Raw genomic sequence first — 47633 nt, forward strand, 5'->3', positions numbered from 1 at the left:
CAAGCTGCACATCAGTTTGCGCAGCCGATTACCAAGCCGAGCATCGCCGAACCCGGTGTTGTCTATTTCTCCGTCGATCCAGGCCTCAGCTTCATCTCCGTCGTTCGCGCCATGGCACGCCCCCCCCAGGTTCCGTGCCTGAGCAGGAATCACAGCCGAAACAGGGGGTTCAACCGCAATGCGCTCACGGGAATCACGCGGGCGACCACTTGTAAGTAATCGAAAGCTTCACCGGATGGGTACGCAAAGGGGGGGTGCGGATCCAATCTGACAGAGCGCCATCGCCCACACGTCGTTTGTGGACGCCCCAAAGGAGCAAGCGTTAAATGAGAAGAGGTGGCACGTAGTCAGGTGGTCTCGTCTGTCCGGCCTCTGAAAGCAGCACTATGCCGCGGGCCAGTATGGGAGTTCGCGGACCGGATCCAAATCGGCTTAGCGCGCTTGGTTTGCGCTTCGACATTCCCTGCTTTTCCGACCCCTTCTAACTGACAGTTGTGCCATACCCTCCTTCGACCTCCTACGTCTCCGACGACTTCAGGTGTGTTCTCGCAACATCACGCGGCGACAGCAACCAGAGCTTTGTAATCCTCCTGCTTTGTCATGAGCGCCCAGGCAATGCGCGCCATCTTGTTGGCGAGCGCGACCGGGACGAGCATACGTGGTTTGCGGGCCAGCATCCCTTCCAGCCACGAACCTGCCGGCGCTCCCCGCACGGCTGCCTGCCGCACGACCGAGCTGCCGCCGATAATAAGCAATCGCCTAATCGTCCGCTCCCCCATTTTCGATATCCTGCCCGGTTTCTGCTTGCCACCGGTTGAGTGCTGAAGTGGGGCAAGGCCCAATCACGCGGCAAAATCGCGGCCTTTGGTGAACGACGCAGCCTGGGGCGCCAGCGCCACAATAGCAGTGGCCGCGATCGGCCCGATGCCAAGGATTGTCATAAGTCGGCGCGCGACTTCGTCTTCCCGTGCCCGGCGCGCGATCTCTTTGTACAGGAATGATGGGCGCCGCCGCATGCCTCCATCGCGACAAGGCAGGCAGGTTGGTTAGCAAAGAACTCGAGTAGCTTGTTGCGGTTCAGTTTGCGGCTGAAAACGTCTCGCCCCACTCGTCGGCACCGGGTGCGTGAAACGAATTCTTGGCGATATCCAACCCGATTGTGATAACCTTCGACACGGACGCCTCCTTCAGTGGTGTTCAACACCTCCACTATGGCGCATGGATGCCGTCAGGGGGCGTCCAGCCCATCAGCTTACCCAAGGGGGCCGCTCCAGAGCCGACAGTCGCGATGGCGCAATGTGCAGGGCGCTGATCCAGGATCGAGCAGGCGCGGAGCGAAGGTCAGATTACCCAGGACATCCACTCCAAAGCCGACTGTCGGCAAGGTTGAAGGGTTTCGGGCGCCGACAGGCGTACGAAAGTCTTACATGTACGACCCGCGGTGCCTCACGCGCTGAGCTATGGGGATTTCAGATCGCAGCCGTTAGACGCGCTGGCGCAATTGCTGGCTTGGTACGATCCGTGCGGCCCAGGTGGACTGCCTTTCGCTCGGTTCAGGCGATTTAATCAGTGGCAGCGCGAATCTTTTTTGTCATGCGTTATGGCTTTGTTGCGCAAATTAGTCGCCGGTCAACAGTCGACCTTTGATGGCATTGGGTTATGGGCGGATCTCCCTCAGCCTGTCATAGCGCACGACATTGGCCTCGGGCTCCTGCGCCAGACACAGGGCCTGAGGCGCATCGATCGGCGCTGCTGGAGGTGCCTTGCCGTCCAGCACGGCATAATCCTCGCTCCAGTCGAACTGGAAGGCCTCGCCAGGTTGGAAAACCAAAGGCACGAACGTCCCGCGCCCGCTGGTCTGCTGTTCATATTGAAGCTCGGTCCGCCATCGCCGGGCGAAGGCGGCCACCCGGTTATAGGAGCCATCGTAACCCAGCGTCACCAGATCAACGTAGAGTTGCTTGGCAGTCCGCTTCTGCTTGCGGGATTTCTTCAGTTCCACTCGCGGCCAAGCCGTCAGCTTGTCCGCGAAGGGATCGAGTTTGCTGGGCCGTAACGGAACCTTGAAGCTGCGCTCAACCGTATCGGAGCGCAGATACTTGCGGATGGTGTTGCGGGACAGGCCAGTCCGGCGCCTGATCTCCCGAATGGAGATCCCCTGTCGGAAATGCCACCGGCGGATCACACTGAGTAAGTCCATGTCGATCACTCCAAGACCCTCCGACTGGCAGCCGGAAGGGAGAGAAACATGGGGCAATTCTCAGTGGTAATTTATAAGCGCTCCGGGTCACTTCTCAGTGGCAATCAACAAGTTTTGGAAGGTACGAGAGAGGCAGCTTGGCCGCTGGTTTTCGAATTTCGGGTAAGGCTGGGGGCGAATCGCTGTGCCATTCGAAGAACTGGGATGTGCAACGCTCTGCATCCAGATAATGCGGATATACAGTACAATGTGCTACCTTCTGGAACCGTACCACATTGCGGTGAGATAAGGGCGGGGCTGGCTCAGGGGCTTTATTGGCAGGATTTTGAATTTTTGAATTTAGATTCAGTCGCTTGTACTGTTTTTGCGAGCTACTCTCCGCCATGACTCCTTTCCTTCGGATTAGGCTGAGCCTGTCGTCTGGCAGGGGCAAGGGAGGGAGCGTGCCCGGTTTTACCCGCGATCAGGGGCTCGTCAGGGTCTCGATCAGGGTGACGTCGTGGGCCGCGCAGGCCTGGCGTAAGTCCGGGTCGGCAAGGGTGTCGCACACGAAGTAGTCGATGGCTTCCATTCCGCACACCCGCACCGGGGCCGAGCGGCCGACCTTGGAGCTGTCAGCAACGAGGATAACCTTGCGCGCGTTGCGGATGATCGTCTGTGAGACTTCCACCTCGTCGATGGCGAAGTCGAGCAGGCTGCCGTCGGGATCGAGCGCGGAAATGCCAATGAGGGCGTAGTCCACGCGAAAACTCTCGATGAAGCGCATGGCAAGAGCGCCCACCACGGCTCGGTCGGCGGTGCGCACCTTGCCGCCCACGCACACCAGTTCCATGGCCGGATGGACCGAGAGCGTGTCGATCACGTTGAGGTTGTTCGAGATCACCATGAGGTTGCGGTGGTTGCCGAAACTGGCCGCGACCGCCTCTGTCGTGGTGCCGATGTTGACGAACAGAGAAGCTCCGTCGGGCACCAGCGCGGCGGCGGCCGCGCCGATCCGGGCCTTGGCTTCCGAGGCGACCGAACGGCGCGCCTCGTATTCCAGGTTGATGACGCCCGAGGTGACCACCGCGCCGCCGTGCACGCGCGAGAGCAGCGCCTGCTCGGCCAGGACATTGAGGTCCTTGCGGATGGTCTGAGGGGTGACATCGAGCCGGGTGGCGAGATCGTCGACCTCGACGCGGCCCGCGCTGCGCGCGATCTCCAGGATGCGCGTGCGCCGGCGCGTCACGATATCGCCCTGGCCGTCCTCGATGCTAGTGTGCGCGCTCATGCGCCTGCTGCCCCCGTCATGGCACCACCCTAGCGGTGCGCGCACGCCGTGCAAAGCGCAGGCGCTCAGGCGCCCTGTGAAAGATAGCTGTCGAGCTTGGCAGCGGTACCTTCAGGCACATGGAGGCCCAGCTTGGAGCGGCGGTAGAGGATGTCCTCGGCGCTGCGGGCCCATTCGTGGGCGACCAGATAGTCGACCTCGGCGGCATGGAGGCCGCCGCCGAAATCCTCGCCCAGGTCCGCAGGCGCCTGCGTGCCCGACAGGATCGTCTCGGCGCAGGTGCCGTAGGCGCGCGCGAGGCGGTGCAGAAGGGCGCCGGGCATTTGCGGGAAGCGGCGGGCAAGGTCCTGCACAAAACGCGCGAAGTCGCCGTCCGGTATCTCGCCGCCGGGCAGCACGGCGCCGCCGGTCCAAGCGGTCTTCGCCTGCGGGAATACGTGCGCGATGTGCTCCAGCGCGTGCTCGGCGAGCTTGCGGAATGTGGTGATCTTGCCCCCGAAGATGCTGAGCATCGGCGCGCCGCTGTCCGGCCGGTCGAAGTCGAGCACGTAATCGCGGGTCACCGCCGAGGCGTTGGCGGCGTGATCGTCGTAGAGTGGGCGGATCCCGGCATAGCTCCAGGCGATGTCGGCGGGGGCAATGGTGCGATCGAAATAGCGGTTGGCGGTCTCGCACAGGTAGGCCGTCTCGGCCTCGCTGATCTCGGCCTTGCCCGGCTCCTGCGTCCAGGGTTCGTCGGTGGTGCCGATGAGCGTGAAGTCGCGTTCGTAGGGAATCGCGAAGACGATGCGGCGGTCCGGGTTCTGCAGCATGAAGGCGTGATCGCCCTCGTAGAGCTTGGGCACGACGATGTGGCTGCCCTTGACGAGACGCACGCCGCGATCATTCTTGGCCCGGCCCAGCCGCTGGAGCACCTTGTCGACCCAGGGGCCCGCCGCGTTGACCAGCATTTTCGCGCGCACGTCGCGAGCGCCATCGGGGCCTTCGATCTGCGCGGTCCAGGAGCCATTCTCGCTCGTCGCGCCGGTGAGGCGGGTGCGCGTCTCGATCCGCGCACCGCGCGCGGCTGCGTCCATGGCGTTGAGGACGACGAGGCGGCTGTCTTCAACCCAGCAGTCGGAATAGACGAAGGCCTTGCCCTTGCCCTTGCCCTTGCTCGTGTTCGCCAAGGGAGAGAGGCCGCGGCCCTGCGGCGCGGTGTCGAGATTGATCGTCTCGGTGCCGGGCAGGGTCTTTCGGCCGCCGATGTGGTCGTAGAGGAAGAGGCCGAGGCGAACCATCCAGGCTGGGCGGGGCGACTGCGACTGAGGCAGCACGAAGCGCAGCGGCCAGATGATGTGCGGAGCCATGGAAAGCAGGCGCTCGCGCTCGATCAGGGCTTCGCGTACGAGCCGAAATTCGTAGTATTCGAGGTAGCGCAACCCGCCGTGGATCAGCTTGGTCGAGGAGGAGGAGGTGTAGCTGGCAAGGTCGTCCTGTTCGACCAGTAGCACCGAGAGCCCGCGCCCGGCTGCATCGCGCGCGATGCCAGCCCCATTAATGCCGCCGCCCACGATCAGCAGGTCATAGGTGGGCTCTTGCGAGGGAAGGGGCGTTGCAGATGGCAAGGTGGGAACTCCACTTCGGTGTGGCTTGGTCGGGACAATACATCCCGGCGAGTTTCGTTTCACGGTATAGTTTGCTGTAAACGAAAATTCAAACGAAAGTCTTGACCTTCGTATGAAGGTGCGTGCAGGGAGTACGCGAAAACGAAGACCGATAGAGGGGAGATCTCGGATCGTGCCTGCCGGGACCGAAGATTCGCGCAAGCTGCGCGGCGAACTGATTGCCGAGATGATTGCGGTGATGATCATCGTCACGCTGGGCGATTCCGCCGCGGCCATGATCACGCTCTATGATCCCAGCCCCTATGCACAGGCCTACTGGGGCGTGTGCATTGCCTGGGGGCTGGCCGTGACGCTGGCGATCTACGTGACCGGTTCGGTCTCGGGCACCCACGCCAACCCAGCCGTGACCCTGGCGCTGATGGTCTATCGCGGATTTCCCCGGCGCAAGGTTCTCCCCTATATCGCCGCGCAGGTCGCAGGCGGCGTGATCGGCGCCGCGCTTGTCCTCCAGCTCTGGCATCCGGTGATCGATGCCTTCAACGTCGCGCAGGGCCTGACCCGAGGCGAAGGCGGCGCGGCGGGAGTATTCTTCACGCTGCCCGGTGCGCACATCACCCCCTGGCATGCGTTCTGGGACGAGGTCATCCTGACCGCGTTCCTGCTGCTGGGCATTTTTGCGATCACCGACGAGTACAACGAGATGGCGCCGCGGGCGAACTCGGGCGCGTTGATGATCGGACTGCTCGTTGCGGCCATCGGCGCCTCGGGTGGCTATCTCGAAGGCTGGCCGATCAACCCCGCGCGCGATTTCGGGCCGCGCCTCTTCGCGAGTTTCACCGGGTGGGGCGCCTCCGCGCTGCCGGGCGCGGGCTTCTACTTCTGGGTGCCGATTGCCGGGCCCTTCGTGGGCGGTCTTGTTGGCGCGGGTCTTTATCACTTCGCGATCAAGCCCTACCTGCGGCCCCAGACGAAAACCGAAAACGCACACGAAACCACGGTCGAAACCGGCGCCGAATAAGCCGCGTCGACCTCCCCCATTACCCCGACGGAGAGTTCCCGCATGTCCCAGTCCGGCCCTGTTCACGGTCACGTACTTGCTATCGACCAGGGGACGACCTCGACCCGCGCCATCGTGTTTGATACCGAGGCGCGCGCGGTGGCAACCGCGCAGTGTGAGTTCGAACAGCACTACCCCGAACTGGGCTGGGTCGAGCACGACCCGGAGGACATCTGGCGCGACGTGGTGAGAACCGCGCGCGAGGCCATGGGCAAGAGCGGCGTTGCGCCGCACGACATCGCCGGGATCGGCATCACCAACCAGCGCGAGACGGTGGTGGTGTGGGACAAGGCGACGGGCAGGCCGATCCACAAGGCAATCGTGTGGCAGGACCGGCGTACCGCGCGGCTGTGCGCCGATCTCAAGGCGGACGGGGTGGAGGCCGACGTGCGGGCGCGCACCGGGCTCCTTGTCGATCCCTATTTCTCGGCGACCAAGCTCGCCTGGATTCTGGACAATGTTTCCGGAGCGCGCGGCGCGGCCGAACGCGGCGAACTCGCCTTCGGCACCATCGACTGCTTCCTGCTGTGGCGCCTTACCGGGGGTAAGGTCCACGCGACCGACGTCACCAACGCCGGGCGTACGATGCTCTACAACATTCGCACGCAAGGCTGGGACGAGGACTTGTGCCGCCTGTTTCGTGTGCCGATGCAGATCCTGCCCGAGGTGCACGACAACAGCCACGTCTTCGGCACCACCGCGCCCGACCTGTTCGAGGCCGAGATCCCCATCGCCGGGATGGCGGGCGACCAGCAAGCCGCGCTGTTCGGCCAGGCCTGTTTCGCGCCGGGCATGGCCAAGTCGACCTATGGCACGGGCTGCTTCATGCTGCTCAACACGGGCGAGGAAGCGCTGGCATCGGACAACCGCCTTATCACCACGCCCGCCTATCGCCTGAATGGCCAGATGACCTATGCGCTTGAAGGTTCGATTTTCGTGGCGGGCGCGGCGATCAAGTGGCTGCGCGATGGCATCGGGGTCATCACCCATGCGCGCGAGACCAACGACATGGCGACGCAAGTGCCGGACAATCATGGCGTCTACATGGTGCCTGCCTTCGTCGGGTTGGGCGCACCGCACTGGGACCCGGACGCGCGCGGCGCGATCTATGGCCTGACGCTGGGCGCAGGGCAGGCGCATCTTGCCCGCGCAGCGCTGGAGGCGGTGGCCTACCAGACCATGGATCTTGCAGACGCGATGGTCGCCGATGGTGGCCGCACGCCCGAGCGGTTGCGCGTCGATGGCGGGATGGCCGCGAACGACTGGCTGTGCCAGTTCCTGGCCGACATGCTCGACGTGCCGGTCGAGCGTCCGGTCCACCTGGAAACGACGGCGCTCGGCGCGGCTTTCCACGCAGGACTTGCGACGGGCGTCTGGAGCGATCTCGACGCCCTTTCGCGCACATGGCGGCAGGGCGAACTGTTCCGCCCGGCGATGAAGGCCGGGCGCCGCCGGGATCTTGCCGCTGGCTGGAAAGATGCTGTGCGCCGCACTATCTCGAAATAAGGGGATTGGGCTCGAAATGAACTGGCCCGAAATGAGCCGTCGCGGCCTGTATCTCTCAGGCGCGCGCAATTTCTTGCCCTAAGTAAAAAAATGCACCAGATCGTTGCGCCCTGAACAGCCACCCCACCGGGAGAAGAGCACCGTGGCCGCAATGATCGATACCAGCCCCAGTGGCGACGCCGAAACCTTCAGGGAGGAAGTCCCGGGTGGCCACGTCCATGCGCCCGAACTGCGCTACTTCGTGTTCGCGCTGTTCTTCATCTTCGGGGGCATCACCAGCCTCAACGACGTCATCATTCCCAAGCTCAAGGAACTGTTCACGCTCAGCTTCACAGAAGCGATGCTGGTGCAGTTCTGCTTCTTTACCGCCTACGCGGTGATCGGTATTCCCGGCGCGATGCTGGTGCGCAAGCTGGGCTACATGCGCGGCGCGGTGGTGGGTCTGGTGGTGATGATCGCGGGCTGTCTCGCCTTCATCCCGGCCTCGCAGACGGCCTACTACCCGCTGTTCCTGGCCGCCTACTTCGTGCTGGCCGCCGGGGTGGTCATCGTCCAGGTCGTGTCGAACCCGCTGATCAGCCTGCTTGGGCCGCGCAAGACCGCGTCCTCCCGCCTGACTTTCGCGCAAGCCTTCAACTCGCTGGGCACCACGCTCTTCCCCATCGCCGGTTCGGTCCTCATCCTGGGCAGCCTGGCCAATGTCTCGGCGGGCGAACTGACCGGCGCGGCGCTCGACACCTACCGCCGCCAGGAAAGCCAGGCGATCGTCCATGGCTACCTTGGCATTGCCGCGACACTGGCGCTTGTTGCGCTCGCGGTCTGGATGTTCCGCAACCGCCTTCCCGCAGAGAAGCACGAGGCCCAAGCGACCAAGGGCATGCTCGAACGCTTCGGGCTCGATCTCCTGTCGCGCCTGCGTTTTGGCTATGGTGCGCTGTGCATCTTCCTCTACGTCGGCGCCGAGGTCACCATCGGCTCGCTCATCGTCAATTATCTCATGCAGGACCACGTGATGGCGCTGCCTGAGGCGAGCGCGGGCAAGCTCCTGGGCTTCTACTGGGGCGGGGCGATGGTCGGGCGTTTCCTCGGCTCGGCGGTACTGCGCGTCGTCAGCCCGGGCAAGGTGCTGGCCTTGAACGCCTGTGCGGCCATCGTCCTGATCGCGGTCTCGACCACCGGCACCGGACCGCTGGCGGGCTATACCCTCCTGGCCGTCGGCCTCATGAACTCGATCATGTTCCCCACCATTTTCAGCCTTGCCTGCGAGAAGCTGGGCGCGCGCGCGGCCGATGGTTCGGGTATCATCAATGTGGCCATCTGCGGCGGGGCGGTCATCCCGGTTCTTACCGGCGCGCTGGCCGATGCGACAGGCGGCAACCTCTCGATCGCTTTCATCATCCCGGCGCTGTGCTATGCGGTGATCGCGGGCTTTGGCCTCTACGCGCGCCGCCCGGCCTGAACCGGGCGTGCCGCAAGTGGGTAATGAAAGGTCAAGAAAGCCAGGCTATTGATACCTGAATGAGCCGTCCGATCATCCCCCGGCGCTCCGTGCGCAAGCCGGTTTCCATGACCGTACAATGCCGGACCCACAGCGGTCTGCGGGACACTGGCGAGATCTACGATCTCTCGCCCGAGGGGTGCTGTATTCAGATTACGGGCATGTTCTTCAAGGTCGGTGGGCGCATCGTGCTGCGCCCGAACGGGCTGGAGGCTTTCAGCGGGGTCGTGCGCTGGATCAGCGGTGATTTTGCCGGTGTCGAATTCGACCGGCCGCTTTATGGCCCGGTCGTGGACCACCTGGCCCTCCACAACCCGTTCAAGGGTATGCCGCGCGGCTTTTGATCCGCGTGGCCGACGTGGGGAGTAGGGCCGCTGCGTTCAGCCTCGCTGGGCGCTGGCCATGGCCTCGGCGCAGACAGGGTAGCCAAGTCCTTCCGGAATTGTCAGCCAGTCGCCATCGTCGCGATGTTCGATCACGGGTCGGATCCGGCGCGGGGGATGGGCCTGCGCGTCGGCATGGGCCTCTGCGAAGGAGTCGTGTCTGGCGAGGCGCTCCAGGTTGCGGCGTGTGGGGAATATGACGCGTTCTTCGCCCTTCTGGCACAGCGCCAGCGTCGCGCGCGCGCTGGCCCAGAATAGCTGCGTGTTCTCGGTCTTGTCGACCGCGATATCGACTTGTCCGCTGCCCAGATCGGTCAGGAAAAAGCGGGTGTCGAAAGGCCTGACACCCGGCGCGCACCAGTGGGCGTAGAAGGTGAGGCGCCAGGGATCGAGTTCCCAACCCATCCGTTCGAGCACCGGGGCAAGAGCGCCCTCGCGTAGCAGCTGTTCGCGGCCCTCGCGCACGGCCTGCGGCGAGACAGCGGCGGGGTTGGCGATGAGAAGTCCGGTCTCTTCCAGTGTTTCGCGAATGGCGGCGATGCGGGCCGCCCCCAGCGCTTCGTCTTCATTTGGCAGCAGGCGGCGGGCAAGGGCGGTGTCCTCGGCATCGACGCGTCCGCCCGGAAAGACCAGCGCGCCCGCGGCAAAGCGCATCTTTGGGGCGCGCTTGACCATCAGCAGTTCGGGCGGTCCGCCGGGCTGGAGGCTGCGTCGGAAGACGACGACGGTAGCGGCGGGCACCAGGTCCTCGGGCGGGTCGGTTGGAACGTGGCACGTGGTCATGGGACCGCTTTCGCGCGCCGGGCCACCGGTGGCAAGAGGGTGGTTGCCTTGAAGGTGGGACACGCACACCGTTGGCGCCCTCAGGGCCACAGGCAAAGGGGGGGAGCGGTGCGGGTCGCAGGTGCGTTGGTCACGATGAGCCTCTCGCAGGCAGTACCGGGCCTTGGAGTGGGCCTGAATGTGTCGAGATTTCTTACATGTTGGCCTTGAGGGATGGTCGCGTCGGAAGCGCAAATACGGGTTTTGCGTAATCTTGCGAGTTTGGCACGATTTATGCTTTGTGTTTATTGTACCCAAAGCAGTCTCGATGGGGCAGGGCCATCATGTCTCCTGGCCCTGCCTCCCCGACAGACGCAAGAAGGGCCCGGACACCATAGTGGTCTCCGGGCCCTTCTTGCGTCGGGTCACGGTGCCTGTGAACGCGAATCAGGCCTGGGGCGCGATTCCCGCATCGGTGACGAGCTGCTGCAGTTCGCCAGCCTCGTACATCTCCATCATGATGTCGCTGCCGCCCACGAACTCGCCCTTCACGTAGAGCTGGGGGATCGTCGGCCAATCCGAGTAGGCCTTGATGCCCTGGCGGATTTCCTGGTCCTGCAGGACGTCGACCGTTTCAAACGGGACGCCGATGTGGTCGAGAATAGCGCAGGCGCGGCTCGAGAAGCCGCACTGCGGGAAGAGCGGCGTGCCCTTCATGAACAGGACAACATCGTTGGCCTTCACGAGGTCGCCGATACGGGCGTTAACGTCGGACATCTGATTCAAATCCTCAAAAGCGTATGCGCGTCACTTGGGAACGGCGGTGGTGAGTTGCAAGGCGTGGAGCTCGCCGCCCATGCGGCCCCCGAGCGCTTCATAGACCATCTTGTGCTGAGCGACACGCATCTTGCCCGCGAACTGGGGCGCGATGACGTGCGCGGCATAGTGGTCGCCGTCGCCGGCAAGGTCGGTGATCGTGATTTCGCAGCCGGGCAGGGCTTCTGCAATAAGGCGCTCGATCTCGCTGGCGGGCATCGCCATCTGGGCTTCTCCTATGGCCGTCGTTGGGGGGCAAGGTGCGGCCGGCACCTTGGTCTTGCGCCTCCCTCTAGCACCGCTGGCGCCCGGTTTCGAGCCGTTTCGGGTGCGGCGCCGGCGAGGTGGACGGGGGTGGTCAGGCCGTGCCGAGGAAGGCGCGTCGCGCCTCGACCTGCTTGGCCTCGAGGGCGGCACGCACCTCGCCTTCGGTCGTGTCGATCCCGGCGGCGGTGATGTCGCCCAGAAGCTTGCGGATGACGTCTTCGTCGCCCGCTTCCTCGAAGTCGGCCTGGACCACCGCCTTGGCGTAGGCTTCGGTCTCGGCTTCGGAAAGGCCCATGCGTGCGGCAGCCCATTCGCCTACGAGGCGGTTGCGGCGCGCCTGGATGCGGAAAAGCACCTCGGCGTCATGCTCGAGCCCGGTCGGCTCGCCACCATCTGCGCCGTGCCCCTTGCTGCTGAAACTCTTCATCACACAATCCCGCAAAAGCGTGGCTCCGGCGCACCTGCGCACCGTGCCACGGGTCGTTCCCATTGCGATAGGGCCGAGCGGGGCCGGGTTCAATCCCGATTCCGGCATCGCGCGCGCGGCCCATAAGGTAACCGGCCCGGCGGGAGGGTCCCGCCGGGCCGGAAAAACATATCCGAAATGCCGGCTTGCGGCATTTCAGGGCGCCGCTCAGGCCTCGGCGAGCTTCGGACTGGCAAGGAAAGGCAGATCCTCGCGCGCCTTGGTTTCGTAGGTGCCGATTTCGGTGTCCTGCGCCAGCGTCAGGCCAACTTCGTCGAGGCCGTTCAGAAGGCAGTGCTTGCGGAACGGGTCGATCTCGAAGGTGAAGCGGTCCTGGAAGGGCGTCGTCACCGTTTGGGTTTCCAGGTCCACGCTGATCGGGTCGGTCGTGGCGACGTCCATCAGGCGGTCGATGGCCTCCTGCGGGATCGCGACCGCGAGGATGCCGTTCTTGAACGCGTTGCCCGAGAAAATGTCCGAGAAACTGGGCGCGATGACGCAGGTCACGCCCATGTCGAGCAGCGCCCAGGCCGCATGCTCGCGGCTTGAGCCGCAACCGAAGTTGTCTCCCGCGATCAGGATCGGCGCGCCTTCGTAAGCCGGGTCGGTGAAGACGTTGCCCGGCTTGGTCTTGACCGATTCGAAGCAGCCCTGGCCAAGGCCCTCACGGGTCACGGTCTTGAGCCACTGGGCAGGGATGATGACGTCGGTGTCGACGTTCTTGCGGCCGAACGGGTAAGCCCGGCCGGAAACCTGGGAAATCGGGTTCATGGGTGTGCTCGTCTCAATCCGTCTCGGGGGCCTGTTCGGGGTGCGCGGGCGCGTGCTTCTCTGCGCGCGACTTGCGCCGTTTCACAAAGAGCAGGGCGGCGGCGACTGCCGCCGAGCCGATGGCCGCACCAGCCGCGATCGCGGCGCGTCCGGCGAGCGAGGTATCGGGTTCGTCTGCCATCTTGCGTTCGTCCTTCAGGCGTTTTCGGCCAGCTCGCGCACATCGGCGAGGCGTCCGGTAATGGCGGCTGCGGCCGCCATGGCGGGGCTGACGAGGTGGGTGCGCGCACCCGGACCCTGGCGCCCGGTGAAATTGCGGTTGCTGGTAGAGGCGCAGCGCTCACCGGCGGGCACCTTGTCGGGGTTCATGGCAAGGCACGCCGAGCAGCCCGGCTCGCGCCATTCCAGACCCGCCTCGATGATGATCTTGTCGAGTCCTTCGGCCTCGGCTTGCGCCTTGACCAGGCCCGAGCCCGGCACGACGATGGCCCAGGTCACGTTGTCGGCCTTCTTGCGGCCCTTGAGGATCTTTGCGGCGGCGCGGATATCCTCGATGCGGCTGTTGGTGCACGAGCCGATGAAGACGTTCTGGACCTCGATGTCGGTCAGCTTGGTGCCAGGCGTCAGGCCCATGTATTCAAGGCTGTGCTGGACCGCCTGGCGCTTGGAGGCGTCGGCGAAATCGTCCGGAGAGGGAACGACGGCGCCGATGGGGGCGGTGTCCTCGGGGCTGGTGCCCCATGTCACGGTGGGCTCGATGTCCTCGGCGCGAATGTGGATCGACTTGTCGTAGGTTGCGCCCGGATCGCTGGCGAGGCTCTTCCACCAGGCGACGGCCTTGTCCCAGTCCGCACCCTTGGGCGCATAGGGGCGGCCCTTGACATAGGCAAAAGTGGTCTCGTCGGGCGCGATCAGACCGGCGCGCGCGCCCGCTTCGATCGACATGTTTGAGACTGTCAGGCGGCCCTCGATCGACATCTCGCGGAAGACGTTGCCGGTGTACTCGATGACGTAGCCGGTGCCGCCTGCGGTGCCGATCTGGCCGATGATGTGCAGGATCACGTCCTTGGGCGAGACGCCCGCGCCGAGTGTGCCCTCGACGTTGACCTGCAAGGTCTTGGACTGCTTGAGCATCAGTGTCTGCGTCGCCATGACGTGCTCGACCTCGCTGGTGCCGATGCCGAAGGCGAGCGCGCCCAGACCGCCGTTGCAGGAGGTGTGGCTGTCGCCGCACACGATCGTGGCGCCGGGCAGCGAGAAGCCCTGTTCCGGGCCCACGACGTGGACGATGCCCTGCTCGGGATCGGCGTCGCCGATGTAGCGGATGCCGAATTCAGGCGCGTTCTTCTCCAGCATGTCGAGCTGCTGCGCGCTCTGCGGGTCCGCGATGGGAACGCGCTTGCCGGCTGCATCGCGGCGCGCGGTGGTCGGCAGGTTGTGGTCCGGGACCGCGATGTGCAGGTCTGGACGGCGCACCTTGCGCCCGCTCGCGCGTAGCGCCGCGAAGGCCTGCGGGCTCGTCACCTCGTGCACGATGTGCCGGTCGATGTAGATGAGGCAGGTACCGTCGTCGCGGGTGTCGACAACGTGGGCGTCCCAGATCTTCTGGTAGAGTGTGCGCGGCTGTGTGGTCATGATCCGAGCCGATTAGGCCCCTGCGCTTTGCAATTCAAGCAGTACAGCACGGGGCATGTGTTCGATTTATCCGGCAGGAGGACGAACGGCGTATTTTTCAGCCCGGTAAGGAGACAAGTTGTGCCACGAAGATGCGATGAACGGCATGATATCAGGCGCTGACACGGGCGCCGCATCGGTCTAGGAAGAGGGGGTGACTGTTCTTATCGCCATTCTCATCGTTCTTGCGAGCGCCGCGGCCATGGAGCTGGTCGCCTGGTCGAGCCACAAGTACATCATGCACGGCTTTGGCTGGGGCTGGCACCGCGACCACCACGAGCCGCACGACAAGGTCCTGGAAAAGAACGACCTCTACGCGCTGGTGGGGGCGGCCATGAGCATCTCGATGTTCGCGGTCGGCTCGCCGCTCGTCATGGGGCAGCACGCCTGGTGGCCGGGAACGTGGATTGGCCTTGGCATCCTTGTCTACGGCATCATCTATACGCTGATCCACGACGGCCTTGTTCACCAGCGTTACTTCCGCTGGGTGCCCAAGCGGGGCTATGCCAAGCGTCTGGTCCAGGCGCACAAGCTGCACCATGCGACTATCGGCAAGGGAGGCGGGGTCAGCTTCGGGTTCGTCGTCGCGCGCGACCCTGTCCGCCTCAAGCAGGAACTCAAGGAGCAGCGCCGCCGCGGCATCGCGGTGGTGCGCGAGGCGGTGGACGACTGAGCACCAGGTCACACACGCGGCAACCCCGGATGATCTGGCGCGTTACAGGCGTTCCAGATCTTTCAGGAGACATCCGAACGTGATCGATACCGCCGGCTCCGGTGCAGGGTCCTCTTTAGGTCCTGCCGAGGCGGAGCAAACCGAGGAAGAACGCGAAGAGGAACTGCGCCGGGCCGAACAGAAGGCCGAACGCGAGAACACCGAACGCGAAATCGAAAGCGGCAATTCGACCCTGACCCGCCGCGAACGCCGCCGCGTGTCCGCGCACAGCCGCCTGTCCGCACTCACCGTATTCTCGATCATCCGCAGCGAGGGGGAAGAGGAACTGCGCCGTCCGACCTCGTCGCTGTGGTGGTCGGGCATTGCCGCCGGGATCGGCATCTCGACCTCGGTATTCGCACAGGCGCTTTTGTATGACACGCTGGAAGGCAGCCCCAACCGCTGGCTCGTCTCGAGCCTGGGCTATTCGGTGGGCTTCATCTTCGTGATTCTCTCGCGCCTCCAGCTTTTCACCGAAAACACGCTGAGCGTGGTCCTGCCGATGCTGTCCGAGCCGAGCTGGGGCAAGCTCGGTCTCTCCGCGCGGCTCTGGACCATTGTCCTCACCGCCAATTTCATCGGCACCTTCCTCACCGCCTTCTTCGTGATGGTGATGTCGGATGGGGGCGATGCCGAGGCAAGCAGCCATGTGACCGCCATGCTCGAGGTCTCGAAGCACGCCGCGCAGTCGCAAGGCTGGACCGCACTGGTAAAGGGCATTCCGGCGGGCTTCTTCATTGCCGGACTGGTGTGGATGCTACCCAGTTCCAAGGGTTTCGAGCTTTGGGTCATTATGGTCTTCACCGCGCTCATCGCGGCGGGCGGCTTTACCCACGTCATCGCCGGGTCGACCGAGATGTTCATGCTCGTCATCGACGGTCAGAAGTCCATCGAGGCGGCCTTTACCGGCTATCTCCTGCCCACTTTCGCGGGCAATGTGATCGGGGGCACCGGCCTTTTCGCGATGCTCTCCTACGGCCAGATCCACGCCGAAATCTGAACAGGACCGCCGGCCCGGGTGATCACTCGGGCCGGGTCCAGATCCACGGGCCCAGTACGGCGAGCACGCCTGTCGGGATGAAAGCCAGCGGGAAACCCACCACGAGCCAGGTGAAAGGAATGCTCGCGCTCATCGCAAGGATGGCCGAGACCTTGCCCTTGCGACTGATCGCCCGCCGGTCGCGCCAGGCGACGAGATGGGGGCCGTGCTTGGGGTGGTTGTAGAGCCGCTCGGCCCATTCCGGGTGGCTCTTGGAAAAGCACCAGGCCGCCGCGATGTAGAAGACGACGGTGGGCATGACCGGCAGAAAGATGCCGATGGTGCCCAGCGCCACAAACAGCACGCCGCCAAGCATCCAGATCGAGCGCTTGACCTTCCTCAAGCTCGCGCGCCCCGGCCAGAAGAGGGGTGGGTCAAGACTGGGGGGCCGCGTAGCGCGCCGCGGTTTCCCGGATCAGCGCGATCATGTTGGGAACGCCTTGCGTGCGGTTCGAAGAAAGCTGATTCTTGAGGTCGAAGGGCTCGAGCGCGGCGACGATGTCGGTCTCGGCCACTTCGGCGGCGGGCTTGTCCTGTACGCCTGCAATCACCAGCGCGACGATGCCCTTGGTGATCGCCGCGTTGCTATCCGCCAGAAAATGGAGCGTGCCGCCTTCCGCTTCGGTGGGGTATACCCAGACCGAGGCCGAACACCCGCGCACCTTGGTGGCGTCGGTCTTGAGCGCGTCGGGCATCGGGTCGAGCTCGCGCCCCAACTCGATCAGCAGGCGATAGCGTTCGTCGCCCTCAAGGAACTCATATTCTTCGCGGATGTCATCAAGGCTGCGCATGCAACGTCATTTAGGGCCGTGTCGCCACAGGGCAAGGGGGCGTTGGCACTGGGCGCGGCGCGAAGGGGCTGCAATCAAGATAAAGAGACAGTCAGAGACGAAGAAAGGGGGCATTCAAGGGGTCATCACCCCTTGACCCCAGAACGGACGACCTCACCCCGCTCGGCCGGGGGGCGCGTGGGAGGTGAGGTCGACGGTATGGGGAGCCCGAGGGCGATGGTCCTCGGAATTAGTCTTCTGCTTCTTCCAGTTTTTCGACTTCACGCGTCACGTCGATTGCGCCCGGGCGCGGTTCCTGTCAGGGAAATGGCCATGAACGCTTCTGCCGCCGCCGACCGCAGCCATCCCTTCTTTTCACTGCACGAGCATGGTTTCGTGCGCGTTGCGACCTCGACCCCGCATGTGCGGCCTGCCGATGTCACCTTCAACCGTGATGCGATCCTGGCCGAAGCGCGCCGCGCGCATGGAGCGCATGTCGATCTTCTGGTCTTTCCAGAGTTGTGTCTGTCGGCCTATGCCATCGACGATCTGCACTTGCAGGGCGCGCTGATCGCGGCGGTGGATGCCGCGCTCACCGAGATCGTTGCAGCCAGCGCCTCGCTCTCGCCGGTTCTGCTGGTGGGGGCCGCGCTGGTCCACGGCTCCAGCCTCTATAACTGCGCGGTGGTGATCGCACACGGCAAGCTCCTGGGCGTGGTGCCCAAGTCCTTCCTTCCCAACTACCGCGAGTTCTATGAGAAGCGCTGGTTCGCAAGCGGCAAGGCGGTGTGCGGACAGTCGATCACGGTTGCCGGCCAGAACGTGCCGTTCGGCGTCGACCTCGTCTTTGCGTCCGAAGTGTTCAAGGATTTCCGCTTCTTCGTCGAGATTTGCGAGGATGTCTGGGCGCCCACGCCTCCCAGCACGCTGGGCGCGCTCGCCGGGGCGACGATCCTGTGCAACCTCTCGGCCTCCAACATCACCATCGGCAAGTCGGATGAACGCCACGCGCTGTGCAAGGCGCAGTCCGCGCGCACCTCTGCGGCCTATGTCTATTGCGCGGCGGGGCATGGCGAGAGCACGACCGACCTTGCCTGGGACGGGCAGGGCATCGTCTACGAACTGGGCGATTGCCTCGCGCAGTCCGAGCGTTTTGCGCTGGAGCCGCAGCTGTGCATCGCGGATATCGACTGCGAACGTATCGTCGGCGAGCGGCTGCGCCTGCCGACTTTCGCCGACGCGGCCGAACTTGCCGGATCGCCCGCGCAGACGTTCCGTGCCGTTCCCTTCCGCCACGCGCCGGTGCGCGGGGATATCGGCCTCCAGCGTCCGATCCGCCGTTTTCCCTTCGTGCCCAACCGCCCGGAAAAGCTCGACGCGGACTGCTACGAGGCGTTCAACATTCAGGTCGATGGCCTCATGCGGCGCCTGGAATCGACAGGCTCGAAGTCGATGGTGATCGGCATTTCGGGCGGGCTCGATTCGACCCACGCGCTGATCGTGGCTGCGCGCGCCTGCGATCGCCTTGGCCTGCCGCGCACCTTCATTCGCGGCTACACCATGCCCGGCTTCGCGACGAGCGAGGGCACGAAGTCGAACGCCTGGAAGCTGATGGATGCGCTGGGCATCACGGCCGAGGAAATCGACATCCGCCCGGCCGCAACGCGCATGCTGGAGGACATCGGCCATGCCTTTGCCCGCGGCGAGCCGGTCTACGACGTCACCTTCGAGAACGTCCAGGCGGGGCTTCGCACCGACTATCTCTTCCGCCTTGCCAGCCAGCACAGCGGCTTCGTGATCGGCACCGGGGACTTGTCCGAACTGGCGCTGGGCTGGTGCACCTACGGCGTGGGCGACCAGATGAGCCACTACGCGGTCAACGCGGGCGTACCCAAGACGCTGATCCAGTACCTGATCCGCTGGTGCGCGGACGGTGAGGATTTCGCAGCCGAGGCGGGCGCGATCCTTCACGCTATTCTCGACACCGAGATTTCACCCGAACTCGTACCCGCCGGCGCGGACGGCGCGATCCAGAGCACCGAGGAGAAGATCGGGCCTTACGCTCTCAACGACTTCTTCCTCCACCACATCATGCGCTACGGCCAGACGCCCTCCAAGGTCGCGTTCCTTGCCTGGCACGCCTGGCACAACGCCGCGCACGGCCAATGGCCCGACGGCTATCCCGCCGACCGGCGCGTGGCCTATGACCTGCCGGTGATTCGCGCCTGGCTGGAGAAGTTTCTGCGCCGCTTCTTCGCCTTCAGCCAGTTCAAGCGCTCGGCGATCCCCAACGGACCCAAGGTCTCCTCAGGCGGGGCGCTCAGCCCGCGCGGCGACTGGCGCGCGCCGTCGGATGCCCGCGCCGATGTGTGGCTGGCGGAACTGGATGCGAAGGTGCCTTTGGAAGGGTAGCAAGAAAAGGGAGGTTTCGAGGGCCATTGCCCTCGGATCAACTCTTCCCTCTCAATCCCGCAGACTCTCGATCTCTTTTGCAAGATCCTTGCCCCGGCGTTCGTCGGTGGCGATGCGTTCGAGGACGTTGATACGTTCGCGCAGTTGGGCGATCTCGTCCTCGAGTTCCTGTTCGTGGGGATCGCGGCGGCCGATGGTGCGACCATGGTCCGAGCGTTCGGAGGGCAGGTGCAGCTTCTTGGCGCGCAGCCAGGTGATGCAGCCGATGACGAACATGACCACCACGGCCGTCCAGAAACTCATTGTCGTGTAACCTTATGTATGGGCGAGGAGGGGCATGGCCTGCTCCTCGGTCGGGTGGGGCGGCTGGTGCCCGCTATCCTGCGCGTCGCTGCGTGGCGAGGCAAGGTTTTCGAGGTGGCGCAGGCGTTCTTCGAGGTCGCTTTCGCGGGCCTGGAGGGCGTGGGTGTCCGCCGTCAGTTCCAGCTTGCGTTCCAGGTAGGCGAGGTAGCGCTTGTAGGCACTGGCGAGAATCGTGAAGAGCAGCACCACCGTTCCCATGACGATGGTGACGGTGAGGAGGTCGCCCAGATTCACTGGCGCGTCTCCACAGGTCCGCCGGCGCGGGCGAGCTCGCGGGCTTCGCGCAGCGATTCGATCTGGCGCGCTACATCGTAGCCCTTGTCGGTGACGATGCTCTCGACGGCGGCGAGGCGGTCCTTCACCGCGCTGACCTCGGCGCGCAGTTCGGCATTTTCCTGGGTGAGCAACTGGACGCGGGCCTGCGCCTCGCCGTCGGTCTTGGGGTAGATGCTTTTGCCCCAGGAATTTTCCAGCGGATAGCCGTGGCGCATGCGCAGCCAGTTGTTGAAGATCCAACCTGCGGTGGCAATGGCTGTGCCCACGATGATGACCGGGCTGAGCATTTCGAGCGTGGCGAGATCGAGCGTCATGACTGTCTCCTTCCGATGGACGGCGCTTAGCGCGCGTGGGCAGTGGGGGGCGGAGTGGCGGAGGGGCTGCGTGTCGCCTCAAGCGGGCTGAGCGCCTCGATCTGGCGGGCGACATTGTAGCCGCTGTCGGTCACGATGGTCTCCAGGGCGGCGGTGCGCTGTTCCAGCTTGGTCACGCGTTCCAGGAGCTTTGCATTCAACACCTGTGCTTCGTGCGCGGCTTCGGGGTCGGACCTTTCGGTCTTGCCGAACCACTCATCTTCCAGCGCATAGCCGTGGCGGGCGCGGATCCAGTTGTTGAGAAGCCATCCGCCGGTGGAGAGGGCGATAATGACAAGGACGAATTCGGGGCCACCCCAGTTCATGTGCCGTCCCTCAGTTTACGTGCTTGGCGGTGTCGGACGCACGCTGGGCGTCGGTTTCGCGCTGATCGCGCAGGGCCTCGATCTGGAGCGCGGTGTCGTAGCTGCCATCGGTGATGATGCGCTCGAGGACGCGCACGCGCTCTTCCAGCTCACGGGTGCCCGAGGCGTACTGTGCGGCTTTTTCGGCGGTTGCCTCGGCTTGGATCTCGGCCATGCGGCGCTGGTGCTTGGTCCAGACCACCAGAGCACCGACCAGGAAAGGTGCAAGCGGAATGAGAAGCGCGAGTGAGCTGGTGTCCATGATGTTCGTGTCCCTGTTTTATGCCCGGTAGAAGAGATGTGCCTTAGCGCAGGCTCTCGATTTCGGCTGCGAGGCGCGAGTTGCTGCTGGAATAGTGCGCTTCCATGTCGGCGACGCGCCGGTCCATGTCGCTCAGCTCGCCGCGCAGGCGTTCGCTGCGACCGATCCCGGCCTTCTTGGCGCGGCGGCGTTCCATCCGGCGCAGCAGGCGCTCTTCCTCGTGCGCGCTGTAGTCCCCCAGCGGGCGCTTGTCGGCGATGAGCGCGACCGCGATGTAGATCGCGATCACGATGGGGAAGCCGAAGAGCAGCAGGAGTACGGCGCCGAGCCGGATCCAGAGCGCATCGACATCGGTGAAGTCGGCGATGCCGGCGCAGACGCCCGCAAGCTTGGCGTTCGACTTGTCGAGATAGAAATGTCCACGTGACACTGTGCTGGTCCCTTCCCTTGGGTTGTCCCTTGCAGGAGACCTTCATGTCTCCCGCGCCCCCGGACCATGGCCCCTTGCCATTGATGGCTCCGGGCCCTTGATGACGGGCTACGCGGCGATCCGGGTGTCTGCCGCGCGGCCCGGTGGCCTTGGATTACTGCCCGGTGGTATCCGAGCCCTGGCCCATCGTCTTCTTCATCTGCGCCAATTCGGCTTCGATCGAGTCGCCATCGGCGAGCGCCGCAATTTCATCGGCGAGCGTCGGCTGGCGGCTGTCGTCGCCGATGTTCATCGCCTCGGCGCGGCCTTCGGCGTAGTCGACCCGGCGTTCGAGCTGGTCGAAGCGGGCCAGTGCCTCGTCGACGCGCTCGCTGGCGAGCAGGGTGCGCAGCTTTACGCGGTTCTCCGCGCTCTTGAGGCGCGCGGCGATCGCGCTCTGGCGGCTGCGGGCTTCGCGCAGGCGGCTCTGCAGCTTCTCGATGTCCTGTTCGTAGGCGCTGAGCGAATCGTCGAGCACCGCGATTTCGGAACGCAGCTGCTCGGCCATGTCCGAAGCCTTCTTCTTTTCGAGCAGCGCGGCGCGGGCCAGGTCCTCGCGGTTCTTGCTCAGCGCCAGCTGCGCCTTGTCGGCCCAGTCGGCCTGGAGCGCGTCGAGCTTGTCGGCGTGGCGGCGCAATTCCTTCTGGTCCGCGATCGTGCGGGCCGAACTGGTGCGCACTTCCACGAGGGTCTCTTCCATTTCCAGGATAATCAGGCGGATCATCTTGGCCGGGTCTTCCGCCTTGTCGAGCATGTCGTTGAAATTGGCGGCGATGATGTCGCGGGTGCGCGAGAAGATACCCATGCTGGCTATTCCTTTGTTGTGGCTCGGGCGGCGGGGGGGGGTGGTGAACGAGGCGTGGCTGTCGTTTGCGGCGTGCCAGGTGCGACCGCCCTGGCGTTGTCCGCGATCCTCGCACGCATCGCTGGAGGCGTGAAGGATTTCGATTTCGGTGTCGAGGCGACTCATGCGAGGGGTACTCCGCAAATGGGGGCGGCGTAGGCCTTGGCCGGGCCAAGCTGGTCGGCCATCGCCATCAGGTTGAGCGCGCCCATTGCCAGCAGGCTGGCAATGATCGCCCAGTCGAGCTTGGTGCGGGCAAGGGTCGCACGCGGCTGGCGGGCGGCGAGGTCGGAACCGGTCTGGTCGGAGCTGGCGGTACGCAGCGGCATAGCGAAAAATCCCTGTTGCAGTGTGCCTTTCGGCGTGTTGCTCAAGACATTGCAGGAGGCGTGCCAAATGCGAAAAATGGCTGAATTGCAGGCTTTGCTAACTGTCTGGCTGATGAACCGCACTTTGCGGATTGCCAAATAGTAGTAAAATACGCCAAATATTAGCAATGGATCGTGATGTGCAATTCGTAGGCCAGTCGGTGGCCTTTCTCGATGCGGTGGAGCGCACCAGTCGCGCAGCGCCGATCACCCGTCCCGTGCTCGTCATTGGTGAGCGCGGTACGGGCAAGGAGCTGATCGCCCAGCGCCTGCACCGTCTTTCGCCGCGCTGGGGTGAGCCTCTGGTTACGCTCAACTGCGCGGCGCTGCCCGAAACCCTCATCGAGGCTGAGCTCTTCGGCCATGAGGCGGGCGCCTTCACCGGGGCAACGCGCGCGCGCGCGGGGCGCTTCGAAGAGGCGGACGGAGGTACGCTGTTCCTTGATGAGCTGGGCAATCTCTCGATGGCTGCGCAGGAGCGCCTCCTGCGCGCGATCGAATATGGCGAGGTTGCGCGTATCGGCGCTTCGCGTCCGATCACAGTCGATGTGCGCATCGTTGCGGCGACCAACGCGGACCTGCCGCGCATGGCGCGCGAGGGGGCGTTCCGTTCCGACCTGCTCGACCGGCTGAGTTTCGAGGTCATCACGCTCCCGCCCCTTCGCGCGCGCGAAGGTGATGTCTTCGAGCTGGCGGATTACTATGGGCGGCGCATGGCGGCCGAACTGGCCTGGGAGGGTTGGCCCGGCTTTGCCCGCCCGGCGCTGGACGAGCTGGAGGCCTACGCCTGGCCGGGCAACGTGCGCGAACTGCGCAATGTGATTGAGCGGGCGGTCTACCGCTGGGATATCCCGGAGGAGCCGATCGGGCAGGTCGTCTTCGACCCGTTTGGCAGTCCCTGGCGGGTGGAGGAGGCGTCCGAGCCAGGGCAGCTCGCGCCCGTATCGTCTGCGCAGGCGTCGGCTGCAACGCCAGGCGCGGTGGCCCGGAGCGCTGAGGAAAGGGAGGGTGCCTCCGTCCCGCTCCCCGACGACCTACGCGCCGCAGTCGATGCATTTGAGCGCGATCTGCTGCGCCGGGGACTCGAGGCGAATCGCTGGAACCAGCGGCGCACGGCCAAGGCGCTGGGGCTCAGTTACGACCAGCTTCGCCATGCGATGAGGCGTCATGCGCTTGCCCCGGATGCCTAGCGCGGGGTGGTTGTGGGCCGGGGTGGATCGGAACAGGGGGCGTATCTGCGCACTTTGTCGATAGGGATAGCCGTTTTGACGATGATCGTGCAGGGGCAGCTGTTCTTGTTGATGGGCCTGTTGCAAAATCGGACACAAGGGTAATTTCGGTCCCGTGGCGATTTTGCTACAGTCCATGCCCCAAAGATGAGCGATTGTAACGTGAGCCATGCCTGTTGAGATGGATGAACACCGCGCCCGGGCGCTGCTGGACGGCCTGACCGCCAAGCAGCGTGAGGTGCTCGATCTGCTGGTCCTGCACCGCACGACCAAGGAGATTGCGCGCGAGCTGGGCATCGCGCCCAACACGGTCGACCAGCGCATTGCCGGGGTGCGCGACAAGTGGGGGACCTCCAACCGCAAGGAAACCGCGCGTTTCTACGCGCGCCTGTGCGACCTATGTGGAAAACCCACATGTGATTTTTCGCGTGTCGACGAACCGGCGGCGGACGTCGAAAGTCTGCTACAGGACCTGCCGGATACGCCTCAGTTCGTTCTCTCCGATGCCCGCCCCGTGATGGGGTTTCCCGAGTGGTTGGAGGAAGAGCGCGAGCCTGTCGTGACCGCTCCGGTGGGCCTGGAGACCCTGGACCAGAAGTTCGGGCGTATTGGCCGCGTTGCCGCGATCCTCGTTCTTGCGATGGTCATGGCGATGACGCTGGCCACCTCGCTGGCAGTCGCCGACGCGTTGGAACGCCTTATCTGAAAGTTCGTGCCGGGGTCTTCGCCAGACCCTGGTCGACCTCCTTCAGGTCGGCCGCTCGCGCCGCGGCCCTGCCTTCTCATGTGGCCCCGGCATAGGACCGGAGACGACGATATGACCATGACCCCTGAAGTTGCCAGCCTGCGTATCGGCCGTTCGGTGACCTCGCTCGAGGATGCCATGGACGAACTGCTTGCCCGCTCGGGTGATCTCATGGCTGAAATGGCCCGCGCTCGCGTCGCCACGGCCGAAGTCGCGCACGCCGGCCAGCGCCCGATGATGCGCATCGCCGCCATGCAGAAGAACCTGATGGCCGCCCGCGGCGAACTGCTGCGCGCCCACGGCGACCTTTCGCAGCTTGCCGAAACCATGGGTATTCCGGTAGCCGGTTGCCCTGAAGAGGGGAGCCTTGCCAGCACCGCGGGCGAGGATCTGGAAGGCGATGTCACTGTGGAGCGCGCCGCCTGACACCCACGGGTGCGGCTGTAATGGGGGAACCTGCGATGCTCTCGGGCATCTTCCTGCCTGCTTTCTTCCTGCTTCTGGTCGTCAGTCCCGGACTGGCGGCCTGGAAGGGGGGCGAGCCGGAACGCTGGGGCGGTATGGTCATACTGGCCATGTGGGCGCTCCAGTCGGTCGGAGAATTCGTTCTTCCCAGCCAGTATTACGCGGTCGATCCCGTGGCCTTCCTGACCGACGTCGTCGGCATGCTGGGTTTTGGCATCATCGCGCTCAATGCAAGGAGGGTCTGGCCGTTATGGGCAGCCGCGTTGCAATTGCTGAGCCTGAGCGCGCACTTCGCCCGTTGGGCGGACCTCGACATTCCCGCGATTGTCTACGCGCTGATGCGCGATGGTCCGACCTTCGTGGTCATGATCGCGCTCCTGATCGGCACTTTGTGCCACATGCGCCGTGTCCGCCGCGAGGGGACCGACATCGCCTGGCAGAGCTGGCCGACCAGCTAGTCCGGGTGCGGGTGCTGAGCCGGGATTTCCCTCCGCTCCTCGCCGACCTGATGGGGCCGCTGGCGTGCGAGGTCCTGCTGATCGCCTATCTCGATATGCAGGGACATGCGCTCGGCCACATATTTCTGGGGGGTGAGGATGCGAATGCGGTGCATGGCCGCTACCGTCCGTTGATAGCGCCCGCTTTGCGACTGGGTGCTGCCGGTTTCCTGCTCGCCCACAACCACCCTTCGGGTGATCCGCGCCCGAGCGCCGCTGATATTCGTGCGACTCAGGGCCTGCAGGCGCTGGGCCGCGCACTCGAACTGGAATTTGCCGATCACCTTGTCGTGGGCGGCCGGCAGGTGACGAGCATGCGAGCCAGTGGCTTGCTGGGAGGACGTATCGCGCGCCGCCGCTGCGCGGCCTGATGAAAATTCGCGATCTTCGCGCAGGGACTGCACTTCAGACGCACAGCACCTGCGTGGAGCACATGGGGGAGTGATGACAGGCCCATTTGGATCGGCTTCTGCCGGTTCGGGTCCGTCTCGCTTCGTGGCGGCGGGAGGCCTTTCGGGGCATCTCGCCGCCCTTTTTGTCCAGCCCTTGGCGCACGTATGCCCGGTGCCCCGCGGTGCAGGCCCTGCCTTGGCCCGAACGTGACCCTTGCATCTTTGCGGGAAAGAGCCTATCTGCACGGTCATCCCGACATTGGTGAAACATGGATCGGGCTGGCGCCGGACAGGGGCCGGCGCGAAACCGCGTTTCCCGATGCGTTTTATTCCCGCGACTCGCCTCAGGGCGAATCGCTCTATTCTGTAGCTGGAGTTCTGCTTGACCGATCTTGCACGCCTTACCGAAGTCATCGAACCGGAGGTCACCGCCCTCGGCTTCGAGCTCGTGCGCGTGCGCCTGTTCGGCAAGAGCGAGGTCGGCGACGATGAGATCGCGCTGCAAATCATGGCCGAGCGCCCCGAGACCGGCCAGCTCGTGCTGGACGACTGCGTGGCGCTGTCGCACCGCATCTCGAACCGCATGGATGCGCTTGAAGAAGAGGGCGATGTGCTGATCGAGGAGGCCTACCGTCTCGAAGTCAGCTCGCCGGGTATTGACCGTCCGCTGACCCGCACCAAGGACTACGTCAAGTGGGCGGGCCATGAGGCGCGCATCAACCTGACGGCGCCGGTCGACGGCAACCGCAAGGCCCTGCATGGCGACCTCGTCGGCATCGAAGGTGAGGCGGGCGCTGAAACCGTGACCATCGAGGACAAGAAGTCGGGCCGGGTTTCCTTCCCGCTCGGTGACATCCATTCCGCCAGGCTTGTCCTTACCGACCGCCTGATCGCAGCCACCCGCCCGTTCGATACCGACGGTGCGGACGACATTCTTGAGGAACAGGAAGACTAAGCCATGGCCAGTGCGATTTCCGCCAACCGCGCCGAGCTGCTCGCGATCGCGAATGCCGTTGCCTCCGAGAAGATGATCGACAAGGCGATCGTCATCGAGGCAATGGAAGAAGCCATCCAGAAGTCGGCGCGCAACCGCTACGGCGCCGAGAATGACATCCGCGCGAAGCTCGATCCGCGCACCGGCGACCTGCGCCTGTGGCGCGTTGTCGAAGTGGTTGAGGAAGTCGACGACTACTTTAAGCAGGTCGACCTCAAGCAGGCCCAGAAGCTCGACAAGGAAGCCAAGCTCGGCGATTTCATCGTCGACCCGCTGCCGCCGGTCGATCTTGGCCGCATCGACGCGCAGTCGGCCAAGCAGGTCATCTTCCAGAAGGTGCGCGACGCCGAGCGAGATCGTCAGTACGAGGAATTCAAGGACCGCGCGGGCGAGATCATCACCGGTGTCATCAAGTCCGTCGAATTCGGCCACGTGATCGTGAACCTGGGGCGCGCCGAAGGCGTCATCCGTCGCGACCAGCAGATCCCGCGCGAAGCCGCCCGTGTCGGCGAGCGCGTGCGTGCCCTGGTCCTGCGCGTTGAGCGCCAGAACCGCGGTCCGCAGATCTTCCTCTCGCGGGCCCACCCCGACTTCATGAAGAAGCTCTTCGCGCAGGAAGTCCCCGAGATCTACGACGGCATCATCGAGATCAAGGCTGCTGCCCGTGACCCGGGTTCGCGCGCCAAGATCGGCGTGATCAGCCACGACCATTCGATCGACCCCGTCGGCGCCTGCGTCGGCATGAAGGGCAGCCGCGTGCAGGCGGTCGTCCAGGAAATGCAGGGCGAGAAGATCGACATCATTCCCTGGAGCGAGGACACCGCGACCTTTGTCGTCAACGCGCTCCAGCCCGCGACCGTCAGCCGCGTCGTCATCGATGAGGAAGAAAGCCGCATTGAGGTCGTCGTGCCCGATGATCAGCTTTCGCTCGCCATTGGCCGCCGCGGCCAGAACGTGCGCCTTGCCTCGCAGCTCACCGGCTCGCAGATCGACATCATGACCGAGGCCGAATCCTCGGAGAAGCGCCAGAAGGAATTCACCGAGCGCTCGACCATGTTCGAGAACGAACTTGATCTCGACGAGACGCTTTCGCAACTGCTGGTGGCCGAAGGCTTCACCGAGCTTGAGGAAGTCGCTTATATCGATATGAGCGAGCTGGCCTCGATCGAGGGCCTCGACGAGGAGCTCGCCGAGGAACTTCAAAACCGTGCCCACGAGGCGCTCGAGCGCCGCGAGGATGCCTACCGCGAGGAGCGCCGTGCGCTTGGCGTAGAGGACGGCCTGGCCGAACTCCCGCACCTCACCGAAGGCATGCTGGTCGTGCTCGGCAAGGCTGGCATCAAGACGCTCGACGATCTGGCGGACCTTGCCACCGACGAACTCATCGCCAAGAAGCGCACCGAGCAGCGTCGCCGCGACGGTTCGGTGAATCGCCGCGCCCGCGACGAGGACAAGGGCGGTGTGCTCGGCGAGTACGGCCTGACCGAAGAGCAGGGCAACGAGATCATCATGGCTGCGCGCGCGCACTGGTTCGAGGACGAGGAGCCGGTGGAAGCCGACGCTGAGATCGAAGCCGAAGCGGACACGGCCGACACGGCCGCTGCGCCCGAAACCGAGGAGGCCGCCGATGCGGAATCCTCGCAATGAGCGCGTAAGCTCCGACATCGATAGCACCGGGACGGAGAGGACCTGCATCCTCTCCGGCCGGAAAGGTGCGCGCGAAGACTTCATCCGTCTGGCGATCTCGCCGGACGGTCTGGTCCTTCCCGATATCCACGCGCGTGCCCCCGGGCGCGGGGCTTGGATCGGCGTTTCGCGCGAGACCCTTGAAAATGCACTCGCGAAGGGCAAACTAAAGGGAGCGATGGCGCGTGCCTACAAGGGCGCGCCCTTGTCGATCCCCGAGGACCTTGGCGCGCGCATCGCACAGGGGCTTGAAAAAGCCCTGACCGAACGCCTGGGACTGGAATTGAAGTCCGGGCGCCTCCTTATGGGATCGGACCGGATCGCGCAGAACGCGCGGGAAGGAAAGGTGGCGTGGCTTGCCCATGCCGCCGACGCCCGCGAAGATGGATCGCGCAAACTGGACCAAGCCTGGCGCGTCGGCCGCGATGCCGAGGGCTCGGGTCTGAAAGGCGCGCGCTTGCCACTGGACCGGACCACACTGTCTGTGGCATTGGGCCGCGACAATGTCGTGCACCTGGCGCTGAATGATCACGGTGCGGCCCGAAGGGTCGATACGCTGTTGACGCGCCTCCTGCAATTCCAGGGGCAGGACCCACCCGATGAGGGGCCTGATGACGGGCCCGAAGACGGGGCGCCGACACCAGACGTTGGCGCAGAAATAGATGGCAAGGGGCAGGCCCAAGACGCTGTGCCCACGACGACACCCGACACGGGTCGGGCACACGCAGATTGAGATTTGAAGGGCAAAACGAGAATTATGAGCGAGACCGATAACAAACCGACCCTGGGCCGCAAGCCGCTTGGGCTGAAGCGTTCCGTGGAAGCCGGTGAGGTCAAGCAGACCTTCAGCCACGGCCGCACCAACAAGGTCGTGGTGGAAGTCAAGCGTCGCAAGGTGATTGGCAAGCCGGGCGCGGACACCGCGAGCGAAAGCAAGGCGGCTGAGATCAAGGCTCCCGAGCCCAAGGCCGAGGCGCCTGCACCGACCCCGATTCCGGCACCCACTCCGGCCCCGGAGGCTAAGGCCGAAGCTCCGGCACCCGCGCCCGAGCCCACTCCCAAGGCGGAAGCGGCTCCGGTTCCTGAGGCGAAGGCTGCTCCGGCACCCGAGGCAAAGGCGGCCCCGGCCCCCAAGCCCGCTCCGGCACCTACCGCGAAGGCAGCGCCTGCGCCCAAGGCCGCGCCGGCACCCCGCCCGCGCAAGCCTGCCCAGCCGCGCAAGGGTCCTCCCGGTGAAACTCCGCAGGAGCGCGTCAAGCGTCTCCAGCGGGAGGCCGAGGAAGACCGTCTGCGCATGGCGGAGGAAAACCGTCGTCGCGAGGAAGAAGCCAAGCTTCAGGCGATCGAGGAAGAGAAGCGCCGCGCCGAAGACAACCGCCGCGCCGAGGAAGAAGCTGCGGTGAAGGCCGCCGCCGACGCCAAGGCCAAGGCTGAAGCCGAAGCGCAGGCCAAGGCCGAAGCCGAAGCGGCTGCCAAGGCCGCGCCCGCACAGGACAGCAAGCCCGCCGCCGCAACGCCGGCATCGGGCAACGGCGCCGCCGCGCCGGGTCCGCGCCGCTTCACCCCGGTCAAGCGCCCCGAACCCGCGCGCAAGCCCGAAGGGGGCGCCGCTGCCGGTGGTGCCAAGCCCGCCGCCGCCAAGAAGGGCAGCGCTCCCGCGCGCGGTGCGGAACGCAAGAACGACCGTCGCCAGTCGGGCAAGCTCACCGTCAACCGTGCGCTGAATGACGATGAAGGTGCACGTGCCCGTTCGCTCGCCGCGCTCAAGCGTGCGCGCGAGAAGGAGCGCCGTGCGCAGTTCTCGGGCCGTTCGCAGCCGCGTGAGAAGCAGGTGCGCGATGTCATCGTGCCCGAAGCGATCACCGTTCAGGAACTCGCCAACCGCATGGCTGAGAAGGGCGCCGACCTTGTGAAGGCGCTGTTCAACATGGGAATGATGGTCACTGTCAACCAGACGATCGACCAGGATACCGCTGAGCTGCTGGTCGAGGAATTCGGTCACAACATCGAGCGCGTTTCCTCGAGCGACGTGGACATCAATGTCGACAGCGATGTCGATGCACCCGAGACGCTGAAGCCGCGTGCGCCGGTCGTGACCATCATGGGCCATGTCGACCACGGCAAGACCTCGCTGCTCGATGCCCTTCGCGGTACCGACGTGGTGCGCGGCGAAGCTGGCGGCATCACGCAGCACATGGGTGCCTACCAGATCAAGACCAAGGGCGGGGACAAGATCACCTTCCTCGACACCCCGGGTCACGCGGCTTTTACCCAGATGCGTATGCGCGGTGCCAACGTCACCGACATCGTCATCCTGGTTGTGGCGGCGGATGACGGCATCATGCCGCAGACGATCGAGGCCATTAATCACACCAAGGCCGCGGGCGTTCCCATGATCGTCGCGATCAACAAGTGCGACAAGGAAGAGGCGAATGCCCAGAAGGTGCGCGAGCGTCTGCTCGAGCACGAGGTTATCGTCGAGGCCATGTCGGGCGATGTGCAGGACGTCGAAGTTTCGGCCAAGACCGGCAAGGGCCTCGATGAACTGATTGAGAAGCTGCTGCTCCAGGCCGAGTTCATGGAACTCAAGGCCAACCCGGACCGTAACGCGGTGGGCACCGTGATCGAAGCCAAGCTCGACAAGGGCAAGGGTCCGGTCGCCACTGTTCTCGTCAATCGCGGTACGCTCAAGCGCGGCGACATCTTCGTCGTTGGTACCGAGAGCGGTCGAGTGCGTGCCATGAACGACGACAAGGGTAAGCAGGTCAAGGAAGCCGGTCCCTCGATGCCGATCGAGGTGCTGGGTCTTGGCGGCGTTCCGATGGCTGGCGACGTGCTGACCGTGGTCGAGAGTGAACAGCGTGCCCGCGAGGTCTCCTCGTGGCGCCAGGAGCAGGCAACTGCCAAGCGCACCGCCACGGCGCCGGCCTCGCTCGACACGATGTTCTCCGCGCTCAAGGCCAAGCAGGACGTCATCGAGTACCCTGTCGTCATCAAGGCCGACGTGCAGGGCTCGGTGGAAGCGATCGCAGCCGCGCTCCACAATCTCTCGAACGACGAGATCAAGGTGCGCATCCTGCACTCGGGCGTGGGCGCCATCACCGAGACCGACGTCTCGCTGGCCTCCGCTTCGGGCGCGCCGATCATCGGCTTCAACGTCCGCCCGAACGCCAAGGCGCGCGAGCAGATCGAGAAGAGCAAGACCGCGATGATGTACTACGACGTCATCTACGAGCTCACCGAAGAAGTCGCCAAGCAGATGGCCGGCATCTGGGGCCCCGAGAAGATCGAAACCGTCGTCGGCCGCGCCGAGGTCAAGCAGGTCTTCCCGGCCGGCAAAAAGGACAAGGCAGCCGGTCTCCTCGTCGTCGAGGGCGCGATCCGCAAGGGTCTCCACGCCCGTCTTACCCGCAACGACGTCATCGTTTCGGCAACGACCATCGCCTCGCTGCGTCGCTTCAAGGACGACGTGGACGAAGTGCGCACCGGCCTCGAGTGCGGTGTGGTTCTGGCCGACACGAACGACATTCGTGCGGGCGACCAGCTTGAAGTCTTCGAGGTCAGCCATCGCGAGCGTACGCTGGGCTGATAAGCTCCGTGCGTCTCGTGCAAGTGACACAGACAGCTGCGGCCCGCGTCGGACACCATGTCCGGCGCGGGCCGTCGCCGTTTGGGGCGAGGTAAAAGGGGGATTGGGGGAAAACTGGCCGGTGGCTTTGCCGATGCGGCTGTATCCCAGGTACTGGAACAGCTAGGCTGCGGGTGTTTTTCTGCGCTCGCTTGTCTGCGCGGCGTGGCCTTGTTCGGAGTTCTCTACTGATGCCCCGCTACTGCGCCTTCTTCAGTTCGCTCAACGTGGGCGGCAACCGCCTGACGATGGAGGAACTGCGCCACGCGCTGCGCCGCGAGGAGATCGGCAATGTCGAGACCGTGATCGCCAGCGGCAACGTCCTGTTCGATTACGAGGACCGCCCGACCGAGGGACTGGAGGAGCTCTTCGCGTTCATCATGGCGGAGCGCTTCGACATCGACAGCTTCGTCGCGATCCGTACCAAGGACGAGGTGCGCGCGGCGTTGGAGGCCAACCCCTTCGTGGGCTTTGGCGAGGACGCACAGGTCCATACCCATTTCCTGCAGTCACAGCCCCCTCAGGAGAACTTCGAGGCGCTCCTGGCCGCCTATAAGGGGCGGGGCGAGGAAAAGCTGGCTCTGGGCACGCGCTGTCTCTTCGTCGATTACGTCCACGGCGTGGGTCAGAGCCGTCTGACGCCAGCCTTTATCGAGCGGCGCCTAGGGTGCCCGACAACCGCGCGCAATGCCCGTTCGCTGGGACGCATCCTCGCCAAGATGTAGGCCGGCAGGCCGGATCAGCGGGGCAGGGTGGTATGTGCCGGACCCCTTTTCGCACATGCGGAACGAGTTACGGATCGCCGGGTTGTCCCTGCAAAGGAGATTTCCCGATGATGGCATTTATTACCCTGCTCGCGACCGTTCTTCTGCCGCCGGTGGGCGTGGCTCTGAAGCACGGTGTGGGCAAGACCTTCCTCATCAACCTGATCCTTACCGTGATCCTGTTCCTGCCCGGGCTGATGCACGGTATCTACGTCAACTACATGCGTTGAGGGGAATGGCGGCGGTGGGCCCGCCGCCATCCGTTCCGGCCTTTCAGGCGAAAGGCCTGCCTTAGCGGTAGAGGCCGCCGTAGACCCGGAATACCTTGTGGCTGCTGGTGCCGATCAGCAGGACATCGTTGCCCGCGCGGACATAGCGGTACCCGCGTTTTGGGGCGGGAAGCTTGCGAAAGCGCCTGTAATCGACACTCTGGTAGTTGCGCGCCCGCGCCTGTTCGAACCGGTCGCCCTTGCGAAAGGTCGTATAGCTCTTGGCGGGCGCATTCTTTGCACCGGCCTTCTTCATGTACTTGGCCTTGCCCGGCATCTCGACGGACCGGGTGCTCTCATGCCCGGGCGCAGCTATGGCCGGGGCGGTGGCGAGAGGGAATGACAGTGCGACGCCGAGGAGGGTTGCGACAAGTTTGTTCATTTTATTGGTCCTTCATGTGAATGCCTATACCTCCTTAACCCCGCTAGGATCCGAATGTGGCGTAATCAATTGTTGCAAATTGTCGTGTTCGGCCCACATGGAGGACAACCATGGCTCGACAGCAAATCACACCCGAACAGCACTCGGTCCGCCTGCTCAAGGTGGGCGAGCAGGTGCGCCACGTCATTTCCGAGATCCTCACCCGCCAGCAGGTGCACGATGCCACGCTGAGTGGACATTCGGTATCGGTCACCGAGGTGCGCATGACCCCCGACCTCAGGCAGGCGACCGTCTATGTGAAGCCCCTGCTCGGCGAGGACGAGGAGGCGGTGCTCAAGGCGCTGCGCACGAACACGGCCTATTTCCAGAAGGAGGTGGCTCAGCGGCTCAAGCTTAGGTTTGCGGCCAAGATCCGCTTTCGGGCCGACGAGACTTTTGAAGAGGCGAGCCGGATTGATGCGCTTCTGAACGACCCGCGCGTCCAGCGCGACCTCGACGACGAGGAAAAGGACGGTGACGAAGACTGATCGCGCGATCGCCTTGCACTACCGAAAAGAGGCCCGGACGCTGTGTCCGGGCCTCTTTTCGTGTGCGGGGCTGGAATGCCTGGCCTGATCAGCTGGGCACAAAGAGCGCGCGGGCGCGCTCCCAATTGCCCTGCGCGGCGTCCTCGGGCGCGATGCGGATCTGGAAGCGGGCTTCCTCGGGCCAGCACCATTCAATCATGTCGTCCCAGGCGAGGTCGGCGAGCACGATCTCGTCGCTGTCGTCGGCGGGGACAAACAGGCGGTGGGTGCCTTCGGCGGGGAGGCGGTACTCTGTGTTGAGGCGCGAGAGCATGGTTTCGGGAATCGCCGCGACCGCTTCGGGCGGCCCGGAAATTGCCGCGCGCAGCGAGACGGTCGCCATTTCCCCGAGCGAGCCGGGAATGGTCTGGCCGATCAGTTCGCCATAGCGCTCGTGCGCTTCGGGCAGGAGGTCGCGCACAATCTCGAGCTCCTGTTCGCTCAACACACTCCAGAGCGCGCGGCCCTCAGTGAAGCTTTCGAGCGCGGCCAGCATGTCGGGTAGCGAGCCGCGTTGCTCCTCGATCCGGGCGAGGTCGGCTTCCAGGCCTTCGATGTCCTCGCGCGCGTCTTCCAGCTCGTAAGGGTCGGTGTCGGGATGGTTCTCGATCCGCTTTAGTTCTTCGCGGGCCTGGAGCAGGTTCGCGCGGTGCGCCGCGATCGGCGCGTCGGCCTGTTCAAGACCCTCGCGCAGGCGGTCGGCGAAGTGCTGGACCGAATGCCACCACAGGGTCTCGACCGGCTCGCCCACGCCCACCGCGTAGAACGGGTGGTCACGTTCGAACGCGGTCCCGATGGCGTTTCCGGCGTGGACCTCGATGGGCCAGTAGGGAAAGAGCCAGCGGGTAAGGCGCGAGGTGCGCTGCGGGAAGGGCATGGCCGCACCTTCCTCGAAGGCGGGCGGCAGGTCCTGCGGGGGATCGGTGAAGTCGGCGGTGACGTCGGCGGCAAGGGGTACGACGCCGCCATCGCCGAGGAACACCGCCAGCGAGCCCGTGCTGGGCAGCGAGCCTTCCGGGCTGCACGCGGCGATGTCGGCCAGGTCGATCTGGGCGAGGAAGGGCAGGGCGATGCCGGAAAGGTCGCGCGGCCAAGGCGTATCGCCAAGGCGCGGGAGGCCGCCGAACCAGCTGCTGTCGCCGAACCAGTCGCGGCCTGGCTCACGCGCCTTGCGCACCAGAGTGAGCGGGCTGGCGGTGAAGGGAGCGAGCGTGGGCTCTGCCAGTACAGGCTTGGCGGGTACCGGCGCGGGCTGTGCCTCGTGCGCGGTTCCGGCGGCGGGCTCTGGCCGGGGAGCGGGCGCGGGCGCTTCGACAGGCTCGTCATCGTCCTGTTCGTCCTCGATCAGGTCCTGCGCGCCGGGGGCCTGGGGGTAATGGTCGAGATCGAGGTCGTCGGACGGGCTGAAGAAGGGCTCGCCCTCTTCCTCGTAGTGCGTGCGCGTGGGGATCAGCGCCAGGACGAGCGAGAGCGCGAGTCCGATCCCGATCGCGATGAGGGCGCCGGTGCTGCGCCCGACTGCGGCCTCGATGCCGTCGACCAGGCCGTCGAGCCCTGTGAGGAAGCTGTTGAGCGGGCCATCTGCCGTGGGCGAGGCGACCGGGGCCATCGCGATGTAGATCGCGACCGCTATCGCCAGTCCCATCAGGACGAAGGCGGCGATCATTCGTTTCATGGCGTGCTCCACTGCCGTGCTGTGCTCTGTCGACGGCCGCGCAGGCCGACTTGCGGACGCGCGCGCCCGGTGCAACTTGGCGTTAAGCCTTCCTGCCGGGGAGAACGCAGGGCAAGCCCGTAGACAGCGGCGCGGGCCCTGTTATCCCCAGCAGCGATGGCCAAGCTCTACTTTTACTACGCCAGCATGAACGCTGGGAAGTCAGCGAACCTGCTCCAGGCGAACTTCAATTACAACGAACGCGGAATGCGCACGATGCTGTGGACCGCCGAGCTCGACAACCGCTCGGGTAAGTTCGACGATGCCTACGCGATCGAGAGCCGGATTGGCCTTCATGCCAGCGCGCACCGCTTTGCGCCCGAGACCGATCTCTACGCGCGGGTGAGCGCCGCCCATGCGGCCGAACCGCTCTCCTGCGTCCTCATCGACGAGGCGCAGTTCCTGACGGTGGAGCAGGTCTGGCAATGCGCGCACCTGGCCGACAAGGCTAATATCCCGGTGCTGTGCTACGGCCTGCGCACCGACTTCCAGGGCGCGCTCTTTGCGGGCTCGGCGGTGCTTCTGGGTATCGCGGACACGCTGGTGGAGCTCAAGGGGGTGTGTCATTGCGGGCGCAAGGCCTCGATGAACCTGCGGGTCGATGCCACCGGTGGCGCGGTGAGCGAAGGCGCGCAGACCGAGATCGGCGGCAACGAGCGCTACGTGGCCTTGTGCCGCAAGCATTTCAGCGAGGCGCTGGGTCATTGATTACGCGCGCTTTCGGGTGGGCGTTCAGCCCCCCGCCATGGGGGGCGGGCTAAGGATGGGAACATGCAACTTACAGCTTTGCAGATGGCGGCGATACCTCTGCCACTGATCCTTGCCATCGTCTTTCACGAAGTTTCGCACGGCGCGGTGGCACGCCTGCTCGGTGATCCGACGGCGCACGCGGCCGGGCGCCTGACGCTGAACCCGCTACGCCATGTCGATCCAGTGGGGACCCTGCTGGTGCCCGGTTTCCTGGCGCTGGTCCACGCGCCGGTATTCGGGTGGGCACGGCCTGTCCCTGTGAACAAGCGCCGCCTGAATCATCCGCGCCGCGACATGATGCTGGTGGCCGCGGCAGGCCCGGGGAGCAACCTGGTGCTGGCCGCGATCTCGGCAGTGCTGTTTGGTCTTCTGGCCCGTTTCCTGCCCGAAGAGGGTGGCGGCGTGAGCGAGTTCGCCGCGTTCAGCCTGACGCTGTTCATCCAGTTCAACGTCTTCCTCGCGCTCTTCAATCTGCTGCCGGTGCCGCCCTTCGATGGCTCGCACATCGTCGAGGGCCTGCTGCCCCCGCCCGCCGCGCGCGTCTATGCCCGGGCGCGGCCCTTCGGACTGGGGCTCATGTTCCTGCTCCTGCTAGGCGTACCCTATATCTTTCCTGACTGGAACATTATCGAGCGCGTGGTCGTCCCGCCGTTCCTGTGGGTGATGGAGCAGTTCTTCACGCTCGCGCAGGTGGTGGCGGGCCTGACCGGTTAGGCGGCGGTCCCCGCTGCAGGGTCAGGCGCAATGACGCGAAAGCCATTCCATTCGTCCTGTCCTGCGGCAATCACCCGGTTGCGCCCGGCAAGCTTGGCACGGAACAGCGCTTCGTCGGCCGCGCGCAATGCGCTCTTGCGGTTGGGGTACGCATGGACATCGGCGACCCCGGCGGAAAAGCTGATGCGTCCGAAGGGGGTGTTGGTGGCTCGGTTGACGAGGCGGCGTGTGGCTATCGTCTCGCGTGCCTCATCGAGGATCGTGCAGGCCGCCGCAAGGTTCAATCCACGCAGGAGCACCACGAATTCCTCGCCCCCATGCCGTGCGACATGGCACTTGTCGTTGGACAGTTGGGCCAGCGCCTGGGCGACGGTGCACAGCACGCGGTCCCCGGCCTCGTGGCCGTGGGTATCGTTGACGCGCTTGAAGCGGTCGATGTCACAGAAGGCAACGCACAGCGGTTCGTTCTTGTCCCTGGCCTGAGTCAGTTCGTCCTCGAATACGGCCTCGAAGGCGCGGCGGTTGGGAAGGCCGGTGAGGTGGTCAATCTCGGCGTCGCGGCGGGCATCTTCGAGGCTGCGCTGGAGGGCTTCTGTCTCGCGCTCGGAGCGGGTGATCTCGCGCTCCATGTCGCGCGTGCGGCGCAGCATCTCGCGCGCAACGCTGGTGAGCGCCTCGATGGCGCTGCTGGCCTCCTGGCAGGGCATGATGCCACCAAGGGCATCGACCTGTTCGGCCAGGGTCTCGTTATAGCTGGTGGTGGCCGAACGCGCGGCGGTGGCGGTACATCCGAACTGGGCAATGGCGCCCTCAAGCTTGCGGACCAGGGCGTGGATCTGGCGTGCGCCGCTGTCCTCTTCGTCGCAGCGCACGGCCTCCTCGAGCCATTCGACGGTGAGCGGCGCGCCGCTCGTCACGTGTTCTCCTACCAGGCGCACCAGCGCGGGGTTGGCGCCGGTCACGACATCATGCGCGATGGTGAGCGTGTGGGGGCTGACCGGCAATCGGTGCCCTATAAGGAAGCGGGTGATGTCCTCCAGCACATGGCGCCGGCGCTTGTCGGCAGGACTTTCCGCAGGTCCCTGCGGTGTGTCCATGGTCTGCTCGGGTGGGGGAGGAGGCTCGTCTTCGCGCGCGGTGCCGAGGCCCAGCCAGCGGGCCCAGCCGGGGCTTCGGGAGGTGCCGGGATCGTGCGCGTTCATGGGCGAGGCTGACCGATAGCTGTGTTGCTCCAGTCCATTGGCGGGCCTTTGTGGGATCGCCTCCGGGGAGAGGGCAGACTAGCCGGGCACGGTTTCGCCTCGGTTGCGCGCGGGCGCAGGGATTTCCCCTGCGTCGGCGCCGTAGTTTCCCACGCGGGTTCAGGTCAGCTGGTCGGAGTGGACGGTTCCGCTTCGGCGGCGGGAGACGCGGACGTTTCGGCAGCCGCTTTGGGCGGGGCGGAGGTACGCCGGGCGCTCAGGATAGGCACCTCGTTCTCCAGGATGTCGCCCTTCATGACGCCTTCGCCCTTGGTGGCCGAACGCGGCTGCGACCAGATCGCTTTGACCACATCCATACCCGCAGCAACGTGGCCGAACGCGGCGAAGCCTGCGCCTGGGTCCTCGCCGGTGTTCCCCTTCTCGGCGTCGAGGGCAGGCATGTCCGAGAGCATGATCATGAAGTCGGCCGTGGCCGTGCCGGGCGCGAAGCGCGCCATCGAAATTGTCCCGGCGGTATGCTTGATGCCGGTTTCGTTGGTGCTCTCGTGCGCGACGGGGTCCAGCAGCTTGGCGGCGTTGCGCACGCCGCCCTGGAGCAGGCCCTGGTCCTTGCCCTCATCGTAAGGCAGGTGCATGGCGCGGTAAAACAGCGCGCCATCGAGGTTCTTCGCATCGACGTACTTGAGAAAATTGGCCGAGGTTTTGGGGGCATGAGTGGTGTCGAGCGCGAGCGTGATCGTACCCAGGGCGGTCTTGAGCGCGACGTAGGCGTATTCGACCGGTGCGGGTGCGGGCTCGGCCGGGGCTCGCGCCACAGGCGGCGTCGCGCTGGGCGCAGGAGCGGTTTCCTGGGCGGCAAGGCCCGCAGGCGCGAGAGCCAATGCGGCGGCAAGGCTGGCGCAGAAGGTCAGGCGGCCCATGGTCGAACTCCCTGTGACAGTGATCTCGCTGGCTGGGTTTCGGGCCCGGCCCGATGCTCGGGAGCAGCGGGGCCGGATCCGGAGTTTTTTCAAAAGTGGCGGGCGCGTGCCTCAGCGCACGCGCGGACCGCCGAAGGGCAGCGGCGGCGGAGGACGGCGCGAACCGCGCGGCAGCTGCGCTTGGTAGGCCCGCCCGCAATGCTCAACGCAATACGGGAAGCCTGGATTGACCTTGTCACCGCAAAAGTGGAAGTCCGCCTCGCCCGGGTGCCCCATCGGCCAGCGGCAGATGCGGTCGTTGAGGTCGAGTAGGCTGGTCTTGTCCGCGATCTCGGGGCTCGGCTTGGCGGGCACGAGGCGACGCGGCGGTGCCGGCGGGATGGGCGGCTGCTGGTCGCCAGGGCCCTGGCGGAGGAAGCCGCCGGGGCCGACCGAGACGATTCGCGGTTTGCCTGAAGCGGGCGTGTCGGACGCCTTCTCGGGTTCCGGCTCGGATGCGGGGGCAGGGGCCTGCGTCCGAGCTGTGGCAGGCGCGCGCGGCGGAGCTGTGGGCGCGGGACGCGCTTCGCTGGGCGCGGCCGGGGCCGCTGGCGCAGGCGGTGCCTCGCTCGCCGGTTTTGTCTTCTTGGGCGCGGGCGCGCGTGCAGGCTTCTCGTTGGCCTTCACCGGGGAAGGACGCGCCTTCAGGCCCAGGCGGTGGGCCTTGCCGATGACCGCATTGCGGCTGACGCCCCCGAGTTCTTCCGCGATCTGACTGGCGGTGGCCCCGCCTTCCCACATCTTGGTCAGCTTCTCGATGCGCTCGTCCGTCCAGCTCATTCCTGTTCCGTTCCTCACAGGGCAACCGCGCGCGGGTTGTCCGAAATTCAAAAGGTGGCGCTTGCCATGCCAAACGACAGCCGATAGTCGCCGGGGCATGGACGATCAAACGAATTCGACCGAACTCCACAGTGCCGAGAGGCCCGTTGAGCCCCGCCATTTCCCGGCCAAGGGCGAGCCCATCATCCACACGGTGAACTGGGTCGGGCTCGGAACCCTCTATATGAAGGAGGTGCGCCGTTTCTTCAAGGTCCAGACGCAGACGATCTGGGCGCCTGCGGTGACCACGCTCCTGTTCCTGGTGATCTTCTCGCTGGCGATGGGCCGCGGCGACCGCATGGTGCTGGGCGTGAACTTCGCGACCTTCGTGGCGCCGGGCCTGATCGTGATGGGCATGATGCAGAACTCGTTCGCCAATTCCAGCTTCTCGTTCCTAGCGGGCAAGATCCAGGGCACGATCATCGATTACCTCATGCCGCCCCTGAGCGAAGCCGAGCTGATGGCCGCGATGGTGGGCGCTGCGGTCACCCGTGCGGTGATGGTGGGTCTGGCGCTGTCGATCGCGATGCTGCTCTGGCCCGGTGTCGACCTCTCGATGGCGCACCCCTGGGCGGTCGTGTGGTTCGGCCTCATCGGGGCCGTGTTCCTGGCGCTGCTGGGCCTCCTGTCCTCGATCTGGGCGGAAAAGTTCGATCATAACGCGGCGGTGACAAACTTTGTCATTGCCCCTCTCTCGCTGCTTTCGGGTACGTTCTACGTCATCGACAACCTGGCGCCTGCCTTCCAGGTCATCAGCCGCATCAATCCTTTCTTCTACGTGATCTCGGGCTTCCGCTTCGGGTTCCTGGGCGAAAGCGACATTGGCGATACCAACATGGACGTGCTGCACAGCGCGCTGGGCATGACGTTTGTCGATGCCGTTCTGGCCGTTGTGGTCTATTTGATCCTGCGCTCGGGCTGGAAGCTCAAGGGATAGTTTAGTTCATGCCGAATCTGCCACACGCGAGGATTTGTTGGGGAAGGCAGAAGTTGGCTTGCGATATTAACCAAGTTGCATCCCTTGCGGGGGCAGACTGGTGCCCGTGAAGGAACGGCGTGCCCATCCCTCAGGGGCAGGCTCGGGCCGAAGCGGTTCGGTCTTTGCCTTGTCGCTGGCTCTTGCCATCATGGTTCTGGGCACGCTGCTGGTTGCGCTGCTCCAATGGTCGGGCGGCCAGGTCGACCGGATCGCGCGCGAGCGGGATCAGGCGACCGCGAAGACCGTGGTCGCGCAAAGTGTCGAGCAGATGAGCCATGGGCTCGAGGTCGGCGCGTCCTCCCGCGCGCTGCTGGGCCAGTTGTCCAGAGGCGAACCGGACCTCGAATGGCTCGACGTTTTCGCGGAGCGCTGGTTCACCGATTACGCGGGACTCGCCGAGACCTATCTCCTGTCCCCTGAAGGCGCGCCGCTCTATGCGATTCGGGGCAACACGCGGGTCGCTGCGCGTAGCTATATCGGGATCGAGCAATACGCCGCCCCGCTGGCAGAGCAGATGCGCGCGGCCACTATCCGCAACCGCACTCAGAACGATGGTTCGAGCACGCGCACGCCGGTGGTGGCGGATCTGCGTTTCCTGCGCGGCCGCCCCGCCATCCTCTCGGTAAAGCCGGTTCTGGCGGGCCGGGCGTCCGATGGCGAACGCGTGGGCGCGGTTCCGATGGTAGTGGGGGTCGCCTATCTCGACGGCCCCTTTTTCGAGCGTCTGGCAGAGCACTTCGGGCTGACCGATATGCGCTACCAGTCCGGTCCCCGGACCGGACCGCGCGAGGCTTCCGCGCCGCTGCGCGATCGGTCCAGGCAGGTCATGGGCTATCTCGTCTGGCGGGCCTTCGCGCCGGGCCAGCAGGTTGTTTCCGCGCTCGGCCCCGTTTCGATGCTGTTGGTGGTGCTTGTCGCCTCGGTGGTTTTTATCCTTGCGAATCGCCTGACCCGGCGGACCCGCGACCTGGCAGTCAGCCGCAGCGAAGCGAACTACCAGGCTCTCCACGATCCGCTGACGGGACTGGCTAACCGCATGATGTTCGAGGCCTGGCTCGATGAGACGCTGGAGCGCTGCGAGCAGGGGCCGGACGGGACGGGGCACTTGGCGCTGCTGTGCATCGACCTCGATCGCTTCAAGCTGATCAACGACACGCTGGGCCATCCGGCGGGTGACGAACTGATCCGGCAGGTCGCCGCGCGCCTGCGCGCCGAGGTGCGCGACTACGACATGGTCGCGCGCATGGCGGGGGACGAGTTCGCCATTGCCATCTGCGACCCCGAGGACCGCGGGGCCGTCGCGGGGATTTGCACGCGCATTGTCGAGCAACTGGCCCGGCCCTTCGACCTGTCCGGTGCACGCGCCTATATCGGCGGCAGCATTGGTGTCGCCCTCGCCCCCGATGACAGCCGCGAGCGGACTGAGCTGACCCGCCGGGTCGACATCGCACTCACCACGGCCAAGGCCGAGGGGCGCGGGCGGTACCTGTTCTTCACTCCGGCGATGGATGCGGACATCCGTGCGCGCGAAGAGTTGATGCAGGCGCTGCGCTATGCCGTTCACGAAGACCCGGCGCAGTTGCACGTCCATTACCAGCCCATGTACTGCGCGCGAACCGGCGCAATTCTGGCGGTTGAGGCCTTGTTGCGCTGGGAGCATCCCGAGCGCGGTTTAATTGGCCCGGGGACCTTCATCCCGCAGGCCGAGGAATCGGGGCTGATCGAGGCGCTGGGCAACTTCGTCCTACGTCGTGCGCTCGAGGACGCGCGAGCCTGGCCCGACGTGCGCGTCAGCGTCAACATCTCACCCTCGCAGATGCGGTGTGTCGATTTCGTGGCCCGTGTCTGGGACCTGCTCGAGGAGACCGGGGTCTCCCCACAGCGTCTGGAACTGGAGATGACCGAGACCGCGCTGATGGCGTCCTCACGCGATGTGCGCCGCACGATCGCGGCCCTGCGCGAGCTGGAGGTGGCCTGTGCCCTCGACGATTTCGGAACGGGCTATTCCTCGCTCAGCCACATCCGTGACATGGCGGTCGACCGCATCAAGGTCGACAAGTCCTTTGTCGCAGCCATCTCAACCCCGCAGGGGGCAGGGTTGGTGGAGGCCATCGTCAGCGTGGCGCGGGTGCACGGCATGGCCGTTACCGCAGAAGGCGTGGAAACCCCGATGCAGCTGGCGTTCCTGCGCGATTTGGGATGTCATGAGCTGCAGGGCTTCCTGCTTTCACATCCGATCTGTAGGGCAAGCCTGTCCGTCCTCCTGGTGGAAAACCGGGCCGGAGAGGGCCAGGCGCTGCAATGGGCCGGAAGTGACGGCTGGGCTATCTGAGGGCGGGGCGAGGGGGCCGTGATGCGCCGCGCTTAAAGCATTTTCGAGGCAGATGGGATCATCTTCTGGCTCAGAAAATGCGTCAAGCCAATGATGTAGAGCAATTGAGCCGATGCAATCGGATCGGAAACCGCTCTAATGCGCGAGGCTGCGGCGAAGCTGGTAGCGGCCGTTGCGGTAGTCTTCGAAGATCTGCGCGAGCGAGGGGTGGTCGACAGGACCGCCTTCGTCGTCGGCCATCAGGTTCTGCTGGCTGACGTAGGCAACATAGCTCGAATCGTCGGCCTCGGCCAGGAGGTGGTAGAAGGGCTGCTCGCGGCGGGGACGGATTTCGACCGGGATCGACTCGTACCATTCCTCGCTGTTGGCGAAGACAGGGTCGATGTCGAAGACGACGCCGCGGAAGTCGTGATCGCGGTGGCGCACGATGTCGCCGATGGCAAAACGGGCACGCATCTGGCGCGGCGCATCGATCACGCGTCCGGCCTGAGGCGAGAAAAAGGACGCTCTGTTCATGTGTGCAATATAGGCCCCACGAGGGGGGCGGACAAGCAAGCTGAAAAAATGTTTCCCCGTTTGTCGTTTAGGGGCTTGGCAAGCTCCCAAAGTTGGATTAGTGGCGCGCTTCTTACTGACCTCGCAGGCATATCCTGCAGATGGCACTTCGAGCGGAGAGGTGGCAGAGAGGTCGAATGCGCCGCACTCGAAATGCGGTGTACGGGCAACCGTACCGTGGGTTCGAATCCCACCCTCTCCGCCACTTACTCTTCCAGACACATCCAGAGCGATCCATAGAAAGCCAAGGAATTCCAAGGCTTACCAAGTGATTCGCGTCCTGCCGCATCCAGCCCGATCCATCGGTGTCCGATTGGTCATGTGGGATAAAATGTGGGAAGGTTTTGGTCATGGGAAAGCTGTCCGCAACGAGTGTGAAGGCTGCCACGCGGCCCGGTCGAATGGGCGACGGCGAAGGGTTGTACCTCGTGGTGCATCCCACCGGCTCCAAGAACTGGATATGCCGGGTCCAGAAGTACGGGATGCGACGAGACTTCGGTCTCGGCAGTGCTGCGAAAGTTTCGCTCGCCACCGCCAGGGACAAGGCGAGGGAAATCCGCAGTTGGGTAGAGATGGGGCTCGACCCCATCTTCGAGCGGCGCAAGGCCCAGGGCATTCCAACGTTCCGCGAGGCAGCAGCCAAGGTCATTGCCGCCCACAGCAAGACTTGGCGCAATGCGAAGCATGCCGGGCAATGGTCGAGCACGCTCGAGGCCTATGTCTTCCCTCATATCGGCGACCGCCAGGTGAGCGAGATCACGGGCCCGATGATCCGAAACCTTCTTTCTGAAATCTGGCTCTCGAAACCCGAGACGGCGCGGCGGGTTCGCCAGCGGATCGGGGCGGTTCTCGATTGGGCCTACGCCTCGGGCTATCGCGAAACTGAGGCGCCTATGCGCGCGATCACGAAGGGGCTTCCCCGCCAGCCCAAGAAGGACGGGCATTTCGCTGCCATGCCTTACGATAAAGTGCCGACTTTCCTGCGGCGTCTGCGTGAGCGCGAATCGTTCAGCCGCCTTGCGCTCCAGTTTGCGATCCTGACGGCCGGACGTTCTGGAGAGGTGCGCGAGGCGACTTGGGATGAGATCGATCTCGAAGCCAAGCTCTGGACCATCCCCAAGGATCGGATGAAGGCCCAGCGCGAGCATGTGGTACCGTTGGGCGAGGGCGCCTTGAAAATTCTGCGGCGATGCGAGGAATTGCGGCTGGGGGCGGCTACCTTGGTATTTCCCGGGGCCCGGCCGAAGTCCCCGCTGTCCGACATGACCCTTACTAAACTGCTTCGCGAGATGCGTGAGCCCTACACCGCGCACGGCTTTCGCTCCTCATTCCGCGACTGGGTCAGCGAGGAAACCCAGCATCCTGGCGATGTCGCGGAGGCAGCGCTTGCTCACGTCGTGAAGAGCAAGACCGAGGCGGCCTATCGCCGAGGCAATCTGCTGGAAAAGCGCCGGGCGATGATGGGCGACTGGGATGCTTTTTGCGGAGGATCGAACCCTAAGGCAGATGGGAAAGGTGTTTCAGAAAGCTCGCAATGATCCTCGGCTCTGGGCTTCCTAATGCCGTCATATGTGATGGTTTATTCTATTTAACTCATCAAATATGAATTACAGGTTCAGTGCTAGTTCCATCTCGTCGTGAACGAACGCTGGCTCATATGATCTTGCCAGAGGTCCGGACACGCCGACCTCTCGAAGCGCGTTGCGCCATGAGCAGGACACTGTCTGTGCCAGCCCCTGAATGGTGTCGCGGGCTTCCTGCTCCCCGATTTCGAAGAACTCGCAGGCTTCCAGCGCAAGCGCCATTGAGCGATCATGCGCGCCGCCTTCCAGGATTGCCGTTTCCAGGTGCGGGTTGCGGTCGGGTGCAGGATTGACGTCGAACACCGGCGACAAGCGCCATTGCCCGCCGCCGACATACAGGAAGCCGTGGTTCTTCAGGTGGTCGTCCTTGTTGGACACAAGGATCGTGAACGTGAGGCGCCGGTAGAGTTCGCGAAAATCTTCTTTGGGCTGGGCCGAGTATTGCCGGATGGAATCGACGATCTCGGTATAGGAGCCCAGTTCCGTGCCGCTTTTGCCGAGCGCCGTGCGGGCTGAAATATAGGGAATTCGGTTCACGCCTCTGCGGTCGAACCGCTGGATCAGGGCGACAGGAAACGGCGTATCAGCCAACTCGAGACGCGTCGCGGGCGTACGGATGCCGCAGGCAGCAGCAAGGCGTAGCGTTGCCACTTCTACCCGTTCGATCGGTTGCTGGTCGTGAACCGAAGTGAATTTTGCCAGCCACAGGTCGTCGCCATCCCTGACGTTGGCTTTGGGGCGGGCTCCGCCCGAGCCACCCGCGCCTGCGAGTGCTTGCATCGCTTCGGCGGATACTTCCTTGCCCTGTTCGTAGGTGCGCGCGATCGCCGTGATTGCTTCCAGATCGACGAGGCGAGGGACAGAATCCTCTGCGTTGCCGCGGATGACCTGACCAGCTTCATCGAGAAAACGCATGGCTCCCTGACGGCAGGTGTCATCAGACAGCGTAAGATACTCGAACTCACTGAGGCCATTGCCGTAAGCACGTTCAAGCAACCGTCGTCCCCAGCTATCGGGCGCAGCGTCGGCAAACACGCCTGCCAATGCGTCGCGCGTGTTGGCGGACTGCCCTGATCGGTGAAAAGGCCCGGCCTCTAGGGTGAAATCCGGCTCGATGGCAAAGGCGCGCGGATTTTCGATCCATGCCGGGTCATAGCTGAACGTCGAGAATTGGCGCGGGCCGGCATGGGTGAAGCGGAGTTGCCCGACCGGAATCAGGCTTTCCCCGAGCGCGACACGGGCACTGAAGTCGGTCATCAGAAGGCCGCCCCATCAGGGTCGATGATATCCTGTTGGCCTTCGCCTTTCCTGGATTGTGCCTTTTGCGATTTCAGACGGGCGGCGAAAGTGCGTCCTCGGCGTGGACCGTGCTCGATCGCCAATGCCAGCCCGAGGTCATCCTTGCGCACGTCTATCAGGTCGGTAAGCCGCTCGATCAGCCCAAGCGCGACCAGAACCTCGGCGAGCGTGCCTATCGCGACGCCGCTATCACCTTTCTCAAGCCTGCTGATGGAACTGGGCGATGTACCTGCTCGTACCGCCAGATCGGCCACGGCAACCCCGCGCCGCAACCGGGCGGCGCGAATATCATTGCCGAGGCGTTCCAAGGCTTGCTTTGCTTTTGGGGATCCCATCGCATGCATCCAAATATGACGACAAAAATCAGTTATAACGTCATATATGATGCATTAAGTAACCGCGCAAGGGAGGTGCGGCCTCGCTTGGCGATGCGCCATCGCACCGCTCCAAAGGGATTTGCGAAAACAGATCACTGAACCGCGCCGGGATTGCCGGAGGCCATTCGTCTTAAATTATGCAGCCAATGGAACGTCGTCCAGCATGGCGTAGTAGCGCTGCTCGGCTTCGACCGGAGGAATGTTTCCGATCGGCTCTAGCAGG

General features: G+C 64.7%; 52 protein-coding genes, 1 tRNA gene and 2 pseudogenes. 26 read left to right on the forward strand and 29 right to left on the reverse strand.

Annotated features, from left to right (window positions below):
* Positions 1 to 219: hypothetical protein (locus FMM79_RS21555; RefSeq protein ID WP_205466470.1), on the forward strand; the 219-nt coding region annotated here is incomplete at its 5' end.
* A 335-nt stretch (positions 220 to 554) separates the two neighbouring features.
* Here FMM79_RS21555 and FMM79_RS04120 read toward each other — a convergent pair.
* The 4 genes and pseudogenes from FMM79_RS04120 to FMM79_RS04135 form a co-directional block, all read right to left on the reverse strand.
* A pseudogene (locus FMM79_RS04120) lies at positions 555 to 1001 on the reverse strand (transposase); the annotation flags it as partial.
* A 761-nt stretch (positions 1002 to 1762) separates the two neighbouring features.
* Positions 1763 to 2200, reverse strand: a pseudogene (locus FMM79_RS04125) (IS21 family transposase); the annotation flags it as partial.
* 463 nt (positions 2201 to 2663) lie between these two features.
* Entirely contained in the window at positions 2664 to 3470 is an 807-nt protein-coding gene (locus FMM79_RS04130; RefSeq protein ID WP_148626294.1) for a DeoR/GlpR family DNA-binding transcription regulator, read from the reverse strand.
* A gap of 65 nt (positions 3471 to 3535) precedes the next feature.
* On the reverse strand, positions 3536 to 5077 hold the full coding sequence (locus FMM79_RS04135) for a glycerol-3-phosphate dehydrogenase (protein WP_240338967.1): 1542 nt from the start codon (positions 5075 to 5077) through the stop codon (positions 3536 to 3538).
* Positions 5078 to 5249: 172 nt separating this feature from the next.
* Here FMM79_RS04135 and FMM79_RS04140 point away from each other — a divergent pair, with 172 nt between their 5' ends.
* The 4 genes from FMM79_RS04140 to FMM79_RS04155 all read left to right on the forward strand — a co-directional run bounded on the left by FMM79_RS04140 (position 5250) and on the right by FMM79_RS04155 (position 9482).
* Positions 5250 to 6095, forward strand: a complete 846-nt coding sequence (locus FMM79_RS04140; protein WP_205466476.1) for an MIP/aquaporin family protein — start codon at positions 5250 to 5252, stop codon at positions 6093 to 6095.
* Positions 6096 to 6137: 42 nt separating this feature from the next.
* On the forward strand, positions 6138 to 7640 hold the full coding sequence (glpK, locus tag FMM79_RS04145; protein ID WP_148626297.1) for a glycerol kinase GlpK: 1503 nt from the start codon (positions 6138 to 6140) through the stop codon (positions 7638 to 7640).
* 151 nt (positions 7641 to 7791) lie between these two features.
* Positions 7792 to 9099, forward strand: a complete 1308-nt coding sequence (locus tag FMM79_RS04150; RefSeq protein WP_148626330.1) for a sugar MFS transporter — start codon at positions 7792 to 7794, stop codon at positions 9097 to 9099.
* Between the two features lie 59 nt (positions 9100 to 9158).
* On the forward strand, positions 9159 to 9482 hold the full coding sequence (locus tag FMM79_RS04155; protein WP_148626298.1) for a PilZ domain-containing protein: 324 nt from the start codon (positions 9159 to 9161) through the stop codon (positions 9480 to 9482).
* A 36-nt stretch (positions 9483 to 9518) separates the two neighbouring features.
* Here the strand turns inward: FMM79_RS04155 and FMM79_RS04160 are convergent, their stop codons facing one another.
* From FMM79_RS04160 to leuC, 7 genes are all read right to left on the reverse strand, one after another.
* Positions 9519 to 10304 carry an NUDIX domain-containing protein gene (locus FMM79_RS04160; protein ID WP_148626299.1) on the reverse strand — a complete coding sequence of 262 codons (786 nt, stop codon included), beginning with the start codon at positions 10302 to 10304 and terminating at the stop codon, positions 9519 to 9521.
* 426 nt (positions 10305 to 10730) lie between these two features.
* The gene (gene grxD, locus FMM79_RS04165) at positions 10731 to 11060 is read right to left on the reverse strand and encodes a Grx4 family monothiol glutaredoxin (RefSeq protein WP_148626300.1); all 330 of its coding nucleotides are present in this window, start codon (positions 11058 to 11060) and stop codon (positions 10731 to 10733) included.
* Between the two features lie 30 nt (positions 11061 to 11090).
* Complete coding sequence (locus FMM79_RS04170; RefSeq protein ID WP_039390508.1) at positions 11091 to 11324, reverse strand: BolA/IbaG family iron-sulfur metabolism protein; 234 nt, start codon at positions 11322 to 11324, stop codon at positions 11091 to 11093.
* A gap of 133 nt (positions 11325 to 11457) precedes the next feature.
* On the reverse strand, positions 11458 to 11793 hold the full coding sequence (locus FMM79_RS04175) for a DUF1476 domain-containing protein (protein WP_148626301.1): 336 nt from the start codon (positions 11791 to 11793) through the stop codon (positions 11458 to 11460).
* A gap of 207 nt (positions 11794 to 12000) precedes the next feature.
* Positions 12001 to 12603 carry a 3-isopropylmalate dehydratase small subunit gene (leuD, locus tag FMM79_RS04180; RefSeq protein WP_148626302.1) on the reverse strand — a complete coding sequence of 201 codons (603 nt, stop codon included), beginning with the start codon at positions 12601 to 12603 and terminating at the stop codon, positions 12001 to 12003.
* Positions 12604 to 12616: 13 nt separating this feature from the next.
* The gene (locus FMM79_RS21470) at positions 12617 to 12784 is read right to left on the reverse strand and encodes a hypothetical protein (protein ID WP_162853536.1); all 168 of its coding nucleotides are present in this window, start codon (positions 12782 to 12784) and stop codon (positions 12617 to 12619) included.
* Positions 12785 to 12798: 14 nt separating this feature from the next.
* On the reverse strand, positions 12799 to 14238 hold the full coding sequence (gene leuC, locus FMM79_RS04185) for a 3-isopropylmalate dehydratase large subunit (RefSeq protein WP_148626303.1): 1440 nt from the start codon (positions 14236 to 14238) through the stop codon (positions 12799 to 12801).
* Positions 14239 to 14431: 193 nt separating this feature from the next.
* Here leuC and FMM79_RS04190 point away from each other — a divergent pair, with 193 nt between their 5' ends.
* Both FMM79_RS04190 and FMM79_RS04195 read left to right on the forward strand, forming a co-directional pair.
* Complete coding sequence (locus FMM79_RS04190; RefSeq protein ID WP_148626304.1) at positions 14432 to 14950, forward strand: sterol desaturase family protein; 519 nt, start codon at positions 14432 to 14434, stop codon at positions 14948 to 14950.
* 79 nt (positions 14951 to 15029) lie between these two features.
* Entirely contained in the window at positions 15030 to 15989 is a 960-nt protein-coding gene (locus FMM79_RS04195) for a formate/nitrite transporter family protein (RefSeq protein ID WP_240338968.1), read from the forward strand.
* A gap of 22 nt (positions 15990 to 16011) precedes the next feature.
* Here FMM79_RS04195 and FMM79_RS04200 read toward each other — a convergent pair whose 3' ends face one another.
* Together FMM79_RS04200 and FMM79_RS04205 are read right to left on the reverse strand one after the other, a co-directional pair.
* Positions 16012 to 16371, reverse strand: a complete 360-nt coding sequence (locus FMM79_RS04200) for a YbaN family protein (protein ID WP_148626305.1) — start codon at positions 16369 to 16371, stop codon at positions 16012 to 16014.
* A 31-nt stretch (positions 16372 to 16402) separates the two neighbouring features.
* Positions 16403 to 16819 carry a SufE family protein gene (locus FMM79_RS04205; RefSeq protein WP_148626306.1) on the reverse strand — a complete coding sequence of 139 codons (417 nt, stop codon included), beginning with the start codon at positions 16817 to 16819 and terminating at the stop codon, positions 16403 to 16405.
* A 312-nt stretch (positions 16820 to 17131) separates the two neighbouring features.
* Here FMM79_RS04205 and FMM79_RS04210 point away from each other — a divergent pair, with 312 nt between their 5' ends.
* The gene (locus FMM79_RS04210; RefSeq protein WP_148626307.1) at positions 17132 to 19210 is read left to right on the forward strand and encodes an NAD(+) synthase; all 2079 of its coding nucleotides are present in this window, start codon (positions 17132 to 17134) and stop codon (positions 19208 to 19210) included.
* Positions 19211 to 19261: 51 nt separating this feature from the next.
* Here the strand turns inward: FMM79_RS04210 and FMM79_RS04215 are convergent, their stop codons facing one another.
* The 8 genes from FMM79_RS04215 to FMM79_RS04250 form a co-directional block, all read right to left on the reverse strand.
* The gene (locus FMM79_RS04215) at positions 19262 to 19513 is read right to left on the reverse strand and encodes a hypothetical protein (RefSeq protein WP_039390519.1); all 252 of its coding nucleotides are present in this window, start codon (positions 19511 to 19513) and stop codon (positions 19262 to 19264) included.
* A gap of 12 nt (positions 19514 to 19525) precedes the next feature.
* Positions 19526 to 19807 (reverse strand): hypothetical protein, encoded by a 282-nt coding sequence (locus FMM79_RS04220; RefSeq protein WP_148626308.1) that lies wholly within the window; start codon positions 19805 to 19807, stop codon positions 19526 to 19528.
* Positions 19804 to 20163 (reverse strand): hypothetical protein, encoded by a 360-nt coding sequence (locus tag FMM79_RS04225; RefSeq protein WP_240338969.1) that lies wholly within the window; start codon positions 20161 to 20163, stop codon positions 19804 to 19806. The genes FMM79_RS04220 and FMM79_RS04225 overlap by 4 nt, the downstream gene beginning before the upstream one ends.
* 26 nt (positions 20164 to 20189) lie before the next feature.
* Positions 20190 to 20528, reverse strand: coding sequence for a hypothetical protein (locus FMM79_RS04230; protein WP_148626309.1), 339 nt, complete (start codon positions 20526 to 20528; stop codon positions 20190 to 20192).
* Between the two features lie 10 nt (positions 20529 to 20538).
* Positions 20539 to 20829: a hypothetical protein gene (locus FMM79_RS04235; protein WP_162853537.1), complete on the reverse strand. Its 291-nt coding sequence runs from the start codon at positions 20827 to 20829 to the stop codon at positions 20539 to 20541.
* 43 nt (positions 20830 to 20872) lie between these two features.
* Complete coding sequence (locus FMM79_RS04240) at positions 20873 to 21259, reverse strand: PspC domain-containing protein (protein WP_148626310.1); 387 nt, start codon at positions 21257 to 21259, stop codon at positions 20873 to 20875.
* A 154-nt stretch (positions 21260 to 21413) separates the two neighbouring features.
* On the reverse strand, positions 21414 to 22268 hold the full coding sequence (gene pspA / locus FMM79_RS04245; RefSeq protein WP_148626311.1) for a phage shock protein PspA: 855 nt from the start codon (positions 22266 to 22268) through the stop codon (positions 21414 to 21416).
* The gene (locus FMM79_RS04250; protein ID WP_039390526.1) at positions 22265 to 22471 is read right to left on the reverse strand and encodes a hypothetical protein; all 207 of its coding nucleotides are present in this window, start codon (positions 22469 to 22471) and stop codon (positions 22265 to 22267) included. Before FMM79_RS04250 ends, pspA begins: the two co-directional genes overlap by 4 nt.
* Positions 22472 to 22638: 167 nt before the next feature.
* Here FMM79_RS04250 and pspF point away from each other — a divergent pair, with 167 nt between their 5' ends.
* The 11 genes from pspF to FMM79_RS04300 all read left to right on the forward strand — a co-directional run bounded on the left by pspF (position 22639) and on the right by FMM79_RS04300 (position 33140).
* The gene (pspF, locus tag FMM79_RS04255; RefSeq protein WP_148626312.1) at positions 22639 to 23700 is read left to right on the forward strand and encodes a phage shock protein operon transcriptional activator; all 1062 of its coding nucleotides are present in this window, start codon (positions 22639 to 22641) and stop codon (positions 23698 to 23700) included.
* A gap of 208 nt (positions 23701 to 23908) precedes the next feature.
* Positions 23909 to 24445 (forward strand): sigma factor-like helix-turn-helix DNA-binding protein, encoded by a 537-nt coding sequence (locus tag FMM79_RS04260; protein WP_240338970.1) that lies wholly within the window; start codon positions 23909 to 23911, stop codon positions 24443 to 24445.
* A gap of 111 nt (positions 24446 to 24556) precedes the next feature.
* Positions 24557 to 24910, forward strand: a complete 354-nt coding sequence (locus FMM79_RS04265; RefSeq protein WP_205466472.1) for a hypothetical protein — start codon at positions 24557 to 24559, stop codon at positions 24908 to 24910.
* A 20-nt stretch (positions 24911 to 24930) separates the two neighbouring features.
* On the forward strand, positions 24931 to 25407 hold the full coding sequence (locus tag FMM79_RS21375; protein WP_162528440.1) for a hypothetical protein: 477 nt from the start codon (positions 24931 to 24933) through the stop codon (positions 25405 to 25407).
* An 11-nt stretch (positions 25408 to 25418) separates the two neighbouring features.
* Entirely contained in the window at positions 25419 to 25817 is a 399-nt protein-coding gene (locus tag FMM79_RS21380; protein WP_162528441.1) for a JAB domain-containing protein, read from the forward strand.
* Between the two features lie 403 nt (positions 25818 to 26220).
* Complete coding sequence (rimP, locus tag FMM79_RS04275; protein WP_148626314.1) at positions 26221 to 26793, forward strand: ribosome maturation protein RimP; 573 nt, start codon at positions 26221 to 26223, stop codon at positions 26791 to 26793.
* A gap of 3 nt (positions 26794 to 26796) precedes the next feature.
* Positions 26797 to 28479, forward strand: a complete 1683-nt coding sequence (gene nusA, locus FMM79_RS04280; RefSeq protein ID WP_148626315.1) for a transcription termination factor NusA — start codon at positions 26797 to 26799, stop codon at positions 28477 to 28479.
* Positions 28460 to 29251 (forward strand): DUF448 domain-containing protein, encoded by a 792-nt coding sequence (locus FMM79_RS04285; protein WP_148626316.1) that lies wholly within the window; start codon positions 28460 to 28462, stop codon positions 29249 to 29251. The genes nusA and FMM79_RS04285 overlap by 20 nt, the downstream gene beginning before the upstream one ends.
* Positions 29252 to 29275: 24 nt before the next feature.
* Positions 29276 to 32107, forward strand: coding sequence for a translation initiation factor IF-2 (gene infB, locus FMM79_RS04290; RefSeq protein WP_148626317.1), 2832 nt, complete (start codon positions 29276 to 29278; stop codon positions 32105 to 32107).
* 230 nt (positions 32108 to 32337) lie between these two features.
* Positions 32338 to 32871 carry a DUF1697 domain-containing protein gene (locus tag FMM79_RS04295; protein ID WP_148626318.1) on the forward strand — a complete coding sequence of 178 codons (534 nt, stop codon included), beginning with the start codon at positions 32338 to 32340 and terminating at the stop codon, positions 32869 to 32871.
* Between the two features lie 107 nt (positions 32872 to 32978).
* On the forward strand, positions 32979 to 33140 hold the full coding sequence (locus FMM79_RS04300; RefSeq protein WP_240338971.1) for a YqaE/Pmp3 family membrane protein: 162 nt from the start codon (positions 32979 to 32981) through the stop codon (positions 33138 to 33140).
* A 61-nt stretch (positions 33141 to 33201) separates the two neighbouring features.
* Here the strand turns inward: FMM79_RS04300 and FMM79_RS04305 are convergent, their stop codons facing one another.
* Complete coding sequence (locus FMM79_RS04305; protein ID WP_148626319.1) at positions 33202 to 33561, reverse strand: RcnB family protein; 360 nt, start codon at positions 33559 to 33561, stop codon at positions 33202 to 33204.
* A 110-nt stretch (positions 33562 to 33671) separates the two neighbouring features.
* Between FMM79_RS04305 and rbfA the strand changes: the two genes are divergently transcribed.
* Positions 33672 to 34088, forward strand: coding sequence for a 30S ribosome-binding factor RbfA (gene rbfA / locus FMM79_RS04310; protein ID WP_148626320.1), 417 nt, complete (start codon positions 33672 to 33674; stop codon positions 34086 to 34088).
* A gap of 88 nt (positions 34089 to 34176) precedes the next feature.
* On the opposite strand, the gene FMM79_RS04315 is transcribed toward rbfA, so the two are convergent.
* Positions 34177 to 35802, reverse strand: a complete 1626-nt coding sequence (locus FMM79_RS04315) for a DUF1963 domain-containing protein (protein WP_148626321.1) — start codon at positions 35800 to 35802, stop codon at positions 34177 to 34179.
* Positions 35803 to 35958: 156 nt separating this feature from the next.
* On the opposite strand from FMM79_RS04315, the gene FMM79_RS04320 reads away from it, so the two are divergent.
* The gene (locus tag FMM79_RS04320) at positions 35959 to 36549 is read left to right on the forward strand and encodes a thymidine kinase (RefSeq protein ID WP_148626322.1); all 591 of its coding nucleotides are present in this window, start codon (positions 35959 to 35961) and stop codon (positions 36547 to 36549) included.
* A 63-nt stretch (positions 36550 to 36612) separates the two neighbouring features.
* Positions 36613 to 37305: a site-2 protease family protein gene (locus FMM79_RS04325; RefSeq protein WP_148626323.1), complete on the forward strand. Its 693-nt coding sequence runs from the start codon at positions 36613 to 36615 to the stop codon at positions 37303 to 37305.
* On the opposite strand, the gene FMM79_RS04330 is transcribed toward FMM79_RS04325, so the two are convergent.
* From FMM79_RS04330 to FMM79_RS04340, 3 genes are all read right to left on the reverse strand, one after another.
* On the reverse strand, positions 37302 to 38507 hold the full coding sequence (locus tag FMM79_RS04330; RefSeq protein WP_148626324.1) for a diguanylate cyclase: 1206 nt from the start codon (positions 38505 to 38507) through the stop codon (positions 37302 to 37304). The two genes, FMM79_RS04325 and FMM79_RS04330, sit on opposite strands and share 4 nt — an antisense overlap.
* Positions 38508 to 38671: 164 nt before the next feature.
* Entirely contained in the window at positions 38672 to 39427 is a 756-nt protein-coding gene (locus FMM79_RS04335; protein ID WP_148626325.1) for a peptidylprolyl isomerase, read from the reverse strand.
* A 111-nt stretch (positions 39428 to 39538) separates the two neighbouring features.
* Complete coding sequence (locus FMM79_RS04340; protein WP_148626326.1) at positions 39539 to 40246, reverse strand: GcrA family cell cycle regulator; 708 nt, start codon at positions 40244 to 40246, stop codon at positions 39539 to 39541.
* A 97-nt stretch (positions 40247 to 40343) separates the two neighbouring features.
* Here FMM79_RS04340 and FMM79_RS04345 point away from each other — a divergent pair, with 97 nt between their 5' ends.
* Positions 40344 to 41222 carry an ABC transporter permease gene (locus FMM79_RS04345; RefSeq protein ID WP_148626327.1) on the forward strand — a complete coding sequence of 293 codons (879 nt, stop codon included), beginning with the start codon at positions 40344 to 40346 and terminating at the stop codon, positions 41220 to 41222.
* Positions 41223 to 41328: 106 nt separating this feature from the next.
* Positions 41329 to 43596, forward strand: a complete 2268-nt coding sequence (locus FMM79_RS04350) for a bifunctional diguanylate cyclase/phosphodiesterase (protein WP_240338972.1) — start codon at positions 41329 to 41331, stop codon at positions 43594 to 43596.
* A gap of 135 nt (positions 43597 to 43731) precedes the next feature.
* Here FMM79_RS04350 and hspQ read toward each other — a convergent pair whose 3' ends face one another.
* On the reverse strand, positions 43732 to 44112 hold the full coding sequence (hspQ, locus tag FMM79_RS04355; protein WP_148626328.1) for a heat shock protein HspQ: 381 nt from the start codon (positions 44110 to 44112) through the stop codon (positions 43732 to 43734).
* Positions 44113 to 44266: 154 nt separating this feature from the next.
* Here hspQ and FMM79_RS04360 point away from each other — a divergent pair.
* Together FMM79_RS04360 and FMM79_RS04365 are read left to right on the forward strand one after the other, a co-directional pair.
* Positions 44267 to 44356, forward strand: a tRNA-Ser gene (locus FMM79_RS04360).
* A 145-nt stretch (positions 44357 to 44501) separates the two neighbouring features.
* On the forward strand, positions 44502 to 45689 hold the full coding sequence (locus FMM79_RS04365; RefSeq protein ID WP_148626337.1) for an integrase arm-type DNA-binding domain-containing protein: 1188 nt from the start codon (positions 44502 to 44504) through the stop codon (positions 45687 to 45689).
* Positions 45690 to 45758: 69 nt separating this feature from the next.
* Here the strand turns inward: FMM79_RS04365 and FMM79_RS04370 are convergent, their stop codons facing one another.
* Positions 45759 to 46991 carry a type II toxin-antitoxin system HipA family toxin gene (locus tag FMM79_RS04370; protein ID WP_148626329.1) on the reverse strand — a complete coding sequence of 411 codons (1233 nt, stop codon included), beginning with the start codon at positions 46989 to 46991 and terminating at the stop codon, positions 45759 to 45761.
* A complete protein-coding gene (locus tag FMM79_RS04375; RefSeq protein ID WP_205466474.1) occupies positions 46991 to 47341 on the reverse strand; it encodes a helix-turn-helix domain-containing protein in 351 nt (116 codons plus the stop codon). The genes FMM79_RS04370 and FMM79_RS04375 overlap by 1 nt, the downstream gene beginning before the upstream one ends.
* Positions 47342 to 47633 lie beyond the last annotated feature (292 nt).

This window comes from Novosphingobium sp. BW1 (assembly GCF_008107685.1).
Lineage (GTDB): Bacteria > Pseudomonadota > Alphaproteobacteria > Sphingomonadales > Sphingomonadaceae > Novosphingobium.

Bases quoted from the DNA above. Each gene is read 5' to 3' on its own strand.
- FMM79_RS04130 (WP_148626294.1), bottom strand. From the start codon at position 3,470: ATGAGCGCGCACACTAGCATCGAGGACGGCCAGGGCGATATCGTGACG.
- glpK (WP_148626297.1), top strand. From the start codon at position 6,138: ATGTCCCAGTCCGGCCCTGTTCACGGTCACGTACTTGCTATCGACCAG.
- FMM79_RS04150 (WP_148626330.1), top strand. From the start codon at position 7,792: ATGATCGATACCAGCCCCAGTGGCGACGCCGAAACCTTCAGGGAGGAA.
- FMM79_RS04155 (WP_148626298.1), top strand. From the start codon at position 9,159: ATGAGCCGTCCGATCATCCCCCGGCGCTCCGTGCGCAAGCCGGTTTCC.
- FMM79_RS04160 (WP_148626299.1), bottom strand. From the start codon at position 10,304: ATGACCACGTGCCACGTTCCAACCGACCCGCCCGAGGACCTGGTGCCC.
- grxD (WP_148626300.1), bottom strand. From the start codon at position 11,060: ATGTCCGACGTTAACGCCCGTATCGGCGACCTCGTGAAGGCCAACGAT.
- FMM79_RS04170 (WP_039390508.1), bottom strand. From the start codon at position 11,324: ATGGCGATGCCCGCCAGCGAGATCGAGCGCCTTATTGCAGAAGCCCTG.
- FMM79_RS04175 (WP_148626301.1), bottom strand. From the start codon at position 11,793: ATGAAGAGTTTCAGCAGCAAGGGGCACGGCGCAGATGGTGGCGAGCCG.
- leuD (WP_148626302.1), bottom strand. From the start codon at position 12,603: ATGAACCCGATTTCCCAGGTTTCCGGCCGGGCTTACCCGTTCGGCCGC.
- FMM79_RS21470 (WP_162853536.1), bottom strand. From the start codon at position 12,784: ATGGCAGACGAACCCGATACCTCGCTCGCCGGACGCGCCGCGATCGCG.
- leuC (WP_148626303.1), bottom strand. From the start codon at position 14,238: ATGACCACACAGCCGCGCACACTCTACCAGAAGATCTGGGACGCCCAC.
- FMM79_RS04205 (WP_148626306.1), bottom strand. From the start codon at position 16,819: ATGCGCAGCCTTGATGACATCCGCGAAGAATATGAGTTCCTTGAGGGC.
- FMM79_RS04210 (WP_148626307.1), top strand. From the start codon at position 17,132: ATGAACGCTTCTGCCGCCGCCGACCGCAGCCATCCCTTCTTTTCACTG.
- FMM79_RS04215 (WP_039390519.1), bottom strand. From the start codon at position 19,513: ATGAGTTTCTGGACGGCCGTGGTGGTCATGTTCGTCATCGGCTGCATC.
- FMM79_RS04225 (WP_240338969.1), bottom strand. From the start codon at position 20,163: ATGACGCTCGATCTCGCCACGCTCGAAATGCTCAGCCCGGTCATCATC.
- FMM79_RS04230 (WP_148626309.1), bottom strand. From the start codon at position 20,528: ATGAACTGGGGTGGCCCCGAATTCGTCCTTGTCATTATCGCCCTCTCC.
- FMM79_RS04235 (WP_162853537.1), bottom strand. From the start codon at position 20,829: ATGGACACCAGCTCACTCGCGCTTCTCATTCCGCTTGCACCTTTCCTG.
- pspA (WP_148626311.1), bottom strand. From the start codon at position 22,268: ATGAGTCGCCTCGACACCGAAATCGAAATCCTTCACGCCTCCAGCGAT.
- FMM79_RS04250 (WP_039390526.1), bottom strand. From the start codon at position 22,471: ATGCCGCTGCGTACCGCCAGCTCCGACCAGACCGGTTCCGACCTCGCC.
- pspF (WP_148626312.1), top strand. From the start codon at position 22,639: ATGGATCGTGATGTGCAATTCGTAGGCCAGTCGGTGGCCTTTCTCGAT.
- FMM79_RS04260 (WP_240338970.1), top strand. From the start codon at position 23,909: ATGCCTGTTGAGATGGATGAACACCGCGCCCGGGCGCTGCTGGACGGC.
- FMM79_RS04265 (WP_205466472.1), top strand. From the start codon at position 24,557: ATGACCATGACCCCTGAAGTTGCCAGCCTGCGTATCGGCCGTTCGGTG.
- FMM79_RS21375 (WP_162528440.1), top strand. From the start codon at position 24,931: ATGGGGGAACCTGCGATGCTCTCGGGCATCTTCCTGCCTGCTTTCTTC.
- nusA (WP_148626315.1), top strand. From the start codon at position 26,797: ATGGCCAGTGCGATTTCCGCCAACCGCGCCGAGCTGCTCGCGATCGCG.
- FMM79_RS04285 (WP_148626316.1), top strand. From the start codon at position 28,460: ATGCGGAATCCTCGCAATGAGCGCGTAAGCTCCGACATCGATAGCACC.
- infB (WP_148626317.1), top strand. From the start codon at position 29,276: ATGAGCGAGACCGATAACAAACCGACCCTGGGCCGCAAGCCGCTTGGG.
- FMM79_RS04295 (WP_148626318.1), top strand. From the start codon at position 32,338: ATGCCCCGCTACTGCGCCTTCTTCAGTTCGCTCAACGTGGGCGGCAAC.
- FMM79_RS04300 (WP_240338971.1), top strand. From the start codon at position 32,979: ATGATGGCATTTATTACCCTGCTCGCGACCGTTCTTCTGCCGCCGGTG.
- FMM79_RS04305 (WP_148626319.1), bottom strand. From the start codon at position 33,561: ATGAACAAACTTGTCGCAACCCTCCTCGGCGTCGCACTGTCATTCCCT.
- rbfA (WP_148626320.1), top strand. From the start codon at position 33,672: ATGGCTCGACAGCAAATCACACCCGAACAGCACTCGGTCCGCCTGCTC.
- FMM79_RS04315 (WP_148626321.1), bottom strand. From the start codon at position 35,802: ATGAAACGAATGATCGCCGCCTTCGTCCTGATGGGACTGGCGATAGCG.
- FMM79_RS04320 (WP_148626322.1), top strand. From the start codon at position 35,959: ATGGCCAAGCTCTACTTTTACTACGCCAGCATGAACGCTGGGAAGTCA.
- FMM79_RS04325 (WP_148626323.1), top strand. From the start codon at position 36,613: ATGCAACTTACAGCTTTGCAGATGGCGGCGATACCTCTGCCACTGATC.
- FMM79_RS04330 (WP_148626324.1), bottom strand. From the start codon at position 38,507: ATGAACGCGCACGATCCCGGCACCTCCCGAAGCCCCGGCTGGGCCCGC.
- FMM79_RS04335 (WP_148626325.1), bottom strand. From the start codon at position 39,427: ATGGGCCGCCTGACCTTCTGCGCCAGCCTTGCCGCCGCATTGGCTCTC.
- FMM79_RS04340 (WP_148626326.1), bottom strand. From the start codon at position 40,246: ATGAGCTGGACGGACGAGCGCATCGAGAAGCTGACCAAGATGTGGGAA.
- FMM79_RS04345 (WP_148626327.1), top strand. From the start codon at position 40,344: ATGGACGATCAAACGAATTCGACCGAACTCCACAGTGCCGAGAGGCCC.
- hspQ (WP_148626328.1), bottom strand. From the start codon at position 44,112: ATGAACAGAGCGTCCTTTTTCTCGCCTCAGGCCGGACGCGTGATCGAT.
- FMM79_RS04365 (WP_148626337.1), top strand. From the start codon at position 44,502: ATGGGAAAGCTGTCCGCAACGAGTGTGAAGGCTGCCACGCGGCCCGGT.
- FMM79_RS04370 (WP_148626329.1), bottom strand. From the start codon at position 46,991: ATGACCGACTTCAGTGCCCGTGTCGCGCTCGGGGAAAGCCTGATTCCG.